The 44,039-nt window shown below is 49.0% G+C and carries 33 protein-coding genes, 13 tRNA genes, 4 rRNA genes and 1 other annotated feature; of the genes, 45 read left to right on the top strand and 5 right to left on the bottom strand.

Features of this window, described 5'->3' with window-relative positions; translation table 11 throughout:
• The 38 genes from EJE48_RS08685 to EJE48_RS08870 all read left to right on the top strand — a co-directional run.
• Window positions 1–2,551, top strand: a 23S ribosomal RNA gene (locus tag EJE48_RS08685); the annotation flags it as partial.
• A gap of 104 nt (window positions 2,552–2,655) precedes the next feature.
• Window positions 2,656–2,727 (top strand) — tRNA-Asn (locus EJE48_RS08690).
• Between the two features lie 8 nt (window positions 2,728–2,735).
• A tRNA-Glu gene (locus tag EJE48_RS08695) sits at window positions 2,736–2,807 on the top strand.
• Window positions 2,808–2,814: 7 nt separating this feature from the next.
• Window positions 2,815–2,932 (top strand): 5S ribosomal RNA (rrf, locus tag EJE48_RS08700).
• 8 nt (window positions 2,933–2,940) lie between these two features.
• Window positions 2,941–3,013: transfer RNA gene (locus tag EJE48_RS08705), tRNA-Thr, on the top strand.
• Window positions 3,014–3,038: 25 nt separating this feature from the next.
• Window positions 3,039–3,112 (top strand) — tRNA-Ile (locus tag EJE48_RS08710).
• A 19-nt stretch (window positions 3,113–3,131) separates the two neighbouring features.
• Window positions 3,132–3,205: transfer RNA gene (locus tag EJE48_RS08715), tRNA-Asp, on the top strand.
• Window positions 3,206–3,211: 6 nt separating this feature from the next.
• Window positions 3,212–3,284 (top strand) — tRNA-Val (locus EJE48_RS08720).
• Window positions 3,285–3,293: 9 nt separating this feature from the next.
• Window positions 3,294–3,367: transfer RNA gene (locus EJE48_RS08725), tRNA-Met, on the top strand.
• Between the two features lie 6 nt (window positions 3,368–3,373).
• Window positions 3,374–3,445 (top strand) — tRNA-Gln (locus tag EJE48_RS08730).
• Between the two features lie 188 nt (window positions 3,446–3,633).
• On the top strand, window positions 3,634–4,107 hold the full coding sequence (ispF, locus tag EJE48_RS08735) for a 2-C-methyl-D-erythritol 2,4-cyclodiphosphate synthase (protein ID WP_124984509.1): 474 nt from the start codon (window positions 3,634–3,636) through the stop codon (window positions 4,105–4,107).
• Window positions 4,108–4,707: 600 nt separating this feature from the next.
• Entirely contained in the window at window positions 4,708–5,286 is a 579-nt protein-coding gene (epsC, locus tag EJE48_RS08740; RefSeq protein ID WP_170158622.1) for a serine O-acetyltransferase EpsC, read from the top strand.
• Window positions 5,287–5,396: 110 nt separating this feature from the next.
• Entirely contained in the window at window positions 5,397–6,809 is a 1,413-nt protein-coding gene (gene cysS, locus EJE48_RS08745) for a cysteine--tRNA ligase (protein ID WP_124984510.1), read from the top strand.
• 3 nt (window positions 6,810–6,812) lie between these two features.
• Window positions 6,813–7,238, top strand: coding sequence for a Mini-ribonuclease 3 (locus EJE48_RS08750; RefSeq protein ID WP_016406583.1), 426 nt, complete (start codon window positions 6,813–6,815; stop codon window positions 7,236–7,238).
• A gap of 102 nt (window positions 7,239–7,340) precedes the next feature.
• Window positions 7,341–8,111 carry a 23S rRNA (guanosine(2251)-2'-O)-methyltransferase RlmB gene (rlmB, locus tag EJE48_RS08755; RefSeq protein WP_243108010.1) on the top strand — a complete coding sequence of 257 codons (771 nt, stop codon included), beginning with the start codon at window positions 7,341–7,343 and terminating at the stop codon, window positions 8,109–8,111.
• Window positions 8,112–8,272: 161 nt separating this feature from the next.
• Complete coding sequence (locus EJE48_RS08760; protein WP_016406585.1) at window positions 8,273–8,791, top strand: NYN domain-containing protein; 519 nt, start codon at window positions 8,273–8,275, stop codon at window positions 8,789–8,791.
• Between the two features lie 19 nt (window positions 8,792–8,810).
• Window positions 8,811–9,464: an RNA polymerase sporulation sigma factor SigH gene (gene sigH / locus EJE48_RS08765; RefSeq protein WP_016406586.1), complete on the top strand. Its 654-nt coding sequence runs from the start codon at window positions 8,811–8,813 to the stop codon at window positions 9,462–9,464.
• Window positions 9,465–9,499: 35 nt separating this feature from the next.
• Window positions 9,500–9,572: transfer RNA gene (locus EJE48_RS08770), tRNA-Thr, on the top strand.
• A gap of 485 nt (window positions 9,573–10,057) precedes the next feature.
• On the top strand, window positions 10,058–11,074 hold the full coding sequence (gene aroF / locus EJE48_RS08775) for a 3-deoxy-7-phosphoheptulonate synthase (protein WP_118582940.1): 1,017 nt from the start codon (window positions 10,058–10,060) through the stop codon (window positions 11,072–11,074).
• Between the two features lie 29 nt (window positions 11,075–11,103).
• Window positions 11,104–11,952, top strand: coding sequence for a prephenate dehydrogenase (locus tag EJE48_RS08780; RefSeq protein ID WP_016408203.1), 849 nt, complete (start codon window positions 11,104–11,106; stop codon window positions 11,950–11,952).
• A gap of 15 nt (window positions 11,953–11,967) precedes the next feature.
• Window positions 11,968–13,023, top strand: coding sequence for a 3-dehydroquinate synthase (gene aroB / locus EJE48_RS08785; RefSeq protein ID WP_118582892.1), 1,056 nt, complete (start codon window positions 11,968–11,970; stop codon window positions 13,021–13,023).
• Window positions 13,024–13,035: 12 nt separating this feature from the next.
• Window positions 13,036–14,361, top strand: a complete 1,326-nt coding sequence (gene aroA, locus EJE48_RS08790; protein WP_118582895.1) for a 3-phosphoshikimate 1-carboxyvinyltransferase — start codon at window positions 13,036–13,038, stop codon at window positions 14,359–14,361.
• Complete coding sequence (gene aroC / locus EJE48_RS08795; RefSeq protein ID WP_118582898.1) at window positions 14,351–15,439, top strand: chorismate synthase; 1,089 nt, start codon at window positions 14,351–14,353, stop codon at window positions 15,437–15,439. The genes aroA and aroC overlap by 11 nt, the downstream gene beginning before the upstream one ends.
• Before the next feature lie 18 nt (window positions 15,440–15,457).
• Window positions 15,458–16,597, top strand: a complete 1,140-nt coding sequence (locus EJE48_RS08800) for a bifunctional chorismate mutase/prephenate dehydratase (protein ID WP_016408199.1) — start codon at window positions 15,458–15,460, stop codon at window positions 16,595–16,597.
• 4 nt (window positions 16,598–16,601) lie between these two features.
• Complete coding sequence (gene aroQ / locus EJE48_RS08805) at window positions 16,602–17,036, top strand: type II 3-dehydroquinate dehydratase (RefSeq protein WP_118582901.1); 435 nt, start codon at window positions 16,602–16,604, stop codon at window positions 17,034–17,036.
• Between the two features lie 43 nt (window positions 17,037–17,079).
• The gene (locus EJE48_RS08810; protein WP_118582904.1) at window positions 17,080–18,270 is read left to right on the top strand and encodes a pyridoxal phosphate-dependent aminotransferase; all 1,191 of its coding nucleotides are present in this window, start codon (window positions 17,080–17,082) and stop codon (window positions 18,268–18,270) included.
• Window positions 18,271–18,358: 88 nt separating this feature from the next.
• Complete coding sequence (locus EJE48_RS08815) at window positions 18,359–18,562, top strand: hypothetical protein (protein ID WP_124984511.1); 204 nt, start codon at window positions 18,359–18,361, stop codon at window positions 18,560–18,562.
• A 26-nt stretch (window positions 18,563–18,588) separates the two neighbouring features.
• Entirely contained in the window at window positions 18,589–19,020 is a 432-nt protein-coding gene (mraZ, locus tag EJE48_RS08820) for a division/cell wall cluster transcriptional repressor MraZ (protein WP_118582943.1), read from the top strand.
• Window positions 19,021–19,200: 180 nt separating this feature from the next.
• The gene (gene rsmH / locus EJE48_RS08825; protein ID WP_016408195.1) at window positions 19,201–20,142 is read left to right on the top strand and encodes a 16S rRNA (cytosine(1402)-N(4))-methyltransferase RsmH; all 942 of its coding nucleotides are present in this window, start codon (window positions 19,201–19,203) and stop codon (window positions 20,140–20,142) included.
• A gap of 36 nt (window positions 20,143–20,178) precedes the next feature.
• Window positions 20,179–20,712, top strand: a complete 534-nt coding sequence (locus EJE48_RS08830; protein WP_016408194.1) for a hypothetical protein — start codon at window positions 20,179–20,181, stop codon at window positions 20,710–20,712.
• A 6-nt stretch (window positions 20,713–20,718) separates the two neighbouring features.
• Window positions 20,719–22,962, top strand: a complete 2,244-nt coding sequence (locus tag EJE48_RS08835) for a penicillin-binding transpeptidase domain-containing protein (RefSeq protein ID WP_118582907.1) — start codon at window positions 20,719–20,721, stop codon at window positions 22,960–22,962.
• 68 nt (window positions 22,963–23,030) lie between these two features.
• Complete coding sequence (locus EJE48_RS08840; protein WP_118582910.1) at window positions 23,031–24,974, top strand: penicillin-binding transpeptidase domain-containing protein; 1,944 nt, start codon at window positions 23,031–23,033, stop codon at window positions 24,972–24,974.
• 144 nt (window positions 24,975–25,118) lie between these two features.
• The gene (locus tag EJE48_RS08845; RefSeq protein WP_118582913.1) at window positions 25,119–26,573 is read left to right on the top strand and encodes a UDP-N-acetylmuramoyl-L-alanyl-D-glutamate--2,6-diaminopimelate ligase; all 1,455 of its coding nucleotides are present in this window, start codon (window positions 25,119–25,121) and stop codon (window positions 26,571–26,573) included.
• Window positions 26,570–27,955, top strand: coding sequence for a UDP-N-acetylmuramoyl-tripeptide--D-alanyl-D-alanine ligase (locus tag EJE48_RS08850; protein WP_124984512.1), 1,386 nt, complete (start codon window positions 26,570–26,572; stop codon window positions 27,953–27,955). Before EJE48_RS08845 ends, EJE48_RS08850 begins: the two co-directional genes overlap by 4 nt.
• 1 nt (window position 27,956) lies before the next feature.
• Complete coding sequence (gene mraY / locus EJE48_RS08855; protein ID WP_330548498.1) at window positions 27,957–28,946, top strand: phospho-N-acetylmuramoyl-pentapeptide-transferase; 990 nt, start codon at window positions 27,957–27,959, stop codon at window positions 28,944–28,946.
• A 26-nt stretch (window positions 28,947–28,972) separates the two neighbouring features.
• The gene (murD, locus tag EJE48_RS08860; RefSeq protein WP_124984513.1) at window positions 28,973–30,331 is read left to right on the top strand and encodes a UDP-N-acetylmuramoyl-L-alanine--D-glutamate ligase; all 1,359 of its coding nucleotides are present in this window, start codon (window positions 28,973–28,975) and stop codon (window positions 30,329–30,331) included.
• A 24-nt stretch (window positions 30,332–30,355) separates the two neighbouring features.
• Complete coding sequence (gene ftsW / locus EJE48_RS08865; RefSeq protein WP_124984514.1) at window positions 30,356–31,504, top strand: putative lipid II flippase FtsW; 1,149 nt, start codon at window positions 30,356–30,358, stop codon at window positions 31,502–31,504.
• 131 nt (window positions 31,505–31,635) lie between these two features.
• Window positions 31,636–31,868 (top strand) — a binding site (T-box leader).
• Between the two features lie 56 nt (window positions 31,869–31,924).
• Window positions 31,925–34,558: a valine--tRNA ligase gene (locus EJE48_RS08870; protein ID WP_118582925.1), complete on the top strand. Its 2,634-nt coding sequence runs from the start codon at window positions 31,925–31,927 to the stop codon at window positions 34,556–34,558.
• A gap of 49 nt (window positions 34,559–34,607) precedes the next feature.
• Here the strand turns inward: EJE48_RS08870 and EJE48_RS08875 are convergent, their stop codons facing one another.
• The 3 genes from EJE48_RS08875 to EJE48_RS08885 form a co-directional block, all read right to left on the bottom strand.
• On the bottom strand, window positions 34,608–34,973 hold the full coding sequence (locus EJE48_RS08875; RefSeq protein ID WP_016408185.1) for a VOC family protein: 366 nt from the start codon (window positions 34,971–34,973) through the stop codon (window positions 34,608–34,610).
• A gap of 11 nt (window positions 34,974–34,984) precedes the next feature.
• The gene (locus EJE48_RS12410) at window positions 34,985–36,547 is read right to left on the bottom strand and encodes a hypothetical protein (protein WP_176580048.1); all 1,563 of its coding nucleotides are present in this window, start codon (window positions 36,545–36,547) and stop codon (window positions 34,985–34,987) included.
• A 186-nt stretch (window positions 36,548–36,733) separates the two neighbouring features.
• The gene (locus tag EJE48_RS08885) at window positions 36,734–37,312 is read right to left on the bottom strand and encodes a DJ-1/PfpI family protein (protein ID WP_016408183.1); all 579 of its coding nucleotides are present in this window, start codon (window positions 37,310–37,312) and stop codon (window positions 36,734–36,736) included.
• 220 nt (window positions 37,313–37,532) lie between these two features.
• Here EJE48_RS08885 and EJE48_RS08890 point away from each other — a divergent pair, with 220 nt between their 5' ends.
• Window positions 37,533–38,225, top strand: coding sequence for an HAD family hydrolase (locus EJE48_RS08890; RefSeq protein ID WP_174707775.1), 693 nt, complete (start codon window positions 37,533–37,535; stop codon window positions 38,223–38,225).
• A 43-nt stretch (window positions 38,226–38,268) separates the two neighbouring features.
• Here EJE48_RS08890 and tyrS read toward each other — a convergent pair whose 3' ends face one another.
• Both tyrS and pepT read right to left on the bottom strand, forming a co-directional pair.
• Window positions 38,269–39,504, bottom strand: a complete 1,236-nt coding sequence (tyrS, locus tag EJE48_RS08895; protein WP_016406528.1) for a tyrosine--tRNA ligase — start codon at window positions 39,502–39,504, stop codon at window positions 38,269–38,271.
• A 327-nt stretch (window positions 39,505–39,831) separates the two neighbouring features.
• Window positions 39,832–41,064, bottom strand: coding sequence for a peptidase T (gene pepT, locus EJE48_RS08900; protein WP_118582928.1), 1,233 nt, complete (start codon window positions 41,062–41,064; stop codon window positions 39,832–39,834).
• A gap of 321 nt (window positions 41,065–41,385) precedes the next feature.
• Here pepT and EJE48_RS08905 point away from each other — a divergent pair.
• The 6 genes from EJE48_RS08905 (at window position 41,386) to EJE48_RS08930 (ending at window position 43,897) form a co-directional block, all read left to right on the top strand.
• Window positions 41,386–41,471 (top strand) — tRNA-Ser (locus EJE48_RS08905).
• A gap of 36 nt (window positions 41,472–41,507) precedes the next feature.
• A tRNA-Ser gene (locus tag EJE48_RS08910) sits at window positions 41,508–41,599 on the top strand.
• A gap of 248 nt (window positions 41,600–41,847) precedes the next feature.
• Window positions 41,848–43,382: ribosomal RNA gene (locus EJE48_RS08915) — 16S ribosomal RNA — on the top strand.
• 231 nt (window positions 43,383–43,613) lie between these two features.
• A 5S ribosomal RNA gene (gene rrf / locus EJE48_RS08920) occupies window positions 43,614–43,731 on the top strand.
• Window positions 43,732–43,737: 6 nt separating this feature from the next.
• A tRNA-Ile gene (locus EJE48_RS08925) sits at window positions 43,738–43,811 on the top strand.
• Window positions 43,812–43,824: 13 nt separating this feature from the next.
• Window positions 43,825–43,897: transfer RNA gene (locus EJE48_RS08930), tRNA-Ala, on the top strand.
• Window positions 43,898–44,039: the final 142 nt, after the last annotated feature.

The following is a 44,039-nucleotide window of genomic DNA, read 5'->3' on the forward strand; positions in this document are numbered from 1 at the left end:
AAAGCCAGCGTAGACGGTGAAAGCCCGGTAGACGAAATCTTGAAGCAGCGAGCAGGATCCAGAGTACCACGAGACACGAGAAACCTTGTGGGAAGCCGGGGGACCACCCCCCAAGCCTAAATACTCCCTAGTGACCGATAGTGAAGCAGTACTGTGAAGGAAAGGTGAAAAGGACCCCGGGAGGGGAGTGAAAGAGAACCTGAAACCTTGTGCTTACAAACAGTCAAAGGCCTACGGGCTGATGGCGTACTTTTTGTAGAACGGTCCGGCGAGTTACTAATGCCAGCGAGGTTAAGATGTCAGAAGCATCGGAGCCGAAGGGAAACCAAGTCTGAATAGGGCGTAGAGTTGGTATTAGTAGACCCGAAACCGGGTGACCTATCCATGTCCAGGTTGAAGGAACCGTAAAAGGTTTTGGAGGACCGAACACACATGTGTTGAAAAACGTGGTGATGAGGTGTGGATAGCGGAGAAATTCCAATCGAACTCGGAGATAGCTGGTTCTCCTCGAAATAGCTTTAGGGCTAGCCTCGAGCTGGAGTCTAACGGAGGTAAAGCACTGAACTGACGCGGGGCCCAAAAAGGTTACCAACTCATATCAAACTAAGAATGCCGTCAAGATACCCTCGGGAGTCAGTCTGCGTGAGATAAGTCGCGTGGACAAAAGGGAAAGAGCCCAGACCGACAGCTAAGGTCCCAAAGTACGTGTTAAGTGGAAAAGGATGTGGGATTTCATAGACAACTAGGATGTTGGCTTAGAAGCAGCCATACATTTAAAGAGTGCGTAATAGCTCACTAGTCGAGAAAACCTGCGCCGAAAATGTAACGGGGCTAAAACACGACACCGAAGCTACGGATTCCTTACAAAGTAAGGAGTGGTAGAGGAGCATCCTGCAAGGACGAAGCCAAAGTGAGAGCGATGGTGGACGAAACAGGAGAGAGAATGCCGGAATGAGTAGCGAGATACATGTGAGAAACATGTAGGCCGAATATCTAAGGATTCCTGGGTAAAGCTAATCTTCCCAGGGTTAGTCGGGGCCTAAGGCGAGGACGAAAGTCGTAGTCGATGGATAACAGGTTGATATTCCTGTACTACACATAATCAGAACTGTGGGGACGCAGGAGGATAGGGAAACCGGGGAATGGAAAGACCCGGTCAAGCGTAAAGCTGTGGGAGATAGGCAAATCCGTCTCCTGTAAGTGAAACGTGATGAGGACTGAAAAAAAGTAAGGAAGTTTCCGAATCCACACTGCCGAGAAAAGCCGCTATTGCGTTATGTGTACCCGTACCGTAAACCGACACAGGTAGATGAGGAGAAAATCCACAGGCCGACGGGAGAAGTGTTGTTAAGGAACTCGGCAAAATGACCCCGTAACTTCGGGATAAGGGGAGCCTCGCAAGAGGCCGCAGAAAAGAGGCACAAGCAACTGTTTAGCAAAAACATAGGTCTATGCGAAACCGTAAGGTGAAGTATATGGGCTGACGCCTGCCCGGTGCTGGAAGGTTAAAAGGAGAGGTCAGCGCAAGCGAAGCTTTGAATTCAAGCCCCAGTAAACGGCGGCCGTAACTATAACGGTCCTAAGGTAGCGAAATTCCTTGTCAGGTAAGTTCTGACCCGCACGAAAGGCGTAATGATTTGTGCACTGTCTCGACAACACGCCCGGTGAAATTGAAGAACCAGTGAAGATACTGGTTACCCGCAACAGGACGGAAAGACCCCATGGAGCTTTACTGCAGCCTGATACTGGGATTCGATGATATATGTACAGGATAGGTGGGAGGCTAAGAAGCGAGAACGCTAGTTTTCGTGGAGCCGCCGGTGGGATACCACTCTTATGTCATTGAATTTCTAACCTGCATCCGTAATCCGGGTGAGGGACAATGTCAGGCGGGCAGTTTGACTGGGGCGGTCGCCTCCTAAAAGGTAACGGAGGCGCTCGAAGGTCACCTCAGAATGATTGGAAACCATTCAAAGAGTGTAAAGGCAAAAGGTGGCTTGACTGCGAGAGCGACGGCTCGAGCAGGTACGAAAGTAGGACTTAGTGATCCGGTGGTAATAAGTGGGAATGCCATCGCTCAACGGATAAAAGCTACCCTGGGGATAACAGGCTTATCTCCCCCAAGAGTTCACATCGACGGGGAGGTTTGGCACCTCGATGTCGGCTCATCGCATCCTGGGGCTGAAGTAGGTCCCAAGGGTTGGGCTGTTCGCCCATTAAAGCGGTACGCGAGCTGGGTTCAGAACGTCGTGAGACAGTTCGGTCCCTATCCGTTGTGGGCGCAGGAAATTTGAGAGGAGCTGTCCTTAGTACGAGAGGACCGGGATGGACGTACCTCTGGTGTACCGGTTGCAGACCAACTGCACAGCCGGGTAGCTATGTATGGAACGGATAAACGCTGAAGGCATCTAAGCGTGAAGCCGCCCTCAAGATAAGATTTCCCATTCTTCGGAAGTAAGATCCCTTAAAGATAATGAGGTTGATAGGTTGGAGGTGTAAGCATGGTAACATGTTCAGCTGACCAATACTAATAGATCGAGGGCTTGACCAAAAAAAGAAGGTTGACAAAGAAGACGATTGATGATAAACTAAAAAAGCTTTCACTGGTATTCAGTTTTGAAGGTGTAAGAAAGAGAATAAAGGGAAGTATAATAATCCTCGATAGCTCAATGGCAGAGCATCCGGCTGTTAACCGGAGGGTTGCAGGTTCGAGTCCCGCTCGGGGAGTTTTCTATGGTCCGTTGGTCAAGGGGTTAAGACACCGCCCTTTCACGGCGGTAACGCGGGTTCGAATCCCGCACGGATCATGATATTTCCGGTGACGATGCGCCTAGGGGACACACCCGTTCCCATTCCGAACACGACGGTTAAGACCTAGGCGGTCGATGGTACTTGGTGGGCAGCTGCCTGGGAGAGTAGATGGTCGCCGGAATTCAATAAGCCGATGTGGCTCAATTGGCAGAGCAGCTGACTTGTAATCAGCAGGTTATCGGTTCGAGTCCGATCATCGGCTTACTTTTTTTATTAGTGGTTTCTTTGGGTCTTTAGCTCAGTTGGTTAGAGCATCCGGCTCATAACCGGACGGTCCCGGGTTCAAGTCCCTGAAGACCCACTTATTCTTAATTGCATATGGCTCAGTAGCTCAGTTGGTTAGAGCGCCGGCCTGTCACGCCGGAGGTCGAGGGTTCGAGCCCCTTCTGAGTCGTTTTGTGGAAGTTTAGCTCAGCTGGGAGAGCATCTGCCTTACAAGCAGAGGGTCACAGGTTCGAGCCCTGTAACTTCCACTTTCTTATGGCGGAGTAGCTCAGTTGGCTAGAGCATGCGGTTCATACCCGCAGTGTCAGGGGTTCAAATCCCTTCTCCGCTACTATACTGGGGTATCGCCAAGTGGTAAGGCAACGGATTCTGATTCCGTCATTCGCAGGTTCGAATCCTGCTACCCTAGCTTCGAGAGTCTGAAAAGGCTCTCTTTTTTTATGCGCTTGAGTCAGTGTGAAAAATTCAAAGCAATAGGTGGTTGACAGAAGGAAAAAATCGGGCTATATTGGAAAAACAAAGATAAAAACACGGTTCGGTTGGTAGTCCGAATGGGGAATTTATTCTCCCTCCGGCATATATTGAAAGGAGAAAAGCATGAGAATCGGCTCCGGTTATGATGTGCATAAATTAGCAGAAGGCAGAGATTGTATCATTGGCGGCGTGAAAATCCCCTATGAAAAGGGACTCTTGGGACATTCCGATGCGGATGTACTGCTGCATGCCATTGCAGATGCGCTTCTGGGGGCGGCTGCTCTGGGCGATATCGGCAGGCATTTTCCTGATAACGACCCACAGTATAAAGGCGCAGACAGCAGAAAATTATTATCCCACGTTTTGGGGTTGATTTTGGCAGAAGGATATTGTATAATAAATATCGATGCGACAATTATTGCACAAAGGCCCAAAATGGCATCGCATATCGAACAAATGCGGAAAAATATTGCAGAAACCCTTCGGATTGATTTGAAGCAGATTAACGTCAAAGCAACAACAGAGGAGGGGCTTGGGTTTACCGGTACAGGCTTGGGCATCGCAGCTTCGGCAGTTTGTCTGCTGGAGGAAAAATAAGAATATCAAAACAAGAAAAAGTGATGATGGAAAAGAGTAATCCTCTTGGGAAATGGTGATTTTCCAATCCACCTGACAGAGAATAACGGCCTTGGTGAAAGGCGGTGAGATTTGAGTTTATGCTTTGGCATAAATTTGATTGTCACTACCTTAAAATACATTGGGTGTAAGCCGTTTACAGACTGGGGGAGGATGAAGTGCGTTCCTGAACTGAACGGGCGAACCGAGAGTAGCCTGTATCCGTTGACACCGTTACAGTCATTGAGGTGAGATGGTATTTTTAGATGCCGTCTAAGTAAAGTGGAACCGCGATATTTTTCGTCTTTGCATATTTTTGCAAGGGCGTTTTTTATTACAAAAAAACGGTTATTAAAAAAACGACAGAAGGTCGACACAGACCATTCCAAAGGGAGGTGAGCCAGATGGCTTCTTGGAAGAATCAGAAGGGAAAAAATAAAAATCGGGGGTCGATTGGCTGCCTGTGCATGCAATTTATCGAAAGACTGAGACGGACGGAAGTGTGTAGCAAGCCCTCTGTGTAAGCAGCAGGGCGTTCTGATAAAAGCACACTATTGATATCGTTTTAGGAGGAATTTTGATATGTTGAAGAAATTTTGGAAAGAATCTGTTGCAGTGATAAAAGAAAAAGACCCTGCGTTTAAAAGTGCGATTGAGGTATTGCTTTACCCCAGCTTCTGGGCAGTGGTAAACCATCGCATTGCGCACAGCCTGTATAAAAAGGGTCTGCTGGTGCCTGCACGCTTTGTGTCACAGCTGTCCCGTTTTCTGACAGGGATTGAGATTCACCCCGGCGCAACCATCGGCAAGCGCTTCTTTATTGACCACGGCGCAGGCATTGTTATCGGGGAAACCGCAGAAATCGGGGATAATGTTATGCTGTACCACGGGGTAACGCTGGGCGGCACCGGTAAGCAGAAAAACAAACGCCACCCGACCGTTGAGGATAATGTTATGATTGGCGCAGGTACGATTGTGCTTGGCCCCGTTACCATCGGCGCGAATACAAAGATTGGTGCAGGCTCTGTGGTAACACAGGATTTGCCTCCCAATGTAACTGCTGTCGGCTCTCCTGTTATGATTGTGCGCAAGGACGGCGTGCGGATTCCGCCGGTTGCCCCCGAACAGCTGACAGGCCATATAAAGAGAAGAGCAATCTGATTCGCAGAAAAGGCATGTTTTTCCGGAAAAAGGAAAGAAAAATACAGCAAAAATCGGATTTTTGTGTTATACTATTTTGATAGATTAGGAAGAAGGAAAGGTGAATTCCCATGAAATTATATAATACCATGACAAGACAGAAGGAAGAATTCGTACCAATGGAGGAAGGCAAGGTAAAAATGTACGTTTGCGGCCCCACCGTGTACGATTATATCCATATCGGCAACGCAAGACCCTACGTTGTTTTTGATACGGTAAGACGCTATCTGGAATATAAGGGCTACGAAGTGACCTATGTGCAGAACTTCACGGACGTTGATGACAAAATCATCAACAGAGCCAATAAGGAAGGCAAAACCATGGCGGAAATCTCTAATAAATACATTGAAGAAGCATTCCGCGATGCAGATGGTTTGAATGTAAAAAGAGCAACCGTACACCCTCGCGTAACAGAGGAAATGGACGGCATTATCGCAATGGTGCAGACCCTGATTGATAAGGGCTTTGCGTATGAGGACCATGGCACAGTATATTATGATACAAAGAAATTCCCGGAATATGGCAAGCTTTCCAGAAAAAATCTGGATGAGCTGATTGCGGGCGCATCTGAGCGTGTTGCGATTGATGATGCAAAGAAAAATCCGACAGACTTCGTTCTGTGGAAGCCCAAAAAGGAGGGCGAACCCAGCTGGACATCCCCTTGGGGCGAAGGCAGACCCGGTTGGCACATTGAATGCTCCGTTATGTCCAAGCATTATTTGGGGGATACCTTTGATATCCATGCAGGCGGCGAGGATTTGATTTTCCCTCACCATGAAAACGAAATCGCACAGTCCGAAGCAGCAAACGGCTGCACCTTCGCAAGATATTGGCTGCATAACGGCTTTATCACTGTTGATAATGAAAAAATGTCCAAATCTCTGGGCAACTTCTTCACCGTAAGAGATATTGCAAAGCACTTCCCTTATGAGGTTATCCGTTTCTTCATTCTGAACGGTCACTACAGAAGCCCCATCAACTTCAGTGATGAACTGATGAAGGCTTGCCAGAACGGTCTGGAAAGAATCAAAAATGCAAGAAAAGAACTGAATTTCTATATCAAGAATGTAGCAGATACCAAAATGACAGCGGAGGAAGCTGCAAAGGAAGCAGAACTGAACGGCTATAAGGAGCAGTTTGAAGCAGCGATGGATGATGACTTCAATACAGCAGATGCCGTTTCCGCAATCTATGAGCTGGTGCGTTTCTCCAATACAGAAATCAAGGCAGGCGCATCCAAGGAATTTGCAGAAAAAATTCAGGATATGCTGGATCACCTGTGCGGTGTTCTGGGCGTTGCCGAAGTGGCAGAGGAAGAAGTATCCGATGAGGATGTTGCAAAGATTGAAGCACTGATTGCCGAAAGAACCGAAGCAAAGAAGGCGAAGGATTTCGCAAAGGCGGATGCCATCAGAGATGAGCTGGCAGCGATGGGCATTACCATTAAGGATACCCGTCAGGGCGTACAGTGGTTCAGAGGCTAAGCTATGAATTTAGAAGAACTGGATGTGGTTTTAGGCGGACGGAGCATACTGAACCCAAGAGAATATAATTCCCTTGCACTTGCACATATCGGGGATGCGGTATTTGAGGTTTTGGTGCGGCTGACTGTTTTGACGGACGGCAATGCCCCTGTGAATAAGCTGCATAAAAAAGCAAGAGCCATTGTCAATGCAAAGGCGCAGGCAGAAATGTATTATCGGATTCAGGATATCCTGACAGAGGAGGAGGCGGATGTGTTCCGCAGGGGGCGCAATGCAAAATCCTTCACTGTGCCGAAAAATGCCGATTTGATGGATTATCGCCATGCGACAGGCTTGGAAGCGCTGTTCGGCTACCTTTATCTCAAGGGAGAAAAAGAGAGAGTTGTAGAGCTGTTTAAGCTGGGAATGGCAGAAAAATTGGAAAAGTAACTGAAAAACAAAGCCGAAGGGAGGGGCGGAATGCCTCTGAAAGTCCCCTCGGCTTTATGCTGTATGGATGAAACCGTAAAATATAGGCGAGGAGGGGCGTTTTTGGAACGAGAAAAAAGACGGGAAAGAGAATTGAACGAAAATCAGCTGGAGGGTAGAAATGCCGTGCTGGAGGTGCTGCGCAGCGGCAGAGATATCGAAAAGATTATGGTGCAGAAGGGCAACGTGGAGGGCACGATTAAGCGGATTGTTGCACAGGCGGCAGAAAAAGGCGTTGTCATTCAGGAGGTAAGCCGCCAGAAGCTGGACGAGCTTTCCCAGACAAAGAACCATCAGGGCGTGATTGCGCTGGTTTCCGCGCATGATTATGTAGAGGTGGAGGATATTCTTGCGGCGGCAAGAGCAAAGGGAGAAGACCCCTTTATCATCCTTCTGGATGGCATCACAGATCCGCATAATCTGGGCGCGATTCTCAGAACGGCAGAATGTGCCGGCGCGCATGGTGTGATTATCCCGAAGCGTCGCTCCGTCGGGCTGAATGCAACAGTCGGAAAAACCTCCGCAGGCGCGATAGAATATATGCCTGTGGCAAAGGTGACGAATCTCGTGAAAACCATGGAGCAGCTCAAGAAGGAGGGTCTTTGGTTTGCCTGCGCGGATATGGGCGAAAATGACCATTTCGATACCAATCTGAAAGGCCCTATCGGTTTGGTGATTGGCAGTGAGGGTGAGGGTGTCAGCAGATTGGTGAAGGAAAACTGCGATTTCACCGCATCTATCCCGATGTATGGAAAAATTTCTTCTTTAAATGCCTCTGTTGCGGCAGCACTGCTGATGTATGAGGTTGTGCGTCAGAGAAATTACAGCAAATAATGATTTAATGACGTTGTTCCATATCCCTTGTGAGGATTGTATGCTTGCCTTGATTTTGCAGCACCAAGTATTGGTGCTGCGGTATCGGGTTCCAAGGGAGTGACTCCCTTGGCTGGGGGTTCGGGGGACAGCGTCCCCCGGAGAGAAAGGAGGGGAATCTGTTGGCAAAGGAATTTTTGCTTGTGGATGGCTATAATATTATCCACGCCTGGAGCGAATTGAGAGAGCTGGTGGAGGATGTCAGTCTGGAAAGCGCCCGCCAGCGGCTGATGGATATCCTCTCGAATTATAAAGGCACCAAGCAGGCAACGGTCATTCTGGTGTTCGATGGCTATCTGGTCAAGGGGAATATCGGTACCGTCTATGAATATAACAATATTTTCGTAGTCTATACCAAGGAAGCGGAAACCGCCGACCATTATATCGAGCGTGTCGTAACCTCCATGCCGAAGCATTATAAGGTGCGCGTGGCAACGGGGGACGGTCTGGAGCAGCTGATTATTTATGGGCAGGGGGCGATTCGTATGACGGCGAGAGAGCTATGGAACGAGGTTACTGCCGCCGAAACGGAGCTGCGTGAACGCTTTATCCGGAACAGACCGCCGAAAAATAATATTCTGGCGGACCATCTGGATGAGGAAGCCTTGGCATGGTTTGAGGAATTGCGTCGAAAAAAATAAACAACAACGGAGAATTTTTATGGCAGAAATGACAAGAGAACAGAAATATGCGACAACAAGGGATGAGGAGCTGGTACTGCTGGCGCAGAGCGGCGATGAGGAGGCACAGGAATTTTTGTTGGATAAATATAAATTTTTGGTGCGCGCAAAGTCGAGAGCCTATTTCCTGATTGGTGCGGATAACGAGGATATCATTCAGGAGGGCATGATTGGGCTGTATAAGGCAGTGCGTGATTATAATGAGGAAAAGAATGCATCCTTCCACAGCTTTGCGGAGCTTTGCGTGAATCGCCAGATGATTACCGCGATTAAGGCAGCGACCAGACAGAAGCATCAGCCGCTCAATTCCTATGTTTCTCTGAATAAGCCCGTTTATGAGGAGGAATCCGAGCAGACCTATATGGATCTTTTGCAGAGTGGTGCCTTGCTCAATCCGGAGGTTCTCCTGATTGGGCAGGAAAATAAAAGCTTTCTTGAGCACCAGATGATGAAAAAGCTCAGCAGCTTTGAAACCAGAGTGCTTGTGCTTTATCTGCAGGGCAGAAGCTATTTTGAAATTGCCCGCGTTCTGGATAAGCCCGAAAAATCCATTGATAACGCCCTTCAGCGCGTCAAGAAAAAATTAGAGCATTTTTTGGAAGAAAAAAATCTTGACGAGGCGGAGGGAATATGATACTATAGACAGGCTGATAGTTTTTATCAACCTTTGCTGCTATGGCTCAGTAGGTAGAGCGTCGCCTTGGTAAGGCGGAGGTCACGGGTTCGAATCCCGTTAGCAGCTTGTAAGACCCTTGAGGAATCAAGGGTCTTTTTTCATATTATCTGTTTCCCATGTACTACAACCCACTATTGTATTGAAAGAAATACACGAAAATTTCCGCATTTTCCAAAAACCTTTCGCCTTTTTTCACAGAATTGATTTTTTTGCCGAAATGGGTTTACTTTCGTTAACCGATGTGCTAGTATGATTAAAACTAAATCACCAAGCAAAAAAAGAAAGAGGATGCAAATCATGAAACAGAATCAGATTTTCGCAACTGCATACTTTTACTTTTACCGTGTTTTCAGAGATTCAAAGTGAATTTTACTGTTAAGGAAAGACGGTTTGTTTTGATGGTTTTTTCTTATTGAAAGCATAGGAGCTTCGCAGTGAAATTCGCTGCGAAGCTTTTTCTTTTATATGAGAAAAGCGTGCAGCACAAAAAAGCTTGTGAAGCAGGAACAAAAGAAAACAAGACAAAAGGATTTTTTAAGGAGGAGAAAATTATGGTAGTAGTATTGAAACCCGACACAAAGGAAGAACAGATTGAAAACCTGAAGGTATGGCTTAGCAGCATGGGCATCAGCACCCATATTTCCCGTGGTGTGAATCATACCATCGTTGGTCTGGTTGGCGATACCTCTGTGGTAGATATGGATCTGGTCAGAGCGTTGGATATCGTTGAAAATGTGCAGCGTATTCAGGAGCCCTTCAAAAATGCAAACCGTAAATTCCATAATGCAGATCAGGTAGTTGATATTGCAGGCGTAAAAATCGGTGGCGGCAATTTCCAGATTATCGCAGGCCCTTGCTCCGTTGAAAGCGAAGCACAGGTTTGTGAAATCGCAGAAAGAGTCAAAGCGGCAGGTGCAGGTCTGCTGCGTGGCGGCGCATTCAAGCCCAGAACCTCCCCTTACGCATTCCAGGGTCTGAAGGGCGATGGTCTGAAGCTGCTGGTAGAAGCAAAGCAGCTGACAGGTCTGCCTATCGTTTCTGAAATCATGAATGCGGTACATATCCCCATGTTTGAAGAATCCGTTGACCTTGTGCAGGTTGGCGCAAGAAATATGCAGAACTTCGAGCTGCTGAAGGAGGTCGGCAAGATGTCCAAGCCTATCCTGCTGAAAAGAGGTCTTGCAAATACGATTGATGAGCTTCTGATGAGCGCAGAATACATCATGGCAAGCGGCAACGAAAACGTAATCCTTTGCGAAAGAGGGATTCGTACCTTTGAAACCAGAACAAGAAATACACTGGACCTGAGTGCCGTTCCTGTTTTGAAAAAGCTGACCCATTTGCCTATCGTGGTTGACCCCAGCCATGCAATGGGCTATGCACATCTTGTAAAGCCCATGGCAATGGCAGCAACCGTAGCGGGCGCAGACGGCTTGATGATTGAGGTACACAATAACCCTGCAAAGGCACTGTGCGACGGCCCGCAGTCCCTGACACCCGATCAGTTCGATGATGTTGCAAAGCAGGTATTCCAGCTGAGACCCTTCGCCTGCAAATACGATTACTAATCAAGCGGTAGGAAAAGAGGGTGAATGATATGAAGGTTGGCGTAGTTGGTCTTGGGCTGATTGGCGGCTCTATGGCAAAGGCAGTAAAGAAAAAAACAGAGCATACGGTGCTTGGATGGGATGTCTCCGAAACCATTCGCTACAGTGCATTGCTGATGGAGGCGGTGCATGGCTTTATGGAGGACGGCAACCCCAAGGATTGCGATTTGATTCTGCTGGGGCTGTATCCTCAGCTGACGATAGAGTATATTAAGGCACACGCAAAGGATTTCAAGAAGGGCGCGGTTGTGGTCGATTGCGCCGGTGTAAAAAGAGTGGTCTGCGAGCAGGTGCAGGCGGTAGCGGAAGAAAACGGCTTTACCTTCGTGGGGGCGCACCCTATGGCAGGCGTGGAACGCTCCGGCTTTACCTATTCCACAGCAGATATGTTCAACGGCGCAACTTTGGTTGTAACGCCGTATAAGGGAACAGACCTCGGTTTGATGAATGCACTGAGCATGTTTTTCAAAAAGCTGGGCTTCGCAAGATTGAAATTTACCACGACAGAGGAGCATGATGCAATGATTGCATATACCTCTCAGCTGGCACATGTGGTTTCCAGTGCGTATGTCAAGGGTGCATTGTCCGATAATTTCAAGGACTTTTCCGGCGGCAGCTTTCAGGACATGACCCGTGTGGCGCGCTTGAATGAAAATATGTGGACGGAGCTGTTTCTGGATAACGGCGATAACCTTGCCAATGAGATTGACAGCCTGATAGCACGCATGCAGGCATACAGCACCGCGATTAAGGCGAAGGATGCGGATACCCTGTGTGAGCTGCTCAGAGAGGGCAGAGAAAAATGTATCGCCATTGATGAAATCAAGGACTTTGATTAAGGTTGTGAAAATAGTATGAGAAAAGTGATTGTCAGTGCGTCTACGGAATATGCGGTTCTGATTGGACGGGGACTGCTTGCACAGCTTGGGACGGAGGTTGCCAAACGCATCCGCCCCTGCAAGGCGGCAGTTATCACAGATACAACAGTAGAAAAGCTTTATGCGGAGCAGGCGGAGCAATCCTTAGCGGCGGCAGGGTTCACCACCTGCCGCTTTTCCTACCCTGCCGGGGAGGGCTCCAAGCATATCGGCACATTGAGCGATATGCTGGAATTTCTGGCAGAGCAGGAAATCACCCGACAGGATATCATTATTGCGCTGGGCGGCGGTGTTGCAGGTGATATGGCAGGCTTCGCGGCGGCGGTTTATCAGAGAGGAATTCGCTTTGTGCAGGTGCCGACCACATTTCTGGCGGCGGTGGATTCCTCTGTCGGCGGCAAAACAGCCATTGACCTTAGGGCAGGCAAAAATATGGCAGGCGCGTTTTATCAGCCGCAGCTGGTGCTCTGCGATGTGGATACCTTAGATACCCTGCCTGAAGAAATTTTCGCGGACGGCATTGCCGAAACGCTGAAATACGGCGTAATCGGGGATGCGAAGCTGTTTGCGGAAACGGCATCGGGTGATTTTAGGGAAAAGCTGGAGGAAATCATTGAAACCTGCGTAAAAATGAAACGGGATATCGTCAATGAGGATGAATTCGATACAGGTCTGCGGCAGCTGCTGAATCTGGGGCATACCTTGGGACATTCCATTGAAAAGAACAGCAATTTCACCCTTTCGCATGGGCATGCTGTAGCCATCGGGATGCATCTGATTGCGAAGGTAGCGGAGCGGCGCGGTCTTGCGGAAAAAGGGCTTGCGGAAACCATCCGACAGGCACTTCTGCACAACAACCTGCCTACTTCCACTTCCTATACGGCGGAGGAAATTGCGGCAGGTGTATTAAAGGATAAAAAACGCAGAGGCGGCGAAATCAGCTTTGTCCTCCCGACGAAAATCGGGCATTGCGAAATCGTGAAAATCCCGACGGAGGAAGTGTTGGATTTAGTCAGAACGGCATTGGCGTAAAGGCGGTATGATATGAATATAAAAATTGAGAAAACTCCATTAAAACAGGGGCAGGTGCGTATCATTTCCTCGAAATCCGATGGGCACCGCTCGCTGATTGCGGCGGCATTGGCAGAGGAGGAAAGCGTGCTGTTCGTGGATGGCTGGTCTGAGGATATGGAAGCGACGGCGCGCTGTCTGCAAAGCCTTGGTGCGGAAATTGAGCGCGAACCCTCGGGCATTTATGTGATGCCGATTGGGTGTCCACTCCCCTGTCCAGTGGACAGGATTGGACAGGCAAATGGACAGGGCATTGGACAGGCAGATGGACAGCTTTGTACCCTCGACTGCGGCGAAAGCGGTTCCACCCTCCGTTTTCTGCTCCCGATTGCGGGCGCATTGGGAAAGCATTGCCGCTTCGAAGGCAAGGGGAGACTCCCCGAACGCCCGATTGGCGTTTTGCTGGATGAGATGGCAAGGCATGGCTGCAAGGCAGACGGCGACCACCTTCCTGTTACATTGGAAGGCAAGCTAACCGCCGGCGTATATACCCTGCCGGGGAATGTCAGCTCCCAGTTTATCACAGGGCTGCTGTTTGCGCTGCCGTTATTGGAGGGCGAAAGCGAAATTCGCCTGACAACAAAAATCGAATCTAAGGGCTATATTGATATGACGCTGAAAACGCTGAAGACCTTCGGGATTACGGTAACGGAAGCCGAAAGCGGCTGGAGCATCCCCGGCGGGCAGAAATACCATGGCCCGCGGATGCGCTATGCAGAGGGGGATTGGAGCAATGCGGCGTTCTGGCTCGTTGCAGGCGCGATTGGCGGCAGCATCGGTTGTCAGGGGCTGGATATGGAATCTCCCCAAGGGGATCGGGCGATTGCCGCTCTTTTGGAGGAATTTGGCGCGGAAACGAAGGTTGCGCTGAACCAGATTACGGCAACCCATAAGGAAATGAAGGGCATCCGTATTGATGCGTCCCAAATTCCCGATTTGGTGCCGATTCTTTGTGTAGCGGCGGCTGCGGCAGAGGGCAAAACCGAAATTTACAACGCAGGTAGACTGCGGATGAAGGAAAGCGACCGATTGGCTGTGATGGCGGAATGTATGCAGAAAATCGGCGTGGAGGTGGAGGAAAGACCTGACAGCATCATCATTACAGGCGGCTGTAATCCACCTGAGGGGGAAATCGTGATAGATTCCCATAATGATCACCGTATCGTGATGGCAATGGCGATTGCGGCGGTGAGCCTTGGCGTAGAGCTGACGATTCTGGGTGCAGAGGCGGTCAATAAATCTTATCCGTCCTTCTTTATAGAGCTGGCGAAGCTGGGAGGTGTGACAAATGTCCTCTAGTTTTGGAGAAAAAGTAAAAATTATGATTTTCGGGCAGTCTCATTCCGAGGCAATCGGCGTGGTGATTGACGGCTTGCCTGTGGGGGAGGAAATTGATTTAGAGGCGGTGCGGAAATTCATGGAGCGCCGCGCTCCCGGCAGAAATGCCTATTCTACACCCCGTAAGGAGGCAGACCTGCCCCGTGTGGTATCGGGCTTATTTGAAGGGAAAACCTGCGGCGCACCGATTTGTGCCGTGATTGAAAACACAAATACACGCTCGAAGGATTATGATAAATTGAAGGATTTGCCCAGACCGGGGCATGCGGATTTTACGGCGTGGGTGAAATATAAGGGAGCGAATGACCATCGCGGCGGCGGTCATTTCTCCGGCAGGCTGACCGCACCGCTTTGCTTTGCGGGCGCAGTCTGCATGCAGATTTTGGAAAGAAGGGGCATCCATATCGGTGCGCATATTCTTTCTATCAAGGGCGTGCAGGATACCCCCTTTGATGCGGTGGCTGTGGATGCAGATACCTTGAAGGCTGTCACGGAAAAGGTCTTCCCTGTGCAGAATGACGCGGCAGGGGAGGAAATGCAGGCGACGATTGCGGCGGCAAAGGAAAACGCCGATTCTGTCGGCGGTGTGATTGAATGTGCGGTGGTAGGTCTGCCTGTCGGCGTGGGCGAGCCTATGTTTGACGGACTGGAAAGCAGACTGGCGGCGGCGATTTATGCCATTCCTGCCGTAAAGGGCGTGGAATTTGGCGAGGGCTTTGGTGTAGCGGCGCTGTTTGGTTCGGAAAATAATGACAATTTCACATATCAGGCGGATGGTACGGTTCGGACAACAACGAACCATCACGGCGGCTCTCTGGGTGGCATTTCAAGCGGCATGCCCCTTGTGCTGCGTGCGGCATTTAAGCCGACCCCCTCGATTGGGCAGACGCAGGATACCATCAGCATCAGCAAAGGAGAAAACGACACACTTGCCATTGTAGGCAGACATGATCCCTGTATTGTGCCGCGTGCGGTGCCTTGCGTGGAGGCGGCAGCGGCGGTTGCGCTTCTGGATCTGATTTGCAGGATGGAGCAGTGAGAAAGGTGGGAAAATACAATGGATTTGAATGCAGTGAGAGAACGCATCAATGCGATTGATGACCAGATTGTAGATTTATTCGTGGAGCGCATGAAGGCTTCTGCGGATGTTGCCAGCGCAAAGGCGGAAAAGAATCTGCCCGTTCTGGATTTACGCAGAGAGCAGGCAGTTCTGGAAAAGGTAATGGAGCGTGGCGGCGAGGAATTTGAAATTTATATCAATAAGCTGTATCAGACAATTTTCGATATCAGCAAGAGCTATCAGGCAGGGCTTCTGACAAAGGAAACAGCGCTTTCCGAAGAAATTCTGAAAAACATTGCAGACCCTCACATGGAATTTCCCAGAAAGGCTGTTGTTGCCTGTCAGGGCGTGGAGGGCTCCTATGCGGCAAGAGCATGCGACAGATTGTTTGCATTGCCCAGCAAGATGTATTTCAGCAACTTCGAGAGTGTATTCAATGCGGTGGAATCCGGTCTATGCAGATATGGCGTGCTGCCCATCGAAAACAGCTCCGCAGGCTCTGTAACAGAGGTTTATGATTTGATGGTGCGCCATAAATTCTATATCGTAAAGAGCATTAAGCTGCACATCAGCCATGCGCTTCTGGCAAAGCCCGGTGTGAAGCTGGAGGATGTGAAGGAGGTTGTTTCTCATACACAGGCATTGCAGCAGTGCAGCAATTTTCTGAAGGCGAACCCCAACATCAAGGTAACGATTTTTGAAAATACGGCAACCGCAGCGAAATATGTTGCGGAAAGCGGCAGAACAGACCTTGCGGCGCTTTCCTCCACGGACTGCGCGAAGCTGTATGGACTGCATGTTTTGCAGGATGGCGTGCAGAATAACGAAAACAACTATACCAGATTTATCTGCATTGCAAAGAACATGGAAATTTATGCAGGCTCCAACCGTATCAGTCTGATGCTTTCTCTGGACCACAGACCCGGTTCTCTGCATGAAATGATTGGGAAATTTGCCTGCCGCGGCATCAACCTGTGCAAGCTGGAAAGCCGCCCGATTCCGGGGAAGGATTTCGAATTCCGTTTCTATTTCGATTTGGACGGCTCTGTTTTCTCTCCCGAAACCATGACGGTGCTGAAGGATATTGAGCAGGCGGCAGAAAGCCTGTCCTTCTTAGGCTGCTACTCCGAGGTGTAAGCGTATGAAGATTTTAGTGATTAACGGCCCGAATATCAATATGCTTGGGATTCGGGAAAAAAATATTTACGGTGCCGAGACCTACGAGGATTTGAAGGCACTTCTGGAGAAAACCTTTGCCGAAAAGGGCGTGGAGGGCGAAATTTACCAATCCAACCATGAGGGGGATTTGGTAGACCGCATCCAGCAGGCATATTTTGACGGCACAGAGGGAATTGTGATTAACCCTGCGGCGTATACGCATACGAGCGTTGCCATTCTGGACGCGCTGAAGGCAGTTCGCCTGCCTGCGGTGGAGGTGCATATTTCCGATGTGAAGGAAAGAGAGGATTTTCGCCAGATTTCCTATGCAGGGAAGGCTTGCGTGAAAACCATCATGGGCAGAGGTCTCAAGGGCTATGTGGATGCCATTGCTTTCCTTGTGGAAAACAAGGTGTAAGCGGAAAAAATACAAAAGAAAAAAGGAAAGAAGGTGACAGCCAATGATTTCCGAAAAGATGTCTAAGCTGTTGGAGAGAAGCGCTGCCATGAGCAGCATGTATACAGAAAGTGCAAGATTAAAGGAAAAATACGGCGCGGAAAACGTGTATGACTTCGGGATGGGCAATCCCAACCTGCCTGCGCCCGACAGTATTCGGGAAACGAGTATCCGCGTTTTGCAGGAAACCGACCCTTGGTATCTGCATCATTATATGCCGAATAACGGCTTTCCGGAGGCAAGGGAGAAGATTGCCGCAAGCCTGAACCGCCGCTTTGGGGAGCATTTTGATGCGAACAACATCATGATGTGTACCGGTGCGGCAGGGGGCTTGAACTGCCTGCTGAAGGTGCTGATGGACCCCGGACAGGAGATTCTGACCTTTGCGCCCTATTTCGGGGAATATGACAGATATGCGGACAACGTAGGCTGTACGCTGACGACAGTGCCGCCGAATATTCCCACCTTTCAGCCCGACCCTGCGGCATTGGAAAAATGCGTGACGGAAAAGACGAGAGCCGTTTTGATTGATAACCCCAACAACCCAACGGGTGTGGTGTATAATGAGGAGACGATTCGGGCGATTGCTGCGGTTCTGGCGAAAAAGGAGCAGGAATATGGGCATGCGATTTATCTGATTTCGGATGAGCCGTATCGGGAATTGGTGTTTGACGGGGCAAGCGTGCCTTGGATTCCGAATGATTATAAAAACACAATCGTAGCCTATTCCTTCTCGAAATCCCTTTCCCTGCCGGGCGACCGTATCGGCTATCTGGCACTGCGCAGTGAGGTGGAGGATTTTGAGAATATCGTTGCGGCTGTTGCAGTTGCAACACGCATTACGGGCTTTATCAATGCCTCCGGCTTGCAGCAGCTGGTTTGTGCCAAATGTTGTGATGAAACGGTGGATATCAGCTTTTATGATAAAAACAGAAAACGCCTGTATGACGCGCTGACGGCATACGGCTATGAAATGCCGAAGCCGGAGGGGGCGTTCTATCTGTTTATGAAAACGCCGACGGAAAACGATTTGGAATTTGTGGAGAAAATCAAGGAGCATCGGATTTTGCTGACACCCGGCAGTGGGTTCGGCTGTCCCGGCTATGTGCGGATTGCGTACTGCGTTGCGCCGGAGACCATCGAAGGGGCGTTGCCCGGCTTCAAAGCCATGATGGAATATTATAAAAATAAATAAATACAAGCAGGAGAACTCGAAAACCCATTTTTCGGGTTCTTTTTTTATGCTTTTCTTTCTTTTGTGGATGCAGGGGAGGAAGGGGAGAATGGGAAAAAATGTATTTTGGTGGGAGGTGGAGGAGAACTTCTTTTTTTCTTGGGGAAAGTGCTTGAAGGAAAGCGCTTTTTTAATGAAAAAATCAATAGAAATGGGGCGGAAGGGGTTGTTTTTTTGTGGCGGCTATATTACAATGTGGTTAAAAGTGGCGCAAAGTGGTTTTTTGTGGTGGAAAGCTACCGCGAAGGTGTGAAAGTGGCGGAAGGTGGTGACAGCGAAATGTTCTTAGGGCAATATCAGCACTCGATTGATGCAAAGGGGCGTTTAATCGTTCCGGCAAAGTTCAGAGAGGGGCTTGGCGAGCGTTTCGTTGTGACAAAGGGGCTGGATAACTGCCTGTTTGCTTATCCGCAGGAGGAATGGAAGATTTTCGAGGAAAAGCTGAAGCAGCTTCCGCTGACAAACCCCGGTGCGCGTAAATTTGTGCGTTTTTTCTTTGCAGGCGCGGTGGAATGTGAGTTGGATAATCAGGGAAGAATTATGGTGCCGACGCATCTGAGAGAATACGCAGGCTTGAAAAAGGACATTGTTTCCATCGGTGTGAATAACCGCATTGAAATTTGGAATAAGGATAATTGGAACGAATACAGCGACGAAGAGGATTACATCAGCAACGAGCTTGCTTTTGAGATGGAGAATTTAGGGATATAACGAATCCTCGTGTAGCTGTAAGCTACATGAGCAAATGCAAATTTATTTGCATTTGGAATTCTCGAAGAGAATGATTCGTTATGAATAAATTTGCGAAGCAAATTTATGAATGATTTAAAAGTATGAATGACTTAAAAGATAGATATCACACAACACAGACAAATCGGAAAGGCGGCAGGCATGGAATTTCATCATATTTCCGTACTCCTGAACGAGTGCATTGACAATTTGAATATCACGCCTGACGGCATTTATGTAGACGGTACCATGGGCGGCGGCGGTCATTCCCTGGAGATTGCAAAACGGCTGACAACCGGTCGTTTGATTTGCATTGACCAGGACCCCAACGCGCACGAGGCGGCGGGAAAGCGATTGGCGGAATACAAGGATAGAATCACATTTGTCAGAGATAATTTCGGCAATATCGCAAATATTCTGGATAGCTTAGGAATTGAAAAGATTGACGGGATGCTGCTGGATATCGGTGTTTCCTCGCATCAGCTGGATGAAGCGGAGCGCGGCTTTTCCTATCAGCAGGATGCCCCGTTGGATATGCGGATGAATCCGGACAGGCCCTTCAGTGCGTATGACGTGGTGAACGGCTATGACGAGGACGAGCTGGACAGAGTGATTTTCACCTATGGCGAGGAGCGTTGGGCGAGAAGAATCGCGCAGTTTATCGTAAAGGAAAGAGAAGCAAAGCCCATTGAAACAACGGGCGAGCTGGTAGATATTATCAAAAAGGCAGTGCCGAAGGGCGCAAGAAAGGATGGTCCCCATCCGGCAAAGCGCACCTTTCAGGCAATTCGCATAGAGGTAAACGGTGAGCTGGAGGTACTGCAAAGGGCGATTGATGACGTTGCCGCAAGGCTTGCGGTCGGTGGCAGGCTCTGCATCATCACCTTCCATTCCTTAGAGGACAGAATTGTGAAGGAGGCCTTCCGCAAGCAGGAAAATCCCTGTATCTGTCCGCCGCAGTTTCCTGTATGCGTCTGCGGCAAAAAGCCTTTGGGCAGGGTGATTACCAGAAAGCCCATTTTACCGAGCAAGGAAGAATTAGAGGAAAATCCTCGTTCCAGAAGCGCAAAGCTGCGTGTGCTGGAGGGGGTTTCGCAGGATTGATAAATATTGAAAAGACCCGAGAAAGGAGGGGAAAGGATGGCAGCAAGAGACGAGAAGAACAGAAAACGCAACCAGAGCGGTTCTTATTATACCTACGGCAATGTGGCGTATGAATTGCAGCCCGATTATACCCCTTACCGTGTGCGGGAGGAGGAAGAGGAACGGCGCAGAGAAGCGGCGCGCATTGCCAAGGAGGCGGAAAGAGAAAATAAGGTTTCCTTTGCGAAAATGGTAGGCGTTGCGATTATGCTGTTTATCGGCTGTATTGCATTTATGGGGATGCATGTTATGGTAGATCAGGCGGAGGTTTCTCTCAGAAGGGAAAAAAGCAAACTGGAGGATCTGAAATCCGCAAATGCGATTCTGGAGGCAGAGCTGACAGAACAGCTGGATATGGACTACATCAAGCAGGAGGCAACAGAACGGCTTGGCATGAGCGAACCGCAGCCCTATCAGGTGGTTTATATCAACGTACCCAAGCAGAGCTATACGGTGCAGCATGATACAGAGGAAACGACAGCGGAAACCTCTTTGGTGGACAGGATTTTAGATTTCTTTAAAAAGGATTGATGATAGATGAGAAGAAAGGCCAGAGGAATAAAAGCGAATCAAAGGTTTGCTTTTATTCTTTTTGTATTTATGGTGATTTTGACGGTATTATTCGGCAGAGTGCTGTATTGGAAGGTTGTGCATGGCGCGGAATTTGAAGCGGCGGCGAAAAATCAGCAGATTAACCGCTATGACTTAGTCAATGCGGCAAACCGCGGCAGTATTTTGGACAGAAATGAGCAGGTGCTTGCCGTTTCGACAGCGGTGTATAACGTGGTATTAGACCCCTTGCAGCTGGCGGAGGAGGACGATGCCAAGAAAACGAAGAAGACCTTTGATACCCTTTGCGAATATTTCCCCGATTTGAACTACGAGGATTTGGAATATCATATTACAAAAAATCAGGAAACGGGCAAAATCAATACGCCGACACACTGGAAATATCTGGTGAAGGGCGTGGAGAGAAGCGTGAAGGAGGAGCTGGAAAAGAAAAAGCTGCTGGGGGTTTATTTTGAGCAGAGCAGTAAGCGCTCCTATCCGCTGAAAACTTTAGCCTGCCATCTGATTGGCTTCAACAACACATGGGGGCTTGAGGGCTATTATAATGATGAAATGACGGGTACGCCCGGGCGTTCCTTTATCCTGTATCAGGGGGCGGACAAGGTAACCTATCAGGATTATGAGGCGCAGGACGGCAACACCATCGTGACAACACTGGATTACAATATTCAGCAGTACGCCGAGCAGGCGGTGAAGGAAACCATGGAAGCATGGCCTTCGGAGAACGTGGCGGCAATCGTGATAAACCCGAATACGGGGGAAATCTACGCGATGGCTTCTGCGGACACCTTTGACCTGAATGACCCCGATGAGCCGACAGCGCTTGCGACGGATGAAACTTTCAAGGAAACATGGGATGCCATGACGGATCAGGAAAAGAGCGACTATCTGAATACAATATGGAGAAATTTCTGCGTCAGCGATACCTACGAACCCGGTTCGATTTATAAGCCGCTGGTAGTAGCGGCGGCATTGGAGGAGGGCGTAATCACGAAGAACTCTACCTTCAATTGCAGCGGTAAAATTACGGTGGGAGACAGAGATATCAACTGCCATCTGCACAGCGGACACGGCACGCTTTCTGTTGAGGAAATCATGGCGCAGTCCTGTAACCCCGGTGTGATTCAGATTGCACAGAAGCTGGGGGCGGAAAAATTCTATAAATATCAGAAGGAATTCGGCTTCGGGCAGAAAACAGGCATTGACCTGCCGGGCGAAGCAGAGGGGATTCTGCATGCGGAATCGCAGCTGCGTCCCGTTGAGCTGGCAACAAGCTCCTTCGGGCAGACCTTCAACTGCACCTCTATCCAGATGGCAACTGCCTTTTCTGCGCTGATTAACGGCGGCAATCTGGTGAAGCCCTATGTGGTTTCGCAGATTGTGGATGATGACGGCTCTGTGGTGAAGGAGCAGACAGCAGAGGTTGTGCGTAAGGTGATTTCCCGGAAAACATCTGACTATATCCGTACTGCGCTGAAGGCAACGGTTGACCATGGTACGGGTAAGAAAATTGCGATTCCCGGATATTCCATCGGTTGTAAAACAGGGACGGCGGAGCAGGGCAAGCGTGACAAGAAGAACTGGACACTGACCCACATGGCATATTTCCCGGCGGAAAATCCGCAGTATCTGGTATTCAGCGTTATCCATAAGCCGCAGGGATATGAGGACGGCGTGCAGACCACTGCAACCATGACAAAGCAGATTATGGAAAACATTATTAAATATAAGAATCTGGAGCCGACGGAGGAAACGGAAGAAACCGCAGCACTCAACGGCGGCAAGACGACCGTAACCATGCCCGATTACACAGACAGCAGCATCTATAATGTTGCGCTCGATTTGGAGGGCAAGGGGCTGACGTATAAGGTTGTCGGGACGGGCAACACGATTACGAATCAGGTGCCGAAGGCAGGCGCGAAGGTGGAAGCCGGCAGTGAGGTGATTCTGTATGTTGCGAAGGCGGAAGGAGAAGCAGGCACAACGAAGGTGCCGAATGTGGTCGGGAAAAGCTACACCGAGGCGGTGAAAACGCTTTCGGATGCAGGCTTTGAGGTAACCTTTGAGGGCGAAACCACGAACAGCACCGTAACGGCGCAGGATCCGAAATACGGCGTTTCCGTAGAGGCAGACAGCGAGGTGAAAATCACGCTGACGAAGAAGGAAGCCGCGGAGGAAACGGCGGAGGAGCCGAAGAAAACAACGCAATAGGGAAAAGCATAGACACCCTGTCTTTTCTATACAATAATCAGTAGAGGGAAAAGACAGGGGTGTTTTGTATGGAGAAACCGACGATAAAGGCAAAAAAACGGCTTTTGCTTTTTCTATTCTGTTCCATGTGCGGGTATCTGCTGCTGACGGGGCGGCTGGCTTTTATTGAGCTTTTTCGGGCGGAGGAATTGCAGGAGCTGGCGTATGAGCAGCAGACCAGAGACAGGCTGATTACGCCGAAGCGCGGCGCAATTCTTGACCGAAACGGCGCGGGCATTGCCCTGACGGAAACGGTAAACGCCGTGAGTGTGATTCCCGTGCAGGTGAAGGAAAAAGAGAAAACAGCGCAGTTTTTGGCAGAAATGCTGGATTTGGAATATACTGCGGTTCTGGAAAAAATTGAGCAGAGGGTTGCCTTGGTGCGCATCAAAACAAAGGTGGACACCGAAACGGCGGCAGCCATCCGCAGGGCGAACTATGCGGGGGTAGAGGTGGACGAGGATGTGCGGCGCATCTATCCCTATACGAGCATGGCGGCGCAGGTGATTGGCTTTGTCGGGAAGGATAATCAGGGGATTATCGGCTTGGAGGCAAAATATGACAGGCTTCTGGAGGGGGAGCGAGGGAAGATTCTTACGCTGACGGATTCCAGAGGGAATGAGGTGGACAGCGAGCAGGAGCGGATTCCACCCGTGGATGGGAAAAATCTGGTGACAACGATGGATGTGGTGATGCAGCAATATGCGGAGCAGACCATTGCAAAGGCGGTGGAAACGAAGGGCGCAAAGCGCGGCATTGTGATTATTCTGAATCCGCAGAATGGGGAAATTTATGCCATGGCGAATTACCCTTCGTTTGATTTGAATGAGCCGTTTACCATACAGGATGAAGCACCGGCGGCGAAATGGGACAGCTTTTCCGAGCAGGAGAAAAATGAGTATTTGAACAAAATGTGGCGCAATACCGCAATCAATGATACATACGAGCCGGGGAGTACGTTTAAAATCGTGACCTCCTCGGCAGGTCTGGAGGAGGGGGTTGTGACCCCTGAAAGCAGCTTTTTCTGCCGCGGATTTTATGTGGCAGGGGACAGACAGATTAAATGCTGGCGCTATCCGCGCACACATGGGGCGGAAAGCTTTGTGCAGGGGGTACAGAATTCCTGCAACCCTGTTTTTATGGAGGTTGGGGAGCGCTTAGGGGCGGAGACCTTTTTGGAATATATGAAAAAATTCGGCTTTATGGAAAAAACGGGCATTGACCTTGCAGGCGAGGCAACGGGCATTATACATAAGGCGGAGAATGTCGGGCCTGTGGAGCTGGCAACGATGAGCTTCGGGCAGTCCTTCCAGATTACGCCCCTGCAGCTTTTGCGTGCCGCCTCGGCAATCGTGAACGGCGGATATCTGATTACGCCGCATTTTGCAAAGGGGCTTGCGGACGAAAACGGCAGGCTGACAGAGGAATTTACCTATGAGACAGGCGAGCAGGTGATTTCCAAGGAGACCTCGGAAACGATGAAAACGATTCTGGAAAGCGTGGTTTCCGAAGGAACGGGCAGCAAGGCATATATCCCCGGATACCGTATCGGCGGCAAGACGGCAACCTCGGAAAAGCTGCCGCGCAGAAGCGGAAAATATATTGCATCCTTTCTATCCTTTGCGCCGGCGGAAAATCCGCAGGTGATGGCACTGGTGCTGATTGATGAGCCGCAGGGCGTTTATTACGGCGGTACGGTGGCAGGGCCTGTGATGCAGGAGCTGCTGCGGAATATTCTGCCATATCTGGGGATTGAAGCGAAATATGATGCAAAAGAGGCGGAAGAAGCGGCAGAATTGAAAACGATTGTACCCGACCTTCGGGGCATGACCTTAAACGAAGGGAAGAATGCGCTTTTTCAGGCAGGGCTTTCAGCCGAAGCGGAAGCAGAGGGGGAAACCATTACGGGACAGACCCCACCGGCAGGAGAGTGCGTAAACAAGGGAACGAAGGTTTTGCTCCGTATGGAATAGCGAAAAAGAGAAATGGTCTTTCCTTGCATTTTTCAAGAAAAATGGCAAAAATATTTGGTTGTAGGAGATAAGTGTGGTATACTAAAAAATGGCTTATTATTGAGATTTATTTATCGAAGCCGAAAAAGAAAGGAGGCTGTAAGAGTGAATCTGAAACAGCTTTTAGAGGGTATTTCTTATGAGGTACAGCAGGGAACGGCGGATGTGGAAATTTCCGATTTCCAGTACGATTCCCGCAAGGTAGAAAAAGACGGCCTGTTTGTCTGCATTACAGGATTTCAGACGGACGGACACAAATATATTCCCATGGCATTGGAAAAGGGGGCGGTTGCCCTTCTGTGTGAGCATAGGGTGGAAAACGTACCCGAGGGCGTAACGGTGCTTGTGACGGAAAACAACCGCATTGCGCTGGCACTGCTTTCCGACCATTTCTACGGACACCCCTCCGCAGAGATGAATGTCATCGGTGTGACAGGCACAAACGGCAAAACCTCGACCACCTATCTGATGAAATCCATTCTGGACAGAATCGGCAAAAAGGTGGGCATTATCGGCACGATTGAAAACCGCATCGGCGATGAGGTGCTGAAGGCGGAGCGGACAACGCCCGAATCGAAGGAGCTGCAGGCACTCTTTCGCCGGATGAAGAATGAGGATGTGACGGACGTTGTAATGGAGGTTTCCTCTCATTCCTTGGATTTGCACAGGGTAGACGGAATTGCCTTTGATGTGGCAATTTTCACGAACCTGACACAGGATCATCTGGATTATCATAAAACAATGGAAAACTATAAGGCGGCAAAGGGGATGCTTTTCGCACGCGCGGCAAAAAGCGTCATCAATATGGACGATGCCGCAGGCGCATATATGAAGGAGCAAAGCAAGGGCGAGGTGCTGACAATCGGCGTGGACTGCAAGGCTGATTTGACGGCGGAAGGCATTGATGTTTCCGCAGACGGTACGGCATTTGATATGCTCTGGCAGGGCAAGCGGTATCCTGTACACCTGCATACGCCCGGACGGTTCAGCGTATACAACGCATTGGGTGCGGCAGGAGCGTGTATTCTGCTGGGTGTGCCCGTAGAGGAAATCGTGGCAGGGCTGACGGCAAACCCCGGCGTTTCCGGCAGATTCCAGACGGTACGCAGCAAAAGGGGCTGTCAGGCGGTGGTGGATTATGCACATACGCCCGACGGTTTGGAAAATGTGCTGAATACAGCGAATGAATTTGTAAAGGGCAAGCTGATTGCGGTATTTGGCTGCGGCGGCGACAGAGACAGAACAAAGCGTCCCATCATGGGCGAAATCGGCGGCAGACTGGCAGGCTACTGCATCATTACCTCGGATAACCCCAGAACGGAGGACCCGGAGAAGATTCTGGAGGATGTTGAGGTTGGGGTGAAGAAAACAGACTGCCCCTATGAAAAAATCGTGGACAGACGAGAGGCCATTCAGAAGGCGGTTGCTATGGCGGAAGCGGGCGACGTGATTCTGATTGCGGGGAAGGGACATGAAACCTATCAGATTTTCCCCGACAAAACCATTCATTTTGATGACATTGAGGAAGTACGCAAGGCATTTGGAGAGGATTGCTTATGAAAAAGATTACGATCAGAGAAATTATCAAGGCAACAGGCGCACAGATGATTGCCTTGGGGGATATGGAGGAAGCACTGAATAAGGAAATCTGGTATGTGACACAGGATTCCAGAGAAACAAAGGAAGGCGTTCTTTTTGTTGCAAGAGTGGGCGAGGTGCGTGACGGGCATGATTTTCTGCCCCAGTGCTTTGCAAACGGAGTGACCGCCTGCCTTTCTCAGAAGGTGGTGGCACCCACGAATGGGGCGATTGTGCTTCTGGTTCCCGATACGGGGAAGGCGCTGCTTGATTTGGCGGCTTATTACAGAAATCTGTTTGATATTCCCGTTGTTGCGGTGACAGGGAGTGTCGGCAAGACAACAACAAAGGATATGATTGCATCCGTGGTTTCGCAGAAATACGATACCTTGTGGACACAGGGCAATTACAACAATGAGGTTGGCGTGCCGCTGACGATTTTCCGCATTGAGGAGCACCATCAGGCGGCAATCATTGAAATGGGCATGAACCACTTCGGGGAGTTGGACAGAATTGCGAAGGCAGTGCGCCCGAACATCGGTGTGATTTCTAATGTCGGCGTAGCGCATATTGAATTTCTGGGCAGCAGAGAAGGGATTCTGAAGGCGAAATGCGAAATGCTTGCACATCTGGAAAAGGACGGCGTTGCGATTCTCAATGCAGACAACGATATGCTGCAGACGCTGGAGGGCAAGCTGCCGCAGAAGGTGCGCTGGTTTGGCGTAGAACATAAAAAGGACTTCTATGCGGATGAGATTGCACAGGTTGGTCTGGAAAAAACAGCCTGCACGATTCATACACCGATTGGCAATGTGCGCGTGAATATTCCAATTCCGGGGGTACACATGGTGCTGAATGCGCTTTCCGCGGCGGCGGTCGGCGTGGAGCTGGGGCTGACACCGGAGCAGGTGAAGGCAGGGATTGAAGGCTTCCGGGTGACCAAAAACAGAATGAGCATTGAAACAACGAAGGACGGCATTACGATTCTGAATGACGTTTATAATTCCAATCCGGTTTCCTGCAAGGCTTCTCTGGATATTCTGGCGAACGCGAAGGGCAGAAGGATTGCCGTTCTGGGCTTCATGGGCGAGCTGGGCGATTATGCGGAGGAAGGACACCGTGAGGTCGGGATTCATGCGGCGGAAAAAGGCATTGATGTGCTTTACTGCATCGGGCTTTGCTGTGATTACATGGCAGATGCGGCGAAAAAGGCAGGCATGAAAGAGGTTTATTATCTGGAAACACAGGAAGAATTCTGGGAGAAGGGACTGCCTACGCTCAAAGAAGGCGATACGATTCTGCTCAAGGCATCCCGTAGCAGAGAATTTGAAAAAACAGTAGCAAAATTGCAAGGAGTGAACTAAAGTGGGTTCTTTGGAACAGGCAGTCTATGCCATCATCATATCTTTCGTGATTGGGGTGATTTTGTGTCCCATCGTGATTCCTATGCTGAGAAAGCTGAAATTCGGGCAGAATGTGCGTGACGACGGGCCGCAGACACATCTGGCAAAGCAGGGCACGCCTACGATGGGCGGCGTTGCCTTTCTGGCGGCATTTGTGATTACAAGCCTTTTCTTTCTGAATGGGAACAGGGACGGCGCGGCTATCATGCTGATGACCCTGTGCTATGGGCTGATTGGCTTTTTGGATGACTATATTAAGGTGGTAAAAAAGCGTTCTCTGGGGCTGCGCGCGTATCAGAAGCTATTGCTGCAGCTGATTGTAACGGGGCTGTTCTGCTCGTATATCATGAAAAGCGGCATCGGTACGGCGATTTATATTCCCTTTACAGACGGGAAAATGATTGATTTGCAGCTGATTTTTATTCCCTTCCTGTTTGTGGCGGTGTTGGGAACGGTCAACGGGGTCAACCTGACAGATGGTCTGGATGGGCTGGCAGGCGGCGTAACCCTTCTGGTGGCGGCATTCTTTATGATTGTGGCATGGGCGGCAGGCAGCACGATTGCACCTGTTTGCGGTGCGATTGTGGGCGGTCTGATGGCGTTCTTAATCTTTAACTCCTATCCTGCAAAGGTGTTCATGGGGGATACGGGGTCTCTGGCACTGGGCGGCTTTGTGGCATCGGCGGCGTTTATTCTGAAAATGCCCATTTTTATCGTGATTGTCGGGTTTATTTACCTCTGGGAATCCATTTCTGTTATGCTGCAGGTTGGCTGGTTTAAGCTTACAAAGAGAAAATACGGGGAAGGCAGACGCTTATTTAAAATGGCACCCTTCCATCATCATCTGGAAAAATGCGGTTGGAAGGAAACCAAGGTTGTGACGCTTTTTTATGTGGCAACGGCACTGCTGTGTCTCATTGGTTTTCTGGGCTGTAAATATATGTTCCTGTAAGGAATTTTGGAAAGAAGGAATCAAACGTGGAATACAATGGTAAAAAGGCCTTAGTCTGCGGCATGGCAAGAAGCGGCATTGCGGCGGCAAAGCTGTTGAACAGACTGGGTGCGAGGGTTACATTGCAGGATATGAAAAAAAGAGAGGAAATTTCTGCCGATGTGCTGGCATTGGAGGGGGAGGGCATCGTGCTTTACACGGGCGCAAACCCCGATGAGATTGCCTGCGCGCAGGATTTAATTGTATTAAGCCCCGGTATTCCCTGCGACCTGCCTTTTATTGCGGCGGCGGAAAATGCAGGAATCGAGGTTATCAGCGAGGTGGAACTGGCGTACCGCTTGACACCCTGCCCGATTACGGCAATCACAGGCACAAACGGCAAAACAACCACAACCACGCTGACAGGCGAAATCATGAAAACGGCTTACAGCGGTACGGCGGTTGTCGGAAACATTGGAGTGCCTTACAGCGAGGAGGTAGAGCGGCTGACCGAAAAGGATTGGGTGGTTGCGGAAATCAGCAGCTTCCAGATGGAAAAGGCGAAGGAATTTCATCCGCATATTAGCGCAGTGCTGAATATTACACCCGACCATTTGAACAGACATAAAACCATGGACGTTTACATTGCCATGAAGGAAAGAGTTTTTGCAAAGCAGACCGCAGAGGATTTCTGTATTCTGAACCATGGGGATGCGGCTTGCAGAAAAATGGCGGATAAAACCGCGGCGAAGGTATTTTTCTTCGATTCCTCCGAAAGGCTTGCGGAAGGCATTTATCTGGACGGGGATGCCATTGAGGTGCGCTGGGGCGCTATCAACGAAACCCTGATTCATGTGGATGAATTACAGATTCTGGGCGTGCATAACTATGAAAACGTGATGGCGGCGGCGGCAATGGGCATTTGTGCGGGGATTGCATTGGATACCATTCGCACGGTGCTGAAGGGATTTGCAGGCGTAGCACATCGCATCGAATATGTTGCGACGGTGGACGGTGTGGACTATTATAATGACTCCAAGGGGACGAATGTGGACGCATCCATCCGTGCGGTACTGGCGATGAAAAAGCCGATTGTACTGATTGGCGGCGGCTATGATAAGGGCAGCTCCTTTGATGAATGGACAAAGCTGTTTCCCGGCAGAGTGAAGCATCTGGTGCTGATTGGCGTAACCGCACCGAAGGTACGCGCATCTGCGGAGAAATTCGGCTTTACTGCCATTTCCGATTGCGAAACCTTTGCAGAAGCGGTTGACCTGTGCAGAGAAAAGGCGGAGGACGGCGACTGCGTACTGCTTTCTCCTGCATGCGCAAGCTGGGGCATGTTTGATAACTACGAACAGCGCGGAGATATGTTCAAGGAGCAGGTTCGGGGATATCTGAAATAAAAAACGCTGGAATGAGGTGTGAAAATGAGTCATGTCAAACCAAAAAAGAAAACCGCAAAGCGGAAGTATAGAAAGCCGTTGGGATATGACTTCACGGTTCTGTTTATCGTGCTGATTCTGGTGCTTTTTGGCGTTGTCATGATTTTCAGCTCTAGCTATTATTACACAATGACAACGGAGCGATTCCATAATGATATGTTCTATTTCCTGAAGCGGCAGAGCCTTTGGGCGGTTTTGGGGATTGTGGCAATGGTTGGCATGATGCATATTCCGTATACCCTCTGGAGACGATTTGCAAAGCTAGCATATTGGCTTTCCAATTTGTTCCTGCTTGCACTGCCCTTTGTCGGGACAGAGGCAGGCGGGCAGAAGCGGTGGCTGGGGATTGGCTCGCTTTCCTTTCAGCCTTCGGAGTTTACGAAGATTGCCGTGATTCTATTTCTTTCCTCTTATGTGATTGAGCATCGGAAGGAGCTGGCAAATCTGAAGGGGTTCTTCAAGGCGTGCTGTGTGCTGCTGCTGCCTGTGGCGCTGATTGCAATATCGAACTTTTCCTCCGCGCTGCTGGTTGGGCTGATGGGTGCAACGATTCTGTTTGTGGCAAGCCCGCGTGTTTGGTATTTCGGGGCGGCAATCGCAGGGGCAATTCCTCTTTGCGGTCTTGCTGTAGCGATTCCCAAGTTTCGCTACAGACTGACCCGTATCAAGACATGGCTTGACCCCTGGGCAGACCCGACAGGCGATGGCTTCCAGACGATTCAGTCGCTGTATGCACTGGCATCCGGCGGCTTATTTGGACTTGGACTGGGGCAGAGCCGACAGAAAACCTTTATTCCGGAGGCATATAACGATATTATTTTTGCGATTATCTGCGAGGAGTTGGGAATTGTCGGGGCGGCGTTGGTGATTCTGCTGTTTGCGGTGCTTATCTGGCGAGGGATTCGCATTGCGATGAATGCAAAGGACAGCTATGGGATGCTGGTTGCAACGGGGATTACGGCGGTTATCGCCTTCCAGTCGATTATCAATATCGGCGTTGTAACGAATACGATTCCCAATACGGGGCAGCCGCTGCCGTTTATCAGCTACGGCGGTACCTCGCTGTTGTTTTTGATGGCGATGGTTGGGATGCTGCTGAATATTTCGCGTTATCCCAAGGATAGGGAAAATTAAAGTTGAAAACAGGAAAGACTTTTCGAAAAATAGTAGAAAAGTCTTTTTTTCTTGCTTTTTTACTAATTTAGGGTTGACAAAACTGGTAGAATTGAATAAAATCTTGAGGTATAGAAAGAAAAACAACACTGTGAAAGACAGAGAAAAAGAGGAGTACACATCCAAAATACGCAGAGAGAAGGATTCATTGGCTGAAAAATCCTTTGTAGAAAGAATGTGGAAGGTAGCTTTGGAGTTGCTTTGTTGAAGGGGATTTCAGAAGAAATTTCTGGGTAGGCAAAGCCGGGAGGTCCCGTTACAGACGATAAAGTGTCCGTTTTTAGAAACGGGAAATAAGGTGGTACCGCGAGCTTTCGTCCTTTGGTTGGACGGAGGCTTTTTTTGATTCACGGTGAAATGAAAAAAATAGGAGGAAATACTATGAAAGAGCTGGCAAAGAATTTTGACCCCTCTGTTGTAGAGGAAAGACTTTACAACAAATGGATGGAAAAGAAATATTTCCATACAGAAGTAGATAAAACAAAAGAACCTTTTTGCATCGTAATGCCGCCCCCGAATATTACAGGGCAGCTGCACATGGGACATGCACTGGACAACACCATGCAGGATATCCTGATTCGCTGGAAAAGAATGGCAGGCTACAACGCACTCTGGGTACCCGGCATTGACCATGCAAGCATTTCCACAGAGTTGAAGGTTGTGCAGAAGATGGCATCCGAAGGGCTGACAAAGGAGGATGTTGGTCGTGAGGGCTTTTTGGAACGCGCGTGGGCGTGGAAGGAAGAATACGGCGGCATTATTCTGAACCAGCTGAGAAAGCTGGGCTGCTCCTGCGACTGGGATCGTGTACGCTTTACGATGGATGAGGGCTGCTCCGAAGCGGTTCTGGAAACCTTCTGCCGTCTGTATGAAAAGGGCTATATTTACCGCGGGGAAAAGATTATCAACTGGTGTCCTGAGTGTCAGACTACAATTTCTGACGCAGAGGTAGAGCATGTTGATATGGCAGGGCATTTTTATCATATCAATTACCCCATTGTTGGTTCTGATGAAAAGCTGAGACTGGCAACCACCAGACCCGAAACCATGCTAGGCGATACTGCGGTTGCGGTACATCCCGCAGATGAAAGATATCAGCACTTGATTGGCAAGACCTGTATCGTTCCCGTTCTGAATAAGGAAGTACCCATCGTTGCGGATGAATATGTTGACAGAGAATTTGGTACCGGTGTTGTAAAAATTACACCTGCACATGACCCGAATGACTTCGAGGTTGGGCTGAGACATGACCTGCCCCGTATCTGCGTGATGAATGATGACGGCACAATGAATGAAAAGGCAGGCAGATTTGCAGGCATGGACAGATTGGAGGCCAGAAAGGAAATCGTAAAACAGCTGGACGAGGAAGGCTATCTGGTTGAAATCGAGGATATTACCCATGCGGTAGGCTGCCATGAAAGATGCCACGCACCCATCGAACCCATGATTAAGCTGCAGTGGTTTGTAAAGATGGACGAGCTGGCAAAGCCTGCCATCAAGGTTTATCAGGATCAGGAGCTGAAATTTGTTCCCGAACGTTTCGGCAAGATTTATATGCACTGGCTGGATAATATCCGCGACTGGTGTATTTCCCGTCAGCTTTGGTGGGGACACAGAATTCCTGCATACTATTGTGCGGACTGTGGTCATATCACAGTAGCGAAGGAAAATCCCGGAAAATGCGAAAAATGCGGCTCTGCAAATATCAAACAGGATGAGGATACACTGGATACCTGGTTCAGCTCTGCGCTGTGGCCCTTCTCCACGCTTGGTTGGCCGCATGAAACAGAGGAGCTGAAGCATTTCTATCCCACAAGCGTTTTGGTAACAGGCTATGATATCATTTTCTTCTGGGTTATCAGAATGGTATTCTCCGGCATGGAGCAGATTGGCGAAAGACCGTTTAACGATGTTCTGATTCATGGGCTGATTCGTGACGATCAGGGGAGAAAATTCTCCAAATCTCTGGGCAATGGGATTGACCCTCTGGAGGTTATCGCAAACTACGGTGCTGACCCCCTGCGTCTAATGCTGATTACAGGCAACGCACCCGGTAACGATATGCGTTTCTACTGGGAAAGACTGGATAATTGCAGAAACTTCTGCAACAAGATGTGGAATGCGTCCCGTTTCGTGATGATGAATATGGAGGATGGCGAAGAACCTAAGTTCCTGATGCTGACCTCTGCGGATAAATGGATTCTGTCCAAGGTAAACACGCTGGCGAAGGAAGTACAGGAAAGCCTGAGCAAATATGACCTTGGTCTGGCGGCACAGAAGGTTTATGATTTCATCTGGGATGAATACTGTGACTGGTATATTGAAATGGTGAAGCCTCGCCTGTATAACAAGGAGGACAGCACAAGAGCAGCGGCACTGTGGACGCTGAAGCAGGTTCTGATCAATGCACTGAAGCTGATGCACCCCTTCATGCCCTTCATTACAGAGGAGCTGTTTATGCATATTCAGGATGAGGAAGAAACCATCATGACCTCTCAGTGGCCTGTTTACAAGGAGGAATGGAACTTCAAGGAAAATGAAGCGGAAATCGATGCCATCAAAGAGGCAGTAAGAAATATTCGTAACATTCGTGCGGAAATGAACGTTGCGCCCTCCAAGAAGGTACATGTTTACGTTGTTTCCGAAAACGAAGGTGTTCGGTATATCTTTGAACATTCCAAGGTATTCTTTAAGACACTGGCGCATGCAAGCGAGGTAACCGTGCAGACGGACAAGGCAGGCATTGGCGAGGATGCGGTTTCTGTTGTGGTTCAGGATGCGACCATCTACATGCCTTTGGCAGAGCTGGTTGATTTTGCGAAGGAAATTGAACGTCTGGAAAAGGAAAAGACCAAACTGGAAAAAGAGGTTGACCGTGTTGTGAAGAAGCTGGCAAATCAGGGCTTTGTGGCAAAGGCACCCGCGCACGTGATTGAAGAAGAAAAGGCAAAGGAAGAAAAATATAAAGCAATGCTGGCACAGGTTGAGGAAAGACTGGCACAGCTGAAGAAATAAGAAAAATAAAATTTGAATCCCCTTGGAGAAATTCCAAGGGGATTTTACGTTAGGGGTTCGGGATAATTTCAAGCCAGTAATTGTCCGGATCGTTGATGAAATAGATGCCCATTTCGGGATTTTCAAAGCAGATGCAGCCCATTTCCTTATGCTTTGCATGTGCCGCATCGAAATCCTCTGCCTGAAACGCAAGATGGAATTCATTTTCGCCAAGATTATACGGCTCCTTGCGGTCGCGCAGCCAAGTCAGCTCTAATGTGAAATCGGATTTGCCGTCGCCCAGATAAACCAGCTTCCAGCTGCCGTCAGGGGCTTCCTTGCGGCGAACCTCCTTCAGACCAAGTGCGGCTGCATAGAACGCCATGCTTTTTTCCAGATCGAGTACGTTATAGTTATAATGATTAAAGGTAAACATAAGAATCCTCCTTAGTGGTGATGATGATGGTCATGGTCATGTCCACAGCCGCAGTCATGATCGTGGTGATGGTGGTCATGTCCGCAGCCGCAGTCATGATCGTGGTGATGGTGATCGTGTCCACAGCCGCAGTCATCATCATAGTCTTCGGTGATGGATTGCCAGCCGTTTTCGTTGAATACCATACCGACCTTATCCACAATCAGAACCTTTTGCTCCTCGGAGGTGGCTTTATCAATCGCCTCCATCAGCATATCCATCACGTCATGGACGGTATAGACAGGGGGCAAGGCACCTGTCAGATTCTGCATTGCCAGCTTTCTGGTCTGGGTAGGCAGGGTGTCGAAGTGGTTTCTTGTTTTTGTAATAAACGCATCAAATAGGGCTTTCTTTTCCTCTGCGGTTGCGGCAGGAAGCTCCTCCGGGATATCGAAATGGAACAATTCATCGTTCAAATCACCGAAGAAGCATTCGCGGATGAATTCCTCTGTCATGAGAACCTTTTTGGTATCCGCGGAGAAGCCGGCGAAGGAGCCTGCCTTTTGCAGGGCTTCATATTCTTCCTTACCGATGGCATTTGCTTTATCAATGACAGGCTCAACGGTTGCCTCCAGCTGCTCTGTGAGGGTATCCAGATAAGCCGCTTTTTCGGTCAGAGTCAGCTTATCGCTGATGAAATCGCAGACGATATGATACAAATCGGCATAGGCGGCACTGCCCTCTGTGATGTCCGTAAAGGAATAGGTGAGATAGAACAGGAGAATCAAGGAATTGATATCGTGCAGGATGCAGGAGAAATATTCCTCAATCTGCTCCAGTGTTTCAAAGGTTTCCTTGAGCTCCTCATAGAAATTTGCAAGCTCCTCATCGGAAAGCTTATGCGGCAGAACCATGCGCTTCTGTCCAATCCATTCTGCGAGTTCGGGGAAATACTTGCCATACAGGGGGTTTTCCTGCGGGCTGCAAAAGCCCTCGAAGGCTTTCAGAGAAGCATCGATAAAATCCCTGCTTTCGCCTGCAAAAGCGGCATCCAGAGAGGCACGGACGGTGTCATAGTATTTATCCCTTGTCATATAGAGGGGGATACACTTGAGAAGCTGCCCCATGTAGGTTTTCTGGTCAAGCAGAGTTTCCGCACTTTCCATAAAGGCATGGCAGTCTGCAAAGAACAGAGACCATTCCACCTGCTTTTGGGATACGCCGTCCTCCTTATATTTGCGCAGGGCAATCTGGTCGCTGACAAGCGTGGAGATGATGTTCCACTGGGAGAAATAGCTGTAGATGGTTTCGTAGATGGAAAGCAGGCGTTTTTTCAGCTCCATGCAGTCCTCCAGCGCAACCATGCGGGATGCGGCATCGCTTTCGAGCAAATCCTCCAGACGGATGAGGTATGCCTTGATTTCCTCCTTGATTTCCTGCACATCGGCAGGGATTTCATAGGGGAGGGCGGTTACGCCTTTTTCGGCATCCTCCATGGCACTCATGAGCAGCAGCAGCAGAGAGCCGACTGCCTGCTGATAGATATAATCCGCAGAGAGATTTCTTATTTTTTCTTCTAATGCAATATTGGACATAAGAAGTTCTCCTTTCTCAGTTTCAAATTTTCGTATCTTTTATTATAAAGGAAAAATGGCGAAAGTACAAGCAGAAGGGGAATGGCACGGGGAAACGGGCAAAATAAAAACAGAGAGAGCAATTCCGAAGAAAAGTCCTCCCTGCTTTTTTTATTTTAAGAAAAAGATATTACAAAGATACTGTGATTACAGTTCCCATTTTGCGCCCATCAGCTTGATGAATTCTCTTGTGATTGCGGAATCGCCGGGCCATGCGGGAGCAGTTACCAGATTGCCGTCTACAACAGCCTCGGAAGCATCAACAGCTACATATTCGCCGCCTGCCAGAGTGATATCGGGGCCAACTGCGGGATATGCGGTTGCCTTTTTGCCTTTCAGCACATTGGCAGCGGTCAGGATCTGAGGACCGTGGCAGATTGCAGCAACGGGCTTATTTGCTGCAAAGAATTCCTGTACGATTTCGATGACTCTGGGGGTCAGTCTCAGATATTCGGGAGAACGACCGCCTGTGATAAACAGACCTGCATAATCGGCTGTATTTACTGCATCAAAATCTGCTGTCAGAGCAAAGTTATGACCTCTCTTTTCGGAGTATGTCTGTTCGCCTTCAAAGTCGTGAATTGCTGTACGGATAATATCGCCTGCTTTTTTATCGGGGCATACAACATCTACCTGATAGCCCAACATTTCCATTGCCTGGAAGGGTACCATTGTTTCATAATCTTCTGTGAAATCGCCTGCTAACATCAATACTTTCTTTGCCATAAGAATTCCTCCTTTAAAGAAAAAGTATGACAGTTTTTTAGAAAAAACTGCTTTTTTATGTAATAAAATTGTTTCCTTTTTTATTTAAGTCTTATTATAGACCTGTTGGGACAAATTGACAAGGGGGTGGGCAAAAAAAATCCATACAAAATCAATCGTGTTAAAATTGTTGAATATGAATGAAAAAAAGAATAAAATAAGAGCGGACGGAGGTGAAAAAATGAAAAAACAACAGGCAATTTTGTTTGATTTGGATGGGACGCTGCTGAACACACTGGATGACCTAACAAGCAGTGTGAATGTGACCTTACAGGCGCACGGCTTTCCTTTGCGGAGGAAAGAAGAAATCCGAAAATTTCTGGGGAATGGGAGTGAGTTTCTGATGCGGTCGGCTTTGCCTGAGGGGACGAAGGAGGCGGTTTTTGCGGCTTGTCTGGCGGAATATCAGGCATATTATAAGGCACACATGGCGGACAAAACCGCGCCCTACGAGGGGATTTTGCCTTTGCTGAAAAGGCTGAAGGAAAGTGGTCTGCGCCTTGGTGTGGTATCGAATAAATTTGATACGGCGGTGAAGGGGCTTTGCGAAAGATATTTCCCCGGCTGCATTGATGCGGCGGCAGGAGAGAGAGAAGCCGAGGGGATTCGGCGCAAGCCTGCACCCGATATGGTCTTTACGGCGGCGGAGCGGCTTGGCGTGAAAAGAGAGGACTGCTTATACATCGGGGATTCCGAGGTGGATTTACAGACGGCAAAAAACGCAGGAATGGACTGCATCAGCGTTTGCTGGGGGTTTCGGGATGCGGAATTTCTGAAGCAGGCGGGTGCGACACAGCTGGTACATACGCCGAAGGAGCTGGAAAAGCTGCTTTTGGGCGAATCAGATAATTTAGAGCATAAAAATAAGAGGTGAAAAACACCTCTTATTTTTATGTGGTTCTTTTTTTATATGGTTCTTATTTCAGAATGACATTATGGAAGGTCTTTTTGCCCTTCTGCACCAACAGCTTACCATCTGTAAAGAGGTCTGCGGTTACTTTGAAATCAATATCCTTTATGGGCTGCTCTGCCAGCTTTACGCCGCCCTGCTGCACGGCACGTCTGCCCTCGGAGCGGGAAGGAACGACCTTAATTGTGGTCAGCAGTGTCAGGATATCCATGCCTTCTGCAAATTCGGCGGCAGAAATTTCTGTAGAGGGGGCATCCACGGTTGCAGCACCCTTACCGAACAATGCTCTTGCGGCATCCTGTGCTTTGGTTGCTTCTGCTTCGCCATGTACGATTTTTGTCAGCTCAAAGGCAAGGACTTCCTTTGCATGATTGATTTCCGCGCCCTCCAGTGCGCCCAGACGGCGAACCTCATCCATAGGCAGGAAGGTCAGCAGAGCCAGACATTTTTCAACGTCCTTATCCCCGATATTTCTCCAGTACTGATAGAATTCGTAGGGAGAGGTTTTTTCAGGGTCAAGCCAAACGGCACCGGAAACGGTTTTGCCCATTTTTACGCCTTCGCTGTTTGTCAGCAGCTTGAAGGTCATGCCATAAGCGGGCTTCTGCGCTTTGCGGCGAATCAGCTCTACGCCTGCGATGATATTAGACCACTGGTCATTGCCGCCCATTTCCAGCATACAGTTGTATCTTTTGTTCAGTTCGTAGAAATCGTAGCCCTGCATAATCATATAGTTAAATTCGAGGAAGGACAGACCAAGCTCTCTATCCATACGGGTTTTGAAGCAATCTGCCGCAAGCATACGGTTTACGGAGAAATGGGTGCCGATTTCACGCAGGAATTCGATATAGTTCAGATTTCTCAGCCAGTCTGCGTTATTGGCAATGATGGCACCGCCCTCGCCCTCATCGAAATTGATGAAACGGGAAAGCTGCTTTTTGATGCAGGCTACGTTATGGTCGATGGTTTCGACAGTCATCATTTTACGCATATCGGCTTTGCCGGAGGGGTCGCCAATCATGCCTGTGCCGCCACCCATCAGGCAGATGGGGCGGTTGCCGCAGCGCTGCATGTGCGCCATAGCCATAACGGTCAGGAAATGCCCAACGTGCAGGCTGTCCGCGGTGGGGTCGATGCCGATATAGAAGGTGACACCGCCTTTTTCAAAAAGCGCTTTGATTTCTTCTTCGTGTGTCAGCTGTTCGATAAAGCCGCGTTCCTTTAATACTTCATAAGCGTTCATGTTACATTCTCCTTTTCTGATATATGATGGATAGATTGATGCAGCGAAGCCTTGCGCAAAAGCATAAAAAAGGGCCTCTCGCCGAAAGGACGAGAGAACCCGTGGTACCACCTTAATTTATGCCTATTCTGCAAAAAGACAAGCATCTTCCTGCCCCTGTAACGTAGGGCAATCGTTGTGTCATTTCCTACACAAAGCTCATGAGGCGTAATTTACAAAAACTGTGCTGCAGACCTTTCACCGACCGGACTGCTCTCTGCGGCTGTAACCAGTTTTGCCCATATACTCAATCATCGCTGTTATCATAAATAATATGAGAAAATGATATCATACGTTTTTTTGAAAGTCAAGCGTCGTTGCGGCAAGTTCTGCGATACGAACAATCATGCTGACTGCCTTTTCCATGGAAGGAACGGGGACATATTCATAATTGCTGTGGAAATTATGACCGCCGGCGAAAAGGTTCGGACAAGGCAGACCCATGAAGGAAAGACGCGCACCGTCTGTGCCGCCGCGGATAGGCTGAATGATGGGAGTGATGCCGCAGTCGAGCATTGCCTGCTTTGCAAGGCTTACAATTTCCATGTGGGGTTCAATCTGCGAGAGCATATTATAATATTCATCATGCAGATCCAATTCGATACAGTTATTATACTGTGCATTTTTGCGTTCCACAATCAGCCGCAGAAGCTCTTTGCGGTGCGCGAAGGAGTCTGCGTTAAAATCACGAATGATATAATTCAGGGTTGCGGAGGTGACATCACCTTCAAAGGAGCAGAGATGGAAAAAGCCTTCGTAGCCTTCGGTTTTCGCGGGTGTTTCGCGTTCCGGCAGGAGAGAAGCAATTTCCGTACCGATGAGGGCGGCGTTTTTCATGACATTTTTTGCAGAGCCGGGATGTACATTTTTCCCTTTGATGCGAATGATTGCGCGTGCCGCATTGAAGTTTTCATATTCCAGCTCACCGATGCGGCCGCCATCCAGCGTGTAGGCGAAATCTGCGTGAAATTTGTCCACATCGAAGAAATCCACACCCTTGCCGATTTCTTCATCAGGGGTAAAGGCAATGCGAATATCTCCATGGGGAATTTCGGGATGTGCGAGAAGATATTCTGCGGCAGTGAGAATTTCGGCAATGCCTGCTTTATCATCCGCGCCAAGCAGGGTGGTGCCGTCTGAGGTGATGAGGGTCTGCCCGATATACTCCTTTAAGGAAGGAAATTCCTTGGGAGAAAGAACGGTACCATTGAGGGGGATTGCTTTGCCGTCATAATTTTCCACAATATTTGAAAGGACATTTTCACCGCTTGCATCGGGGCTGGTATCCATGTGGGAAATAAAGCCGATGGTGGGAGCGTTTGCTGTATTGCCAGGCAGAAGTGCGGTCACATAGCCATAGGCATCCACAGAAACGGATTGCAGACCAATCGCTTCACATTCCTTTGCAAGAAAAGCGGCAAAGGCAAGCTGTCGCTTGGTGCTGGGAAAGGTATCGGATGATTCATCGGAAGTGGTGTGATGCTTTACGTATGTTAAAAAACGTTCTGTAACTGTTTTCATAAGTACCTCCTTATTGCATAGATTTTGAAAGTCAATCTATTTTAGCATGGATTAAAAAGAAAAGCTACATGTAAGCGATATGCAGCGGAGGAGAATTTATATATAAGGTAAGAAAAAGTTTTTAGCAAAAAAATGAAAAAAGGGGTTGACAGGTTTCGACTTTTCCTGTAATATCTATATCACCGCGAGCGACACGGAAACATGACGCTGAGGTTGCTAAAAAGAAAAAACGAAAGAAAGCGAAAAAAATGCTTGACAACCGTTGGTCGGTAAGATATAATAGTCAAGGTCGCTGCGCAAGAAGAAGCAACTAAACTTCATGGAGAGATGTCCGAGTGGTTTAAGGAGCTGGTCTTGAAAACCAGTGATTCCGTAAGGAGCCGTGGGTTCGAATCCCACTCTCTCCGTCAATTAAATACCATACAATGAACTGAGAGCATTATGGAGAAGTACCCAAGTGGTTGAAGGGGTTCGCCTGGAAAGCGGATAGGTCGTTAATAGCGGCGCGAGGGTTCAAATCCCTCCTTCTCCGCCATTTATTTTAACTGAGTTCAAATGTGGTTAAAATAAAAGTACTAAATAAGTACTTGACAAGAAAATGAAGATTTGATAAAATAATCTTCGCTGCTGAAAAGCAGATTGATCCTTGAAAACTGAACAATGGATATGAATAAACACAACCCATAGTCAATTCAAGCAAACGGAAACGAATGCTAAAAAGACAAATTTTGCCGGTTTAGAAAAACCGGAGTTAGCCAGAAGAACTGGCTAGGAACAAAACTTTAACATAAGAGTTTGATCCTGGCTCAGGATGAACGCTGGCGGCGTGCTTAACACATGCAAGTCGAACGAAGACACTTAAAATGAGAGCTTCGGCAGGATTTTTATTTATCTTAGTGGCGGACGGGTGAGTAACGTGTGGGCAACCTGCCCTATACTGGGGAATAATCACTGGAAACGGTGACTAATACCGCATGTCATTACGGAAGGGCATCCTTCTGTAAAAAAAGGAGTAATTCGGTATAGGATGGGCCCGCATCTGATTAGCTAGTTGGTGAGATAACAGCCCACCAAGGCGACGATCAGTAGCCGACCTGAGAGGGTGATCGGCCACATTGGGACTGAGACACGGCCCAAACTCCTACGGGAGGCAGCAGTGGGGAATATTGCACAATGGGGGAAACCCTGATGCAGCAACGCCGCGTGAAGGAAGAAGGTTTTCGGATCGTAAACTTCTATCAACAGGGACGAAGAAAGTGACGGTACCTGAATAAGAAGCCCCGGCTAACTACGTGCCAGCAGCCGCGGTAATACGTAGGGGGCAAGCGTTATCCGGAATTACTGGGTGTAAAGGGAGCGTAGGCGGCACGCCAAGCCAGATGTGAAAGCCCGAGGCTTAACCTCGCGGATTGCATTTGGAACTGGCGAGCTAGAGTACAGGAGAGGAAAGCGGAATTCCTAGTGTAGCGGTGAAATGCGTAGATATTAGGAAGAACACCAGTGGCGAAGGCGGCTTTCTGGACTGAAACTGACGCTGAGGCTCGAAAGCGTGGGGAGCAAACAGGATTAGATACCCTGGTAGTCCACGCCGTAAACGATGAGTGCTAGGTGTCGGGGAGGAATCCTCGGTGCCGCAGCTAACGCAATAAGCACTCCACCTGGGGAGTACGACCGCAAGGTTGAAACTCAAAGGAATTGACGGGGGCCCGCACAAGCGGTGGAGCATGTGGTTTAATTCGAAGCAACGCGAAGAACCTTACCAAGGCTTGACATCCCGATGACCGCTCTAGAGATAGTGTTTCTCTTCGGAGCATCGGTGACAGGTGGTGCATGGTTGTCGTCAGCTCGTGTCGTGAGATGTTGGGTTAAGTCCCGCAACGAGCGCAACCCTTATCCTTAGTAGCCATCATTGAGTTGGGCACTCTAGGGAGACTGCCGTGGATAACACGGAGGAAGGTGGGGATGACGTCAAATCATCATGCCCCTTATGTCTTGGGCTACACACGTGCTACAATGGCTGGTAACAGAGTGAAGCGAGACGGCGACGTTAAGCAAATCACAAAAACCCAGTCCCAGTTCGGATTGTAGTCTGCAACTCGACTACATGAAGCTGGAATCGCTAGTAATCGCGAATCAGAATGTCGCGGTGAATACGTTCCCGGGCCTTGTACACACCGCCCGTCACACCATGGGAGTTGGAAGCACCCGAAGTCGGTGACCTAACCGTAAGGAAGGAGCCGCCGAAGGTGAAGCCAGTGACTGGGGTGAAGTCGTAACAAGGTAGCCGTATCGGAAGGTGCGGCTGGATCACCTCCTTTCTATGGAGAAAAGCGGAGAAAAGCTGCATAAAAGCTTTTGTCAGAATGGATTGCTTGCAAGACAGGCTGACAAAGAGGTTTTAGGTAGGTTTGCGGAGCAAATACATGAGTAATGCGAAGCATTACGAATGGTTTTCGTAAACATTTTTCAACGCAAGGTTGTGAAAGATATTCATTGTTCGGTTTTGAAGGATCAAACCTTCAAACAAAATAGGAAACACACAAAACATCTTCGGTGATGATGCGCTTGGGGGACACACCCGTTCCCATTCCGAACACGACGGTTAAGACCCAAGCGGTCGATGGTACTTGGTGGGCAGCTGCCTGGGAGAGTAGATGGTCGCCGAAGTCCTATGGGCTCATAGCTCAGCTGGTTAGAGCGCACGCCTGATAAGCGTGAGGTCGGTGGTTCGAGTCCACTTGAGCCCATTTTGTGTGGTCTGGGGATATAGCTCAGCTGGGAGAGCACCTGCCTTGCAAGCAGGGGGTCACGAGTTCGAATCTCGTTATCTCCACTTACCGGCTTAAAGAAGTCGGGATGCACCTTGAAAACTGAATACAAGTAAAGCAAAAATAGAGTCAATCGAGAAAACAAAATTTTCTATTTTCAAATGTAACAAAAGTTGTATCGCTACAACGAAACATTCCAGAGAATAG

Source organism: Anaerotignum faecicola, assembly GCF_003865035.1.
Classification (GTDB): domain Bacteria; phylum Bacillota; class Clostridia; order Lachnospirales; family Anaerotignaceae; genus Anaerotignum_A; species Anaerotignum_A faecicola.

Coding starts and splice junctions, on each gene's coding strand:
- aroB (WP_118582892.1), top strand. CDS start 11,968: ATGAGAAAAGTGATTGTCAGTGCGTCTACGGAATATGCGGTTCTGATT.
- EJE48_RS08750 (WP_016406583.1), top strand. CDS start 6,813: ATGAATTTAGAAGAACTGGATGTGGTTTTAGGCGGACGGAGCATACTG.
- aroA (WP_118582895.1), top strand. CDS start 13,036: ATGAATATAAAAATTGAGAAAACTCCATTAAAACAGGGGCAGGTGCGT.
- EJE48_RS08780 (WP_016408203.1), top strand. CDS start 11,104: ATGAAGGTTGGCGTAGTTGGTCTTGGGCTGATTGGCGGCTCTATGGCA.
- EJE48_RS08810 (WP_118582904.1), top strand. CDS start 17,080: ATGATTTCCGAAAAGATGTCTAAGCTGTTGGAGAGAAGCGCTGCCATG.
- EJE48_RS08800 (WP_016408199.1), top strand. CDS start 15,458: ATGGATTTGAATGCAGTGAGAGAACGCATCAATGCGATTGATGACCAG.
- EJE48_RS08850 (WP_124984512.1), top strand. CDS start 26,570: ATGAAAAAGATTACGATCAGAGAAATTATCAAGGCAACAGGCGCACAG.
- EJE48_RS08830 (WP_016408194.1), top strand. CDS start 20,179: ATGGCAGCAAGAGACGAGAAGAACAGAAAACGCAACCAGAGCGGTTCT.
- epsC (WP_170158622.1), top strand. CDS start 4,708: ATGTTGAAGAAATTTTGGAAAGAATCTGTTGCAGTGATAAAAGAAAAA.
- aroQ (WP_118582901.1), top strand. CDS start 16,602: ATGAAGATTTTAGTGATTAACGGCCCGAATATCAATATGCTTGGGATT.
- EJE48_RS08890 (WP_174707775.1), top strand. CDS start 37,533: ATGAAAAAACAACAGGCAATTTTGTTTGATTTGGATGGGACGCTGCTG.
- cysS (WP_124984510.1), top strand. CDS start 5,397: ATGAAATTATATAATACCATGACAAGACAGAAGGAAGAATTCGTACCA.
- mraZ (WP_118582943.1), top strand. CDS start 18,589: ATGTTCTTAGGGCAATATCAGCACTCGATTGATGCAAAGGGGCGTTTA.
- ispF (WP_124984509.1), top strand. CDS start 3,634: ATGAGAATCGGCTCCGGTTATGATGTGCATAAATTAGCAGAAGGCAGA.
- rsmH (WP_016408195.1), top strand. CDS start 19,201: ATGGAATTTCATCATATTTCCGTACTCCTGAACGAGTGCATTGACAAT.
- EJE48_RS12410 (WP_176580048.1), bottom strand. CDS start 36,547: ATGTCCAATATTGCATTAGAAGAAAAAATAAGAAATCTCTCTGCGGAT.
- EJE48_RS08835 (WP_118582907.1), top strand. CDS start 20,719: ATGAGAAGAAAGGCCAGAGGAATAAAAGCGAATCAAAGGTTTGCTTTT.
- EJE48_RS08885 (WP_016408183.1), bottom strand. CDS start 37,312: ATGGCAAAGAAAGTATTGATGTTAGCAGGCGATTTCACAGAAGATTAT.
- EJE48_RS08875 (WP_016408185.1), bottom strand. CDS start 34,973: ATGTTTACCTTTAATCATTATAACTATAACGTACTCGATCTGGAAAAA.
- pepT (WP_118582928.1), bottom strand. CDS start 41,064: ATGAAAACAGTTACAGAACGTTTTTTAACATACGTAAAGCATCACACC.
- EJE48_RS08870 (WP_118582925.1), top strand. CDS start 31,925: ATGAAAGAGCTGGCAAAGAATTTTGACCCCTCTGTTGTAGAGGAAAGA.
- aroC (WP_118582898.1), top strand. CDS start 14,351: ATGTCCTCTAGTTTTGGAGAAAAAGTAAAAATTATGATTTTCGGGCAG.
- sigH (WP_016406586.1), top strand. CDS start 8,811: ATGGCAGAAATGACAAGAGAACAGAAATATGCGACAACAAGGGATGAG.
- ftsW (WP_124984514.1), top strand. CDS start 30,356: ATGAGTCATGTCAAACCAAAAAAGAAAACCGCAAAGCGGAAGTATAGA.
- EJE48_RS08815 (WP_124984511.1), top strand. CDS start 18,359: ATGGGAAAAAATGTATTTTGGTGGGAGGTGGAGGAGAACTTCTTTTTT.
- tyrS (WP_016406528.1), bottom strand. CDS start 39,504: ATGAACGCTTATGAAGTATTAAAGGAACGCGGCTTTATCGAACAGCTG.
- EJE48_RS08840 (WP_118582910.1), top strand. CDS start 23,031: ATGGAGAAACCGACGATAAAGGCAAAAAAACGGCTTTTGCTTTTTCTA.
- aroF (WP_118582940.1), top strand. CDS start 10,058: ATGGTAGTAGTATTGAAACCCGACACAAAGGAAGAACAGATTGAAAAC.